49 protein-coding genes, 1 tRNA gene and 1 pseudogene (1 of these 51 running past the window's edge) are annotated in these 57,137 nt (G+C 63.5%); 28 read left to right on the forward strand and 23 right to left on the reverse strand.

All coding sequences use genetic code 11. The features are described from left to right. Positions 1 to 261: 261 nt before the first annotated feature. Positions 262 to 450, reverse strand: coding sequence for a hypothetical protein (locus tag RBH22_RS08570; protein WP_306677234.1), 189 nt, complete (start codon positions 448 to 450; stop codon positions 262 to 264). Positions 451 to 596: 146 nt separating this feature from the next. Here RBH22_RS08570 and RBH22_RS08575 point away from each other — a divergent pair, with 146 nt between their 5' ends. The 5 genes and pseudogenes from RBH22_RS08575 (at position 597) to RBH22_RS08595 (ending at position 9,066) form a co-directional block, all read left to right on the forward strand. Continuing rightward, positions 597 to 2,054, forward strand: coding sequence for a sulfatase-like hydrolase/transferase (locus RBH22_RS08575; protein ID WP_306677235.1), 1,458 nt, complete (start codon positions 597 to 599; stop codon positions 2,052 to 2,054). A gap of 56 nt (positions 2,055 to 2,110) precedes the next feature. Next, complete coding sequence (locus RBH22_RS08580; RefSeq protein WP_306677236.1) at positions 2,111 to 3,520, forward strand: polysaccharide biosynthesis C-terminal domain-containing protein; 1,410 nt, start codon at positions 2,111 to 2,113, stop codon at positions 3,518 to 3,520. Between the two features lie 70 nt (positions 3,521 to 3,590). Then, positions 3,591 to 4,515: pseudogene (locus RBH22_RS08585) on the forward strand (transposase). Between the two features lie 228 nt (positions 4,516 to 4,743). After that, positions 4,744 to 7,950: an oligosaccharyl transferase, archaeosortase A system-associated gene (locus RBH22_RS08590; protein ID WP_306677237.1), complete on the forward strand. Its 3,207-nt coding sequence runs from the start codon at positions 4,744 to 4,746 to the stop codon at positions 7,948 to 7,950. 408 nt (positions 7,951 to 8,358) lie between these two features. Beyond that, positions 8,359 to 9,066, forward strand: coding sequence for a ZIP family metal transporter (locus RBH22_RS08595; protein WP_306677412.1), 708 nt, complete (start codon positions 8,359 to 8,361; stop codon positions 9,064 to 9,066). 88 nt (positions 9,067 to 9,154) lie between these two features. Here the strand turns inward: RBH22_RS08595 and RBH22_RS08600 are convergent, their stop codons facing one another. The 4 genes from RBH22_RS08600 to sucC all read right to left on the reverse strand — a co-directional run bounded on the left by RBH22_RS08600 (position 9,155) and on the right by sucC (position 12,917). Beyond that, positions 9,155 to 10,240 (reverse strand): iron transporter, encoded by a 1,086-nt coding sequence (locus RBH22_RS08600; RefSeq protein ID WP_306677238.1) that lies wholly within the window; start codon positions 10,238 to 10,240, stop codon positions 9,155 to 9,157. A 120-nt stretch (positions 10,241 to 10,360) separates the two neighbouring features. Then, entirely contained in the window at positions 10,361 to 10,798 is a 438-nt protein-coding gene (locus RBH22_RS08605) for a CBS domain-containing protein (protein ID WP_306677239.1), read from the reverse strand. 107 nt (positions 10,799 to 10,905) lie between these two features. After that, positions 10,906 to 11,775: a succinate--CoA ligase subunit alpha gene (gene sucD, locus RBH22_RS08610; RefSeq protein WP_256545651.1), complete on the reverse strand. Its 870-nt coding sequence runs from the start codon at positions 11,773 to 11,775 to the stop codon at positions 10,906 to 10,908. Further along, the gene (gene sucC / locus RBH22_RS08615) at positions 11,772 to 12,917 is read right to left on the reverse strand and encodes an ADP-forming succinate--CoA ligase subunit beta (protein ID WP_256545652.1); all 1,146 of its coding nucleotides are present in this window, start codon (positions 12,915 to 12,917) and stop codon (positions 11,772 to 11,774) included. The genes sucD and sucC overlap by 4 nt, the downstream gene beginning before the upstream one ends. A 229-nt stretch (positions 12,918 to 13,146) precedes the next feature. Between sucC and RBH22_RS08620 the strand changes: the two genes are divergently transcribed. Then, entirely contained in the window at positions 13,147 to 14,103 is a 957-nt protein-coding gene (locus RBH22_RS08620; RefSeq protein WP_306677240.1) for an NADPH:quinone reductase, read from the forward strand. A gap of 8 nt (positions 14,104 to 14,111) precedes the next feature. Here RBH22_RS08620 and RBH22_RS08625 read toward each other — a convergent pair whose 3' ends face one another. Next, positions 14,112 to 15,518, reverse strand: coding sequence for a DUF6498-containing protein (locus RBH22_RS08625; RefSeq protein WP_306677241.1), 1,407 nt, complete (start codon positions 15,516 to 15,518; stop codon positions 14,112 to 14,114). A 230-nt stretch (positions 15,519 to 15,748) separates the two neighbouring features. Here RBH22_RS08625 and RBH22_RS08630 point away from each other — a divergent pair, with 230 nt between their 5' ends. Beyond that, positions 15,749 to 17,116 carry a sodium-dependent transporter gene (locus tag RBH22_RS08630; protein WP_256545655.1) on the forward strand — a complete coding sequence of 456 codons (1,368 nt, stop codon included), beginning with the start codon at positions 15,749 to 15,751 and terminating at the stop codon, positions 17,114 to 17,116. Positions 17,117 to 17,205: 89 nt separating this feature from the next. Here RBH22_RS08630 and RBH22_RS08635 read toward each other — a convergent pair whose 3' ends face one another. Continuing rightward, positions 17,206 to 17,859 carry a TrkA family potassium uptake protein gene (locus tag RBH22_RS08635; RefSeq protein ID WP_256545656.1) on the reverse strand — a complete coding sequence of 218 codons (654 nt, stop codon included), beginning with the start codon at positions 17,857 to 17,859 and terminating at the stop codon, positions 17,206 to 17,208. A gap of 195 nt (positions 17,860 to 18,054) precedes the next feature. Between RBH22_RS08635 and RBH22_RS08640 the strand changes: the two genes are divergently transcribed. Continuing rightward, the gene (locus RBH22_RS08640) at positions 18,055 to 19,488 is read left to right on the forward strand and encodes a sodium-dependent transporter (protein WP_256545657.1); all 1,434 of its coding nucleotides are present in this window, start codon (positions 18,055 to 18,057) and stop codon (positions 19,486 to 19,488) included. 68 nt (positions 19,489 to 19,556) lie between these two features. Here RBH22_RS08640 and RBH22_RS08645 read toward each other — a convergent pair whose 3' ends face one another. Further along, positions 19,557 to 19,754, reverse strand: coding sequence for an HVO_0649 family zinc finger protein (locus RBH22_RS08645; RefSeq protein ID WP_121569804.1), 198 nt, complete (start codon positions 19,752 to 19,754; stop codon positions 19,557 to 19,559). A gap of 165 nt (positions 19,755 to 19,919) precedes the next feature. Here RBH22_RS08645 and RBH22_RS08650 point away from each other — a divergent pair, with 165 nt between their 5' ends. Next, on the forward strand, positions 19,920 to 21,464 hold the full coding sequence (locus RBH22_RS08650; RefSeq protein ID WP_306677413.1) for an acyl-CoA carboxylase subunit beta: 1,545 nt from the start codon (positions 19,920 to 19,922) through the stop codon (positions 21,462 to 21,464). 1 nt (position 21,465) lies between these two features. Next, complete coding sequence (locus RBH22_RS08655; RefSeq protein ID WP_306677242.1) at positions 21,466 to 21,804, forward strand: hypothetical protein; 339 nt, start codon at positions 21,466 to 21,468, stop codon at positions 21,802 to 21,804. A 217-nt stretch (positions 21,805 to 22,021) separates the two neighbouring features. On the opposite strand, the gene RBH22_RS08660 is transcribed toward RBH22_RS08655, so the two are convergent. Then, entirely contained in the window at positions 22,022 to 22,222 is a 201-nt protein-coding gene (locus tag RBH22_RS08660; protein WP_121569806.1) for a 30S ribosomal protein S17e, read from the reverse strand. 73 nt (positions 22,223 to 22,295) lie between these two features. Further along, a complete protein-coding gene (locus tag RBH22_RS08665; protein ID WP_121569807.1) occupies positions 22,296 to 22,718 on the reverse strand; it encodes an Lrp/AsnC family transcriptional regulator in 423 nt (140 codons plus the stop codon). 97 nt (positions 22,719 to 22,815) lie between these two features. Between RBH22_RS08665 and carA the strand changes: the two genes are divergently transcribed. Together carA and RBH22_RS08675 are read left to right on the forward strand one after the other, a co-directional pair. Further along, on the forward strand, positions 22,816 to 23,880 hold the full coding sequence (carA, locus tag RBH22_RS08670) for a glutamine-hydrolyzing carbamoyl-phosphate synthase small subunit (protein WP_306677243.1): 1,065 nt from the start codon (positions 22,816 to 22,818) through the stop codon (positions 23,878 to 23,880). 150 nt (positions 23,881 to 24,030) lie between these two features. Then, positions 24,031 to 25,317 (forward strand): hypothetical protein, encoded by a 1,287-nt coding sequence (locus RBH22_RS08675; RefSeq protein ID WP_306677244.1) that lies wholly within the window; start codon positions 24,031 to 24,033, stop codon positions 25,315 to 25,317. A gap of 1 nt (position 25,318) precedes the next feature. On the opposite strand, the gene RBH22_RS08680 is transcribed toward RBH22_RS08675, so the two are convergent. Then, entirely contained in the window at positions 25,319 to 25,699 is a 381-nt protein-coding gene (locus tag RBH22_RS08680; RefSeq protein WP_306677415.1) for a DUF5830 family protein, read from the reverse strand. Between the two features lie 321 nt (positions 25,700 to 26,020). On the opposite strand from RBH22_RS08680, the gene RBH22_RS08685 reads away from it, so the two are divergent. Together RBH22_RS08685 and RBH22_RS08690 are read left to right on the forward strand one after the other, a co-directional pair. Next, positions 26,021 to 26,695: a VTT domain-containing protein gene (locus RBH22_RS08685; protein ID WP_306677245.1), complete on the forward strand. Its 675-nt coding sequence runs from the start codon at positions 26,021 to 26,023 to the stop codon at positions 26,693 to 26,695. Between the two features lie 94 nt (positions 26,696 to 26,789). After that, positions 26,790 to 26,944: transfer RNA gene (locus RBH22_RS08690), tRNA-Met, on the forward strand. 645 nt (positions 26,945 to 27,589) lie between these two features. Here RBH22_RS08690 and RBH22_RS08695 read toward each other — a convergent pair. Continuing rightward, entirely contained in the window at positions 27,590 to 29,971 is a 2,382-nt protein-coding gene (locus RBH22_RS08695; protein ID WP_306677246.1) for a BGTF surface domain-containing protein, read from the reverse strand. A 291-nt stretch (positions 29,972 to 30,262) separates the two neighbouring features. On the opposite strand from RBH22_RS08695, the gene mch reads away from it, so the two are divergent. Both mch and RBH22_RS08705 read left to right on the forward strand, forming a co-directional pair. Continuing rightward, on the forward strand, positions 30,263 to 31,207 hold the full coding sequence (gene mch / locus RBH22_RS08700) for a methenyltetrahydromethanopterin cyclohydrolase (protein WP_256289058.1): 945 nt from the start codon (positions 30,263 to 30,265) through the stop codon (positions 31,205 to 31,207). 21 nt (positions 31,208 to 31,228) lie between these two features. Then, a complete protein-coding gene (locus tag RBH22_RS08705; RefSeq protein ID WP_256289059.1) occupies positions 31,229 to 31,720 on the forward strand; it encodes a hypothetical protein in 492 nt (163 codons plus the stop codon). 30 nt (positions 31,721 to 31,750) lie between these two features. On the opposite strand, the gene RBH22_RS08710 is transcribed toward RBH22_RS08705, so the two are convergent. The 3 genes from RBH22_RS08710 to RBH22_RS08720 all read right to left on the reverse strand — a co-directional run bounded on the left by RBH22_RS08710 (position 31,751) and on the right by RBH22_RS08720 (position 35,577). Then, positions 31,751 to 33,067 (reverse strand): M48 family metallopeptidase, encoded by a 1,317-nt coding sequence (locus RBH22_RS08710; RefSeq protein WP_306677247.1) that lies wholly within the window; start codon positions 33,065 to 33,067, stop codon positions 31,751 to 31,753. 184 nt (positions 33,068 to 33,251) lie between these two features. Then, entirely contained in the window at positions 33,252 to 34,862 is a 1,611-nt protein-coding gene (locus RBH22_RS08715) for a GTP-binding protein (protein WP_306677248.1), read from the reverse strand. 145 nt (positions 34,863 to 35,007) lie between these two features. Further along, on the reverse strand, positions 35,008 to 35,577 hold the full coding sequence (locus RBH22_RS08720) for a DnaJ domain-containing protein (RefSeq protein ID WP_256545694.1): 570 nt from the start codon (positions 35,575 to 35,577) through the stop codon (positions 35,008 to 35,010). Positions 35,578 to 35,676: 99 nt separating this feature from the next. On the opposite strand from RBH22_RS08720, the gene RBH22_RS08725 reads away from it, so the two are divergent. Beyond that, a complete protein-coding gene (locus RBH22_RS08725; protein WP_121569817.1) occupies positions 35,677 to 36,144 on the forward strand; it encodes an acyl-CoA thioesterase in 468 nt (155 codons plus the stop codon). 32 nt (positions 36,145 to 36,176) lie between these two features. Here the strand turns inward: RBH22_RS08725 and RBH22_RS08730 are convergent, their stop codons facing one another. Continuing rightward, positions 36,177 to 36,941, reverse strand: coding sequence for a glucose 1-dehydrogenase (locus RBH22_RS08730; RefSeq protein ID WP_306677249.1), 765 nt, complete (start codon positions 36,939 to 36,941; stop codon positions 36,177 to 36,179). A 90-nt stretch (positions 36,942 to 37,031) separates the two neighbouring features. Here RBH22_RS08730 and RBH22_RS08735 point away from each other — a divergent pair, with 90 nt between their 5' ends. The 4 genes from RBH22_RS08735 to RBH22_RS08750 all read left to right on the forward strand — a co-directional run bounded on the left by RBH22_RS08735 (position 37,032) and on the right by RBH22_RS08750 (position 42,077). After that, positions 37,032 to 37,517: an Lrp/AsnC family transcriptional regulator gene (locus RBH22_RS08735; RefSeq protein ID WP_121569819.1), complete on the forward strand. Its 486-nt coding sequence runs from the start codon at positions 37,032 to 37,034 to the stop codon at positions 37,515 to 37,517. A 366-nt stretch (positions 37,518 to 37,883) separates the two neighbouring features. Continuing rightward, positions 37,884 to 39,377: a proton-conducting transporter membrane subunit gene (locus RBH22_RS08740; RefSeq protein WP_306677250.1), complete on the forward strand. Its 1,494-nt coding sequence runs from the start codon at positions 37,884 to 37,886 to the stop codon at positions 39,375 to 39,377. Continuing rightward, positions 39,367 to 41,808 carry a DUF2309 domain-containing protein gene (locus RBH22_RS08745; protein ID WP_306677251.1) on the forward strand — a complete coding sequence of 814 codons (2,442 nt, stop codon included), beginning with the start codon at positions 39,367 to 39,369 and terminating at the stop codon, positions 41,806 to 41,808. Before RBH22_RS08740 ends, RBH22_RS08745 begins: the two co-directional genes overlap by 11 nt. Positions 41,809 to 41,909: 101 nt before the next feature. Continuing rightward, positions 41,910 to 42,077 carry a transposase gene (locus RBH22_RS08750; protein WP_256289254.1) on the forward strand — a complete coding sequence of 56 codons (168 nt, stop codon included), beginning with the start codon at positions 41,910 to 41,912 and terminating at the stop codon, positions 42,075 to 42,077. 21 nt (positions 42,078 to 42,098) lie between these two features. Here the strand turns inward: RBH22_RS08750 and gcvPB are convergent, their stop codons facing one another. From gcvPB to RBH22_RS08780, 6 genes are all read right to left on the reverse strand, one after another. Beyond that, positions 42,099 to 43,520, reverse strand: a complete 1,422-nt coding sequence (gene gcvPB / locus RBH22_RS08755; RefSeq protein ID WP_306677252.1) for an aminomethyl-transferring glycine dehydrogenase subunit GcvPB — start codon at positions 43,518 to 43,520, stop codon at positions 42,099 to 42,101. After that, positions 43,520 to 44,866, reverse strand: coding sequence for an aminomethyl-transferring glycine dehydrogenase subunit GcvPA (gcvPA, locus tag RBH22_RS08760; RefSeq protein WP_306677253.1), 1,347 nt, complete (start codon positions 44,864 to 44,866; stop codon positions 43,520 to 43,522). Before gcvPA ends, gcvPB begins: the two co-directional genes overlap by 1 nt. 55 nt (positions 44,867 to 44,921) lie before the next feature. Beyond that, positions 44,922 to 45,302, reverse strand: a complete 381-nt coding sequence (gene gcvH, locus RBH22_RS08765) for a glycine cleavage system protein GcvH (protein WP_121569824.1) — start codon at positions 45,300 to 45,302, stop codon at positions 44,922 to 44,924. After that, entirely contained in the window at positions 45,302 to 46,396 is a 1,095-nt protein-coding gene (gcvT, locus tag RBH22_RS08770; protein WP_256545701.1) for a glycine cleavage system aminomethyltransferase GcvT, read from the reverse strand. The genes gcvH and gcvT overlap by 1 nt, the downstream gene beginning before the upstream one ends. A 209-nt stretch (positions 46,397 to 46,605) precedes the next feature. Continuing rightward, the gene (locus RBH22_RS08775; RefSeq protein WP_306677254.1) at positions 46,606 to 48,144 is read right to left on the reverse strand and encodes a globin-coupled sensor protein; all 1,539 of its coding nucleotides are present in this window, start codon (positions 48,142 to 48,144) and stop codon (positions 46,606 to 46,608) included. Positions 48,145 to 48,301: 157 nt separating this feature from the next. Next, positions 48,302 to 49,645: an MFS transporter gene (locus tag RBH22_RS08780; protein WP_306677255.1), complete on the reverse strand. Its 1,344-nt coding sequence runs from the start codon at positions 49,643 to 49,645 to the stop codon at positions 48,302 to 48,304. Positions 49,646 to 49,844: 199 nt separating this feature from the next. Here RBH22_RS08780 and RBH22_RS08785 point away from each other — a divergent pair, with 199 nt between their 5' ends. Next, entirely contained in the window at positions 49,845 to 50,021 is a 177-nt protein-coding gene (locus RBH22_RS08785) for a hypothetical protein (RefSeq protein ID WP_158599350.1), read from the forward strand. Between the two features lie 50 nt (positions 50,022 to 50,071). Here RBH22_RS08785 and RBH22_RS08790 read toward each other — a convergent pair whose 3' ends face one another. Beyond that, on the reverse strand, positions 50,072 to 50,341 hold the full coding sequence (locus tag RBH22_RS08790; protein WP_256289074.1) for a hypothetical protein: 270 nt from the start codon (positions 50,339 to 50,341) through the stop codon (positions 50,072 to 50,074). A 175-nt stretch (positions 50,342 to 50,516) separates the two neighbouring features. Between RBH22_RS08790 and RBH22_RS08795 the strand changes: the two genes are divergently transcribed. The 6 genes from RBH22_RS08795 to hmgB form a co-directional block, all read left to right on the forward strand. Then, entirely contained in the window at positions 50,517 to 51,020 is a 504-nt protein-coding gene (locus RBH22_RS08795; RefSeq protein ID WP_306677256.1) for an NYN domain-containing protein, read from the forward strand. Positions 51,021 to 51,166: 146 nt separating this feature from the next. Next, on the forward strand, positions 51,167 to 52,015 hold the full coding sequence (locus RBH22_RS08800) for a TatD family hydrolase (protein WP_306677257.1): 849 nt from the start codon (positions 51,167 to 51,169) through the stop codon (positions 52,013 to 52,015). 62 nt (positions 52,016 to 52,077) lie between these two features. Beyond that, positions 52,078 to 52,680 carry a DUF2150 family protein gene (locus RBH22_RS08805; protein WP_306677258.1) on the forward strand — a complete coding sequence of 201 codons (603 nt, stop codon included), beginning with the start codon at positions 52,078 to 52,080 and terminating at the stop codon, positions 52,678 to 52,680. Positions 52,681 to 52,841: 161 nt separating this feature from the next. Beyond that, positions 52,842 to 54,407, forward strand: a complete 1,566-nt coding sequence (locus RBH22_RS08810; protein WP_306677259.1) for a hypothetical protein — start codon at positions 52,842 to 52,844, stop codon at positions 54,405 to 54,407. Further along, a complete protein-coding gene (locus tag RBH22_RS08815) occupies positions 54,404 to 55,843 on the forward strand; it encodes a hypothetical protein (RefSeq protein ID WP_306677260.1) in 1,440 nt (479 codons plus the stop codon). The genes RBH22_RS08810 and RBH22_RS08815 overlap by 4 nt, the downstream gene beginning before the upstream one ends. A gap of 133 nt (positions 55,844 to 55,976) precedes the next feature. Then, positions 55,977 to 57,137, forward strand: partial view of a hydroxymethylglutaryl-CoA synthase gene (gene hmgB / locus RBH22_RS08820; RefSeq protein WP_306677261.1) — the 5' portion only. The gene runs 177 nt beyond the window's last position; 1,161 of the gene's 1,338 nt are visible here — the first part of the coding sequence; its start codon is at positions 55,977 to 55,979; its stop codon lies off the right edge, out of view.

The following is a 57,137-nucleotide window of genomic DNA, read 5'->3' on the forward strand; positions in this document are numbered from 1 at the left end:
TGCTATGACTCACCAACAATCTCCACCACAAGAGCGTAATTGAAACTCGTCAACGGGGAACTTGTGAAAGCGAAAAATCGTGCCATTAGAGGCCTCGAGGAGGTTAAATCGGCCGATTCCTCACTGATAGTATTGAAGAGCAGCGACCTTGTCGAACGTCGTTTCGGCGAGGTCGTATAGGAAATCTGCCAGCCGCGGGGCCAACCGCTGATAGAAGCCACCAGCCGTGAGCGTCTTGTCGGCAGTGCTGTTGTAGCTCTTTCAGACGGCAGCGAGTGTTTGGCTCTCTCCCAAGGCGAAGCCGAACACAAATACCCGGACGAGAGCCGAAATCTGGAGCTTACTGTCCCGCTTGATCACGCCGAGTTCCTCAGTGTGCTCTTTGAATATCGTTGATAGAAAGAGCGTAGTAAGCTGGTTCACTATTCGGGAGGAGGCTTCGTCGTGCACAGACAACACCTTCATATCGAATAGGTATCTCGATAAGCCGCTGCTGTCCAGCGGTTCTCGGATTAGCTAAAAACGGATGCTCATATCGTAGTCTCGAATGATAGAACCGAAGCACTAACTGTACCTCCCCGACATCAGCCAACAAGATGTCTGAGATTGGAGACTCATCCGACTCAAAACCTCCCAACATTCTCTTAGTTGTTCTTGATAGTGTTCGCGCTAAGAACTGTAGCACGTACGGATACTCACAAAAAACGACCCCATATCTGACGAAGTTCGCTAAAGGAGCAACTCTATATGAGCAAGCACGTTCCCCCAGTATCCACAGTATCTCCAGTCACGCCAGTATATTTTCTGGATACCACGTCGAAGAACACAACGTAATCGAGCACACGTCCTACCTTGACCCAACATATAATATCTGGCACGAGTTGGGACAGGAATATGGGTATGAAACCGGTATTTTTTCACCGAACGTCGTTATTACAGAAACGTCAAATCTTTCCGGTTGTTTTGATACAAAGGTTGGCCCAAAGCGAACTAACTTCAAGATTTTTGAGATGGGGGGTTCTCCATTAGATATTCAAGGGAAAGTCGACCCAGTTCAGTATCTCCGATATGCTCTCAGGCACGACAGACCAGTTCGATCAGTTCTAAACGGCCTATATAGCAGATTCACGTCCCGAGGAGGGGCGCACAATCCAGAGAAAGAAGGGGGCGATGTTTATGTGGATGAGTTACTAGACTGGATTACCGGTCGAGATGGTCAATGGGCGGCGTGCCTCAATTTGATGGATGCACATAGTCCGTATGAACCAGAACGACAATATAACCAGTGGGGCGACCAGAACTTGGCGGAACTGTATCAAGAAGTCCAGAACGCGTCAAAAATAGATTCGTTTAGCAAAGAGTTTTGGGAGAAGCTCAGCGCTCTGGAACCGCTTTACGATGGTTGTATCCGGCAAGCAGACGCAGCGGTTGAACAGTTAGTGGAGGGGCTCAGACAGGAAGGCGAACTGGAGAATACATTTCTTGTGATTACAAGCGACCATGGTGAAGGCTTTGGAGAGCCGAGTCGGTTGACGTCAGCAAGACTCAGGAGTCACAGTTGGGGAATTGGAGAGGTTCTCACCCAAGTTCCATTACTTGTTAAGAAACCAGGCCAAACGCAAGGTAGCCGTATAGAGCGCGTCGCGAGTCTGACGCAATTTCCAGATGTCGTACGTTCTGTAGTTGAAGATGGCGAGAGCACGTTCGTCCCGGAGGACAAGCCAGTTGTGAGTTCTACGTTCCGTATTATGCCACCTGGTAACGAATTGCCGCTTGATGAAGGAGAGAGGGAGCCATATTTCGGCCCGTGGCGCGCGGTGTACCGGGATAGTAAGGATGGAGTTCTCAAGTTTGCGTCTCGGAGAGAAGATATGTGCTCACTCCGAATCAGAGGCACAGAAGTGACAGAGATCAGTATAGCAGACAGTAAAAAAATAAATGAGGAAGTTTTTGACCGAATGACTGATTCGGGAGTCAAGTTAGGGAAGTCAGACGAACGGGACGTTTCAGAGGACGTAGAGGATCGGTTGGCTGACCTCGGATACTTGAGATAGCTATTGACGCGAATAAAGAAGTGGAACTAACAACCCGAATGCTATCTCTCTAAGTAATGCGCAACGATAAGGTTGCAATTCTTCACTTTTTTGCTCAAGTAGTCCGCTCAGTGGTTGGATTTGCAACAAGCCTGTTTGCTGCACGATATCTCGGGGCGAGTGGCCTTGGAATGTATTCACAAGCTCTTGCACTTCTCTTCTGGTTAAAGCTACCTGGCGGGAGTATCAAGTCTGCTGTTTCAAAACGGATGTCAGAGACAACCCCTTCCGACCAGATATTTTCTTCTGGCCTTACAATTATACTACTATATGGCGCTGCTGTCTGTTTGCTAATAATAGCTTTTAAATTCTATATTAACCGGTATCTGGGTGCAGATGCGGCTGTCATTCTTGGAATCCTGCTAGTCGGAAATTTAGCATTTGACTTGCTAACAGCCGGATTCGTAGGAGAAAAACGTGTTGCGATTTCCGGATGGCTTGGGGCTTCAGAGCAGGTGCTACGGTTGATTGGACAAGTGGGCTTCGTGTTTGGAGGGTATATGGCAGTAGGCTTAGTTTATGGCCACGCATTATCGCAATTAATTTTCTTCGCTATTGGACTATTTATACTCCGTGACAAAATAGCTCTTCCAACTCGACAAGCAGTTAATAAAATACGAACGTTTGCTCAATACTCTTGGCTAGGAAGTTTAAAATCCGTCTCCCTAGGATGGATGGATTTATTGGTGCTTGGATTCTTTGTCAGCAACCAGCTTGTTGGAATATATCAGGCATCATGGGCACTGTCTTCGTTTCTGGCATTGGCAAGCGGTTCTATTGCAACGACACTTTTTCCAGAGTTGAGTGAGCTGGGTGCAAAAGACCACTTAGAGAGGGTTCAGAATATTCTGACTACGGCACTGGTTTACACGGGAATATTTTTAATCCCGGGAGTCTTCGGGGCAGCGGCATTAGGAAGCCGTCTTCTTCAGATCTACGGACCTGAATTCTCAACTGGAGCTGAGATTCTGGTTATTTTAATCTGTGCGAGGACACTGTATGTATTCGGAGGACAGGCGAGCAATGCCATCAATGGACTGGATTACCCGGAAGTCGCCTTCCGTATCAACGCCGCGTTCATTGTGGTAAACTCAGTCTTGAATGTGGCTCTTGTCTACTACTTTGGTTGGTATGGTGCTGCAGTCGCTACACTACTGTCTAGTCTATTGTATCTCGTTACAAGCTGGGCAGCACTTCAAGACCTGATAGAACGCATCACCTTCCCACTACGAGAGATCGCGTTTCAATTTATATCAAGTGCTATTATGATGGTTGTAATTATGTACGCAGCACAGGAGGTACCTGAGGGGCATTATACGACCGTACTGCTAGTTCTATTTGGAGCTGGAATCTACGGGATTGTGCTATTTACTTTGTCAAACCAGATTCGTATGAAGGTATGTTCGCTCATCCCGTTAATGAAATAGCCCCCGATGTCGCTTGACGGCCCTCAGTGACCGTAAAGGTGTAATCTAGCAGCACAGCAGTAAGTACTTCGTGAAGACCGAAAAGTTAGGGTTGTTTGGGAACCTCCCCTTCGAGTTTCTCGAAAAGTTCGACGTGTTCGCCCCGGCGGAGGCGGGGCGAACACGGGAACACGAACCACCAGAGCTGATGCGTGTTCCTCCACTGCTACTACAAGGACATCTACGGTATTTGCCGTATTCGCCCTGTTGAGCGAGATCTTCGGAATACGGTTGTCTGGCTAAGCTGTGGCTTCGATCGACCGGCGTCGGGAGACGCGGTCAATCGCTTGCTCACTGATCTTGAACACGTCGTTGACGAAGTGTTCGACCGGTCGTCGAGCAGGCCGCTGCCGCGGCCTGCTCGACTTGGCCTATTGCATCGATTCAACTGACGTGAGATCGGTGCCCGCCGATCAAGATGCCTTGATGTGTTACGATCCAACCGCCGACAAGTACTACCACGGATACGGCTCCACGATCGTCTCGATTGGGTCAACGATTCCAATTGCGGCTGAGTTCACCGAGAGCAAACAAGCACCAGAGAGGACGGCGATGTGCGTCACGCGTGAGGTGCATCGCCGTCGCCAAGCCGATCTGGATAGCTGGTGACAGCGCCTACGACATACTTGACTGGCACGACCACCTGCTGGCCGCAGGGGTCTGCCAGTCGCTCCGTATAACGCCCAAAACACATCGAGTACAGGGTCGAAGACCGCACCGAACAACACAGCGAGGACGTCCAACTGAAGCAATCAACGTTAGATAAGAGGTACAACCACCGTACTGGAGTCGAACGAACCAACGAATCGGTGAAGGACTGCGGCCTCGGGCGCGCGTTCGCCCGAGGTCGCATCCACGCACGGTGCAGGTGTTCCGCATTGTGCCTTCGCCTTGTCGTCGCTATCACCAACTACGAACGTGGAGACAATCCAGAGAGTACCGTGATCGCGGTGTGAAAACTCTTGTATGACTTCCTCGGGAACTACTTACCGTGGCTCAGTGAGAATGGCCATATCCAAGATACAGCGATCGGGTATATCTGATTCCGTTAATCTCTTTTGGCAACACTGTTTGGGGCGAAGATGCCACTCCTGCTGGTAGATTCTTTCATCTGTCCTTCATCTTAATACTCTCTCGTTCACTTCACAAGGCTTATTCACTCTTTCCGAAACATTCCGTCCATAATGGGTTCGCGTAGCGAAACTGACGACGGAGGAGGTCAGTCCGTCCTCGACATCGTCGAAGACTGGTATCAGGTCCCTGCTCTCCTCCTCGTGGTAGTCGTAATGTTTGCCTTGCGGATGCAATCATATTCCAACTTCATCCGCAACGGTGAGATCTACTTCTCCGGAAACGACGCGTGGTATCACTTTCGAGAAGTGATGTACACAGTGAAAAACTGGCCCTCTACGATCCCGTTCGATCCGTGGACGTACTTCCCCTACGGGACGTTCGTCGGCCAGTTCGGGACGCTCTACGACCAGATCGTCGCAACCGTTGCACTAGTCTTAGGACTCGGCTCTCCGAGCCAAGCGCTCATCGGCAAGACGCTTCTAGTCGCACCGGCTGTCGCAGGTGCACTCGCAGCTATCCCGGTATACTTCCTCGGTAAGCGGCTTTCCGGCCGACTCGCCGGTCTCTTCGGCGCAGTCGTCTTGATGCTCCTGCCGGGAACATTCCTCGGACGTACGCTCGCTGGGGTAGCCGACCACAACGCGGTCGAACCGCTTGCGATGGCACTGGCCGTCCTTGGATTCGTCATCGCCCTCCAGAAGGCCGAATCGACGATGCCCGTTTGGGAGGTCGTCAGAGAAGAAATTCTCGAAAGCCGCAGCCTCAATACACTCAGAGAACCGCTGAAGTGGAGTCTCCTTGCCGGATTCCTTACCGGACTCTATATCTGGACTTGGCCGCCAGGCGTGATTCTCGTGGGTATCATCGGCGTCTTTGCCCTCGTGAAAATCCCGAGCGACATCGTCAACGACCGAACGCCCGAGCCAACGGCATTCGTCCTTGTGGCGAGTATGCTTGTTGTGACGGTAATGTCGCTCATCGTCGTGGAAGACGTTGGGTTCAATACGACAATTCCCTCCTTACTTCAGCCCGCGGCTGCACTGGGCGTCGCTGCCGCTGCAATCGTACTCTCGTGGCTTGCGCGGGTCTGGGAAGGGTCCGATCTCAACGCATCGCTCTATCCTGCCGGAGTCGGCGGCATCTTGCTTGTCGGTATCGGTGTTCTCGCGGTTCTTCCCTTCGGTCTTCTCGACCTCATCGCGACGAACCTCCTGCGTATCGTCGGGTTCTCTGCCGGGGCGACCGCCCGAACCATCGGCGAAGCACAACCGTTCATCGCACAGTCGACTCTCCAGCGGTACGGCGTCGGTGCCGCTGGCCGGATCTCGCTCGAATACGGTCTCACCTTCTTCACGGGACTCGTCGCAGCAGTCTGGCTACATACGAAACCGCTCCTCAAGGAAGGAACCACGCGAGTGTACGGCTACATCGCTGGATCGCTCGCGATCATCGTGCTCGTCTTCCTCATTCCGCCGCTCCTCGGCGGAATCGAGAGCGTCACAGGCATCAATCAACAGGTCGCTGGGCTCCTCATCGTCTCGGCGCTTATCATCGGCGCGACCTTCCTCGCCGACTACGACGCCGACAAACTGTTCCTGATCGTCTGGGCGGCGTTCATCACTTCAATGGCGTTCACGCAGGTCCGGTTCAATTACTACCTCGCTATCACCGTCGCCGTCTTCAACGCCTACCTCTTCGGTGAGATTCTCGGATGGCTCAACCTCCGCACGTCGGCGCGCGAAGCAGTCGACGACATCGACGGCTACCAGGTGCTCGCGATCGTCGCGACAGTTCTGCTCATCCTCGGACCAGCGCTCACGGTTCCGATTGCCGTCGGCAACACGCAGACCTCGCCGGCCTGGCAGTCCGCGCAAAACAACGGCCCGGGAGCGGTCACCGTCTGGGACGGCTCCCTCGAATGGATGCAGAACAACACGCCCGCGGAGGGTAATCTCGGCGGTGCAGGCAACGCCGATCAGATGGAGTACTACGGCACTTACCAGCGAACAGACGACTTCGAGTATCCCGACGGCGCCTACGGCGTGATGTCGTGGTGGGACTACGGCCACTGGATCACGGTCCAAGGCGAACGCATTCCGAACGCCAACCCGTTCCAGGAGGGGGCAGGGACGGCTGCGAACTTCCTTCTCGCACCCAACGAGACGCAGTCTCAGGATGCGCTCGCCTCCCAGAGCACTGAAGGCGAGAATACCCGCTACGTGATGGTCGACTGGCAGATGGCGACGCCCGGCTCGAAGTTCGGCGCGCCGACGGTCTTCTACGACGCAGAGGAGAACGTCTCCCGACAGGACTTCCTGCAGACGCGATACCGCTTCGACGACTCGAACGACGGGCAGTTCGTCGGGACCTTCCAGCTCCGCACACAGCGCTTCTACAACAGTACGATGACGCGGCTGTACTACTACCACGGGAGCGCGCGGCAGCCCTCGCCAGTCGTCGTCGACTGGGAACCGCGACAGGTCCAGACGAACGCCGGCGACGCGGTCACCGTGCCCGCCAACCCGCAGGGCAACAGCACGTTCATCAAGACGTTCGACAATATGAGCGCCGCGCGCGAGTACGTCGAAAACGATCCGACCTCCCAGATCGGTGGGGTCGGATCCTTCCCGAGCGAGCGCGTCGAAGCGCTCGATCACTACCGGCTCGCTCACGTGAGCGATACGTCGGCCGGACAGTCGATCCTCCGGACCACCGGCCGCGACGCACAGGTCGCCGGGATCAACCCGCAGGTAACTGTGCCGAGCAGCCCGGCGTGGCTGAAGACCTTCGAGCGCGTCCCCGGCGCGACAGTCCAAGGAAGCGGAGCGCCCGCGGACACGACGGTTACCGCGAGCACCGAACTCCGCATCCCGACGACGAACTCGACGTTCACCTACACGCAGCAGGTGGAAACGAACGCGGACGGCGAGTTCACGATGACGCTACCGTACTCGACGACCGGCTACGACGAGTACAGTCCCGAGAACGGCTACACGAACGTCAGCGTGCGCGCGACGGGCCCGTACACGCTCTCGACGCCCGCGACGTTCGACAACGGGACGATCACCAGCTACCAGGCGAACCTCTCGGTCTCGGAAGGTCAGGTCAACGGTGACGAGGACGGCACGCTGAGTGTCGAACTCGAAGAGAACGCCCAAGAGCTCAACATCGGCGGCTCGTCCGATTCCGGGTCGTCTTCGGGCGACTCCAGCGGTACGAGCGAATCGGGCACTGACAGCACGTCTGGCGACTCGACCGCGACGCAGTCCTCGCTGAGCGCCTCGACGGTCGAAAGCGACGCAGCGCGCGCGTACTGAGTCGCTGCAGGTCGGCAGTAGGTCACTTTTTTCGCTCTATTCGACGGATACCAGTCACGGCCGTCGCAGGAAGTGCGGTTAGGCGTTCACGAAATTCGCACAGTTCCGCAGAAGCACGCAGTTCTATCATAAACTGACCCTTCGTCATCCACCGTTTCATCGGCCTAATTCCGCCAGTAATAGAACCGCCACAAGTATTAATAACTTAAGCAGTGTGGTTACTAATAGACAATAGTGACTGGAGACCAACTGCACGCCACAGACCACGGGTCGCACAGCGCCGCACAGAACTCGGGCTGGATCGTCGGCGGCATCGGACTGGCCGCGTTGCTCGTTCTCTCGGGAGCGGCAGCGCTCGCCGACGTCTCCTGGAAGCTCATCGCGATTTCCTGGACGGCGTTCGCCGCGATGGCGATCGGCGCGCCGCTCGGTGCCCGCGCGGTGAGATCCGAACACCTGCTGGAGCCGGTCTGGGGATACGGCCTCGCGAGCGGCGCGATGGTGACGAGCGCCGCGCTGTTCCTGATTCCGCAGGCACTGAGCCAACACGGTCAGCTCGGCAGTCTCGGGATCGCACTCGGCTTCCTCGGCGGCTACGTCGGACACACCGTCGGCCACCGCTTCGCGCACCTCGACCTCCCGATCGATCGCACGGCGTCGGAGCTGACTGTCCACGCGCTCTCGGCCGGCGCCATCATCGGCGCTATTTACACGGCGATGCCGTCGCTCACCTCGGTGCTCGGTCTCGCGCTCGTCTCGCACAAAGCGCCCGCCGGTTACGCGGCGGCGCGACGACTAGCCGAACGCGGCCGGTCGGTCGCGACGCTGCTGCTCCCGGCGGCAGCCGTCGGCCTCGTCGCACTCCCGGTCGGCATCCTGGGCTTCTCGCCGACGAGCGGGTTCCGTGGATTGTTCTTCGGCGTTGCAGCCGGTGTCTTCCTCCACGTCGCGGTCGACCTGCTGCCGGAGTGCTCGACAGGCAGTGAGACGTGTCCCGTCGACGCAGACTACGACGGCGACATTCACCAACTCCAGGACCGCCTCCGAAATCACGCGGCGCTGAGCGCCGTTCTCGGGGCTGTGGCCGTCGTGGCTGCGTGGGCGCTGGTCGTCTAAGTAATCGGTCTCGCCGTCCCTCGATCCCTTACCTTACTACGCACCCGCGTCCTCGCGTATTGCCACGCTGCAGAAAGGCTGACTCCCGCTACTCGACAGTCATCGACACGTCACCCATCTCTCGGAACGCCGTCTCGTAGCCGTCGTGGCGAGCGACCTGCGGTGGGATCGTCGTCGTGATCGTCAGTTCGTCCCCGGATTCGATCTCGGCAACTGACGCGCCGTAGTGATACCCGAGGTCGGGGTCGAGCGTGCGCGTCAGTCGACTCTCGAACACCGTCTCGCCACCGCGCGTCAGCGTCGCTTCGACGCCCATCATCGGGAGCACGAAGCGGTTGTACGGCGTCCGTGCGGAGACGTACAGGTACGGCTCCGAGCCGAAACGCTCGCTGTCGCCCGCGACGAGGAACGTCTGGAACACGGCGTCACCGAGGGTCGGCGCGCCGAGGTGCTGTCCGGGCAGTGAGTCGGCCGTCGGGGCTCGACCCGCCGGAACGCCGTCCATCTCCATCAGCATCGCCGCGTCGCGGACGCCGGCGTTCTTGGGGCGCATAATCGAGACGCTGTGCAGTTCGTCCGTCTCGAAGGTGAACGGGATCGTCACTGTCGCCGCTGACTCAAACGCGCCCGCGAAGCCGCCGGTTCGACGGAGCGAGACGCCCCCGACGTGGACGCGCGCCTCGTACTCCCCCTCGCCGTCGAGCGCGTAGTTCGCGCCGTAGTGAAAGCCCATCGTCTGCGAGAGCATCGGATAGGCGACCTCCTCGGTGACGAGTGTACCGTCTGTATCCAAAATCTCGATCGTCACACCCGAATCGAGCGGGAGGACGCGGCCCGTCTCGGTATCCCACAGCGAGACCATCAGGTGGACGTCGTCGTCGGCTTCGACGACCGTCTTCGACGTCTCAGTTCCAGAGAGAGTCCAGAAGCGATGGGGGTACGAGTAGGTGAGCGCGACGCCGTAGCGGCCGGCGGTCGTCTCGCCGTAGGTTTCCATCCCTTCGATGACCGCCGGAACGTACACCGCGTCGGGGCGGTCCTCGGCGAGCGGGGGGTCGCGCCAGGCGGATTGGCGCTGGAAGCCGAGCGTCTGCAGACAGCCGGCAGTGCCGAGAAGAGCGCCCGTCGCGACGCTGCCGAGGAGCGCGCGGCGGGTCGTGCGTGGTGGCGACATCGTCTCCGTATCGGAAGGTCGTCGCTCGACGCTGATGACGGTTCCGAAGGCGATGGATAGCGCCGGCTCCCCTGTTCGGGCGCGGTGGTGCCAGCAAGGCGCAGCCGCGGCTCCCGATACTCACCGCATCTCCTCGCGAGTCAGCCACTCGTACTCCGCGTCGGCCCGCTTTCGTTCGTCTTCTCGAATCCCAGTGTAGTTTCGGATCAGGTCCGTCGTCGAGACGACGCCAACGACGTCGAGGCCGTCGACCACGACCAGGCGGTGGACGCCGTGGTCGTCCATCTCCTCAGCCGCGCGACGGGCCGACGCGGACGGCCCGATGGTGACCAGCGGGGCGCTCGCCGCGGCTCTGACCGGAATCGACGAGAGCGGCTCGTCCGTCTGGTACGTCGCGTCGAGCACGTCGTGCTCTGTGATCATCGCGCCCGGGACGCCGTCGTCGGTGACGACCGCGCTCCCGACGTCGTCGTCGAGCATCTTTCCGACGGCCTCTGCGAGCGACGCCCCGAGGTCTACTGTGACGACCGACGGCGAGAGGATGTCGCTGACGCGCATCACTCCACGGTCGTGTGGGGGAGGATAAAGAATTTCCGTGCGACGAGGCGACAAATGCGAGGAGAGAGGCGAAACAGGTACGAGAAGAAACTGCCGCAGGTCGCCGTCTAGAGGAAGTCTTCGATGTGGTCGGCGACTTCGTTCGGCGTGTCGCCGACGGGGACGCCCGCGTCGTTGAGGGCGTTGATCTTCGACTCCGCGGTGCCGGTGCCCGACCCGGAGACGATCGCGCCCGCGTGGCCCATCCGCTTGCCCGGCGGGGCCGTCCGCCCGGCGATGAAGCCCGCGACGGGCGTGTCCATATTCTCCGCGATGAACTTCGCGGCCTGCTCTTCGTCCTCGCCGCCGATCTCACCGCACATCACGACCGCGTGCGTGTCGGGGTCGTTCTCGAACGCTTCGAGCGCGTCGACGAACGACGTGCCGATGATCGGGTCGCCGCCGATGCCGATGGCGGTGGTCTGGCCGATCCCTCGCTCCGTGAGGTTCGAGACGACCTGGTAGGTCAGCGTCCCCGAGCGGGAGACGAGACCGACGTTTCCGGACTCGAAGATGTTGCCGGGGAGGATGCCGAGTTTGGCCTCGCCGGGCGTGATGATGCCGGGGCAGTTCGGGCCGATGAGGCGCGTGTCGACTTCGGAGAGGCGCTTGTTCACTTTCGCCATATCCTGGGTCGGGATGCCCTCGGTGATGGCGACGACGAGGTCGAGGTCCGTGTCGAGCGCCTCGAAGACGGCGTCGCCGGCGAACGCCGGCGGGACGAACACGACGGACGCGTCGGCGTCCTCGGCTTCGACGGCCTGATCGACCGTGTCGTAGACGGGGACGCCGGCGACTTCCTGACCGCCCTTGCCGGGGACCGCGCCCGCGACGACGTTCGTACCGTACTCCATCATCTGCTCGGTGTGGAACTTGCCTTCCCCACCGGTGATTCCCTGTACCACAACGCGCGTGTCGTCGTCGACGAAGATGCTCATTGGCTTGCCTCCTGTGCGTTTTCGACGGCCTGTTGAACCGCGTCTTCGAGCGTCGCCTCGACGTCGACGAGGTCGGTGTTGAGGATCTCCATCCCCTCTTCGGCGTTCGTGCCGGCGAGGCGGACGACGACCTTCTTCGGGATCTCGTCGAACTGCCCGAGGGCCTCGTTGATACCTTTCGCGACCTCGTCACCGCGGGTGATCCCGCCGAAGATGTTGAACACGACGGCGTCGACGTTCTCGTCGGAGAACACCATATCCAGCGCGTTCGCGACGCGCTCTGCCTTCGCGCCGCCACCGATGTCGAGGAAGTTCGCGGGCTCGCCGCCGTAGTAGTCGACGAGGTCGAGCGTCGTCATCACGAGACCGGCGCCGTTACCGATGATGCCGACGTTGCCGGAGAGACGAACGTAGTCGAAGCCGTACTCGTTGGCCTTCTGTTCGAGTTCGTCTTCGGCGGCCTCGTCTTCCATCTCCGCGAGGTCCGGCTGTCGGAAGAGCGCGTCCTCGTCGATGTTCATCACGGCGTCGGCCGCGACGACTTCTCGATCCGCGGTGATCATCACGGGGTTGATCTCAATCTCGGAGGCGTCTTTCGACTCGTAGAGGTCATAGAGCGTCGAGAGGATGGAGGCGACGTCGCCGGCGACGTCCTTGGGAATGCCGGCGTCGTAGACGGCCTTCCGCGCCTGGTAGGGGTGCAGCCCGAACGCGGGGTCGATGTGCTCGCGTGCGATCGCTTCGGGCGTCTCTTCGGCGACCGACTCGATGTCGACGCCACCCTCGGTCGAGACCATCGCGACGGGCTCGCCCGCGCTGCGGTCCATCGTGATTCCGACGTAGAGTTCGTTCTCGAAGTCGACGCCGGCCTCGACGAGGACCTTCTCGACGGTGTATCCCTTGAGGTCCATCCCGAGGATCTCTTCGGCGTACTGTTCGGCCTCCTCCTCGGAGGTCGCGATCTTGATGCCGCCGGCCTTCCCGCGGCCGCCGACGTGTACCTGTGCTTTGATCGCCGCCGGGAACCCGATGTCCGCGACCGCCTCGACGACCTCGTCGACGGAGGTTGCGAGGTGAGACTCGGGCACCGGAATGCCGGCGTCGGCGAAGACATTCTTCGCCTGATACTCGTGTAAGCGCATCGTCCGAGGGAGGGGCGTGCGCCCGCATAAATCCCGCCGATATCGATTCCTCGATGCGGCAGTTTTCGCGGCTACGGCGCGGTTTTACTCGAATTCGGATACCACTACACGCACCGCTATCGCGACTCGCAATCGGGAGTGCATCTCGGAGGGCACGCGTTCATCTCGGAATGCACGCGTACGTCTGCTTCGGCTTCCTTTATGGACCTCCGTGTCAAATCGACGGCCGATGCGCGCAGTCAGATTCCACGAACACGGCGGTCCCGAGGTACTGACAGTCGACGAAGTCGACGAACCCGAACCCGAACACGGTCAGGTCGTCGTCGACGTCGAAGCGGCCGGCGTGAACCCGGTCGACACGTACTTCCGCGAAGGGGCGTACCCGGTCCCACATCTCCCGTTCATCGGCGGCGGCGACCTCGCGGGCACCGTCGCAGAAGTCGGCCCGGGCGTCGAGCAGTTCGCCGTCGGCGACCGCGTCTTCGGCACCGGCCTCGGCAACGGAATGCCGGGCTCGTACGCCGAGGCCGCCGCCGCGCCCGCAGACTACCTCGCGCACCTGCCCGAGGAGATCGACTTCGAGGCGGCCGCCGCGCTAGGGACCGTCAGCGCGACCGCCTGGCAGGCGCTCGTCCACCACGCGCAGGCCGAGCCCACCGAGAACGTTCTCGTCCACGGCGGCAGTGGCGGCGTCGGCCACGTCGCGATCCAGCTCGCAGAGACGATGGGCACGCACGTCCACGCGACGGCGTCGCCCGAGCACTTCGAGACGCTCTCGGATCTCGGCGCGGAGCAGGTCTTCGACTACAGCCGCGACGACCTCGAAGACGCCGTCGTCGACGCCGGCGGCGCGGACGTGGTCGTCGACCTGCATATGGATCAGTATCTCCAGTTCAACGCTGACGTGGCGAACCCCGGCGCGCGGGTCGTCGGCATCGGCAACGACACCGCCGAGGGCGGCTTCGACAACATCGGCGTCACGAAAGGCAAGGAGATCCAGTATCAGTTTATGTCGCTGTTCAACGCCGACGACATCGGCGCGGTGCTCGCTCGGGTCGCAGATCTGGCTGCGAGCGGCGAACTCGAAGCGATCGTTCACGAGACGTACGACTTCGAGGAGGCCGGCGAGGCCCAGCGTGCGGTCTTGGAGGACAGTTTCGTCGGAAAGCTCGTGCTGGTGCCGTAGTCGGCGGGTCACACGCGCGAGAGGGCAGCCCAGGCGAGTGCCCCGACGGGAAGCAGAAAGAACGGCGCGAACACGAGCGAAAGGCCCCACGCCAGCGCGTCACTGACGTCCGGCGTGAGGAACAGCCCGGCCGGAACCGCTAAGAAAAAGAGCAGCAGCACGCTCGCGGCGGCGATGACAGCCGGATCCCGTTCCGGACGCTCGGTCTGTTGTACTGGAAGATCTAGCCGCGCTACCGCTCGGTCGATGTCGCTCACGGGACCGAGTCGCACGTCCCGATCGACCGACTCGACGTCCGCGATCGTGAGCGTTCCCGTGCCGAGCAGCCGGTCGGCGATCGCGTTTCGAACCGCGAAGTCCGCTCCCGAATCGACCGACGCGATCCACTGTGGCGCCTCCAGCGCGGTATCGTAGGCGACGAGGTCGTCGCCGCGGCGCTGGTACTCGACCGTCCCGTACCGGAGGAAGTAGCTGAGGACCCGAGCGGAAGCGAGGACGAGCACAGCCAGGAGCGCGACCGCGAGCCACAGGAAGTCACCGGCGACGATCGCGAGCACGAGAAAGACGAGCGTGAGGAACCCGACCCGGTTCACGAAGCCGAAGGCGATAGCCCCAACGCTCCCGAGCAGCACCGCTCTGGCGTCGGCCGTGACTCGCCCGCTGACGTCCGCGTTCGGCAGGTCGAGTTCCGGGGGTGGTTCGCTGTCTGTCCCGTCGTCGAAGAGCCGCTCGCGTAGTCGGAGGATCGGCGTCCCGACGTGTTCGACGTAGAACTGATACATCGACACCGTCGTCTTCGCCGCGACGACGAGCGCGAGGATCAGGAGGCCGCTCGCGCGGCTCTCGGCGGCCGCGAGCAGGCCGACCGAGACGACGACGAGCGACAGTTGCGCTGGCGTCCGCACGATCTCCTGTGCCGACACGTCGGCGTACTCGCCGTTCCCGATGTACTCGAAGACGAAATCGGACCCCTGTGCGATCACCAGCGCACCGATTCCGAGCGCCAGATCGAGTGTGAGTACGAGCGTCAGGTCCGCCGAGAACCAATAGAGGACGCTCAGTGGAACCACGGTGACGAGCCAGAATCCGAGTATCGAGAGTGCGAAGGGGAGGTTTCGGGGATAGAGCGGCGGCCACGTCGGCCGAAACTGCCAGCCGCCGCGTTTCTCCCGGAGTCCGTGAAGCGGCTCGATCTGTCCGGGGATCCCGGGCGAGCCGCGTTCGGCGAACAGCGCCTTCACCGCAGCCAGGACGACCGTACTGAAGGCCTCCGTCCAGTAGGCGACGAGCAGCGCTGTGAGGTCCCAGCCCCAGGCAACGACGCCGACGAGCGGGAGGAGGTTCGCACCGAGGAGGGCGACAGCACCGCCGAAGAGGGTCGCCGTCGAATCAGGGCGGCCGGGGAGTCCGCGCATTCGCGTGGTGGATTCAGTTTCGAGCGGCAATTAAATATTGATCCGAAGCGGATCGAGTGACGAGAGCGACGCCGCCCCGGATACGATCGTCTGCTGCGGGCGAACAGCGGAGCGGTGCGTACGTATGTACGGAAACGTTCTCTCTGAGACGATTGTGTACAATTCTCGGGTCGTTCTCGCCCGATAATCGCGTATCTTATCACCCGGTCGGCGACTAGCCCCGGCCAGCAATGAGTGAACGAGAAACGTGGGCGACGCGCGCAGGATTCATCCTCGCCGCCGTCGGCTCGGCGGTCGGCCTCGGGAACATCTGGCAGTTCCCCTTCAAGACCTCCGAGTACGGCGGGGCGACGTTCCTCGTCGTCTACCTCGTCGCCGCACTGGGTATCGGTCTCCCGGCGATGCTCGCGGAGTTCGTCGTCGGTCGGAGAAGCAGTCTGAACGCGATCGGCGCGTTCGAGGAACTGGGCCACCGGAACTGGAAGTGGGTCGGCGTCCTCGGCGTCGGCACCGGCTTCTGGATCCTGTCGTATTACAGCGTCGTCGGTGGGTGGGTCCTCCGCTACATCGGCGGCAGCGTCACCGGCGCGTACTTCGCGGACCCCGCCGCCTACTTCGGCCAGATATCGGCGGGCGTCGACGCGCTCGCGCTCCACGCGCTGTTTATGATCCTCGTCGTCGCGATCGTCGCGGGCGGCGTCGAAGACGGGATCGAGAAGGCCACGAAGCTGATGGTCCCCAGCATCGTCGTCATCCTCGCCGTTCTCGGCGTCTGGGTGTTCACCCTCCCCGGCGCGGGACCGGGCTACACTTACTTCCTGTCGCCCGACCTCTCACAGCTCAGCCTGAGCGTCTCCTTCGATCCGCTGCCGTCGTTCAGTGGGCCGCTCACGGATATCATTCCGTTCGCAGTGAGCCAGGCGTTCTTCTCGCTGTCGCTCGGGATGGGCGCGATGATCACCTACGCGTCGTACATCGGTGACGATCAGAGCCTCTTCGGCGACAGCATCACCGTCGTCGTGCTCAACAGCGCGGTCGGGATCCTCGCGGGCCTCGTCGTCATCCCGCTGCTGTTCGTCCAGGGCATCGAACCCGGCAGCGGCGGCGCGGGCGCGCTGTTCGTCAGCCTCGCGACGGCGTTCGCCGAGCTTCCGGCCGGCCGACTCGTCGGCGTCGTCTTCTTCGCGGTCGTCCTCATCGCGGCGCTCTCCTCGGCGATCAGCCTGCTGGAGGTCGTCGTCTCCTACGCCGTCGACAACTACGGCGCGCGCCGCCCGCAGATCGCGGCGGTCCTCGGCGGGCTCATCTTCCTGCTCGGCATCCCCTCGGCCTGGGACACCGCCTGGCTCGGCTGGTTCGACACGCTGGCGTACCAACTGCTGCTCCCGCTGTCGGTGCTCGGCATCCTGCTCTTTGCGGGCTGGATCTACGGCCGTCCCGCCGTCGACGAACTCCTCTCCGGCTCGTCGCTGGGGCTGGGCGTCGGGATGACGTGGCTTTGGCTCGCACGGACGGTCGTCATCCTCGGCGTCCTCCTCACGCTCGCGCTCGGCGTCCAGACGCTCTTCATCGACGGCGCGATCGTGCCGCCGCTGTAGGCTGGGCACTCCTCCGATCGCGAAAGGGCGACTCCGAAAACAGATTCGTGCGGTTCCCGCACTCTCGACGGCGGAGAAGCAGTTCCTGACTACACTGCGTCCTCACCGCGACACTGCGTGAGGACTTCTCCGACGACGTCGCGGTCGGCCGCGATGAGGTACCGTCGGCCACCGATCAGTTCTGTCGAGTGCTGGACGGCGACGTGGCCGTCCGCCTCGGCGATGACCACGGAGCCTTCGGGGAGCGCAGTGGAGACGACTTCGCCCGCCGCCGGCGCGTCGTAGTCGATCCGTACGTCGAGGACTTCCAGTTCGCCGGTGACCTCCTCCAGCGTGCGGACGTCGCTCCCCGAGAGAGCGTTGACCGCCGCGCGGACGCTGGCACGCTCGGGGAAATAGACCTGATCGACGTACTCCTCGTACTCGTCGCCCGCGCCCTCTTCGATTCGGGCGACGGTTCGGAGCCCCGTCGCGTGGCGTTTCGCCGCCATACAGACGACGAGGTTCGTGTCTTGTTTGTCCGTCAGTGCGCCGACGGTGTCCGTCCGGTCGGTGATGGCCTCGTCGAGCACCGACGGCTTCGTCGCGTCACCTCTGATGACGTCGATGTCGTCGTCCTCGATGGCCCGCCCCGGGTCGGGATCGATGACCGTAACGTTCCACCCTCGGTCAGTAAAGTGCTGAGCCACGCGGTGGCCGACACGTCCGCTGCCTGCGATCACGATGTGATCAGCATCAGTCATAGTTGTTCATTACGGTCGTGATAAATAAGTCTCCGCCCAGCACACCGGCGGCCTCGACGGCGTCGCGGCACCGACGATCGCTGGAGTCGCGCTCACCGCCGCGGGGCAAAATCCCTCACGAATGACCGTGTTATCGGCCGAGGAGACGGATTCGGTCCGAAAGCCACTTACTCGCGAGCAGGTGAGTGAGTGCCAATGACACGTGAGACATGGGCGACACGCGCGGGGTTCATCCTCGCCGCCGCGGGTTCGGCGGTCGGCCTCGGGAACATCTGGCGCTTCCCGTGGGTGACAGCCGACAACGGTGGAAGCGCATTTCTGATGGTGTATCTCGGTATCGTACTGCTGGTCGGCGTCCCGGGGCTGCTCGGGGAGTTCGTCGTCGGCCGACGCGGCAAGAAAAGTCCCGTTGGAGCCTTTCGGGATCTCTCGGGGTCGCGGGCGTGGGGGCTGTGGGGCGTCTTCTACGTCTTCACTGCGATCGCGCTCATTTCGTTCTACAGCGTCGTGGGCGGCTGGATCCTCCGGTACTTCGGCGAGAGCGCACTCGGCCTCGTCGGGAGTGAACCGGCGTACTTCGCCTCGCCCGGCCAGTACTTCGGCGGTGTGGCCGCCGGCCTCGACGCGCTCGGCTACCACCTGCTGTTTCTCGCGCTGACGGCGCTCGTCGTCTACGCGGGCGTCCGCCGCGGGATCGAACTCGGCACGAAGGTGATGATGCCCGCGGTGCTCGCACTGCTGATCGGGCTCGCCGTCTGGGCGGGGTCGCGCCCCGGTGCGGCCGAAGCGTACGCGTTCTATCTCAGCTTCGACCTCGCGACGATCCGCGCGAACTTCTTCGACGTGCTCGCGCCGGCTGCCGGACAGGCGCTCTTCACGCTCTCGCTCGGCGCGGGGACGATGATCACCTACGCCTCCTACATCGACGAGGACCGCTCGCTCCCCTTCGACGGGACGATCATCGCCGTCCTCAACACGCTCGTGGGTGTGCTCGCGGGCCTTGTCGTCTTCCCGCTGCTGTTCTCGCTCGGCGTCGATCCGTCGCAGACCGCACCCGGGCCGGGCGCGCTGTTCGTCGGCCTCGCTGGCGCGTTCTCCCAACTTCCCGCGGGCGCGCTCGTCGCGACGGCCTTCTTCGGCGTCGTCGTGCTCGCGGCGCTGTCGTCGTCGATCAGTATGCTCGAGATCCCCGTCTCGTTCCTCGTCGACGAGTACGGCTTCTCGCGACACCGCGCCGTGGCGCTCGTCACCGGTGCCGTGGTCGTGACCGGTGGGATCTGTGCGATCAACCCGACGATCGCGGGGACGGCAGTGTTCGGCTTCGTCGCCGGACCGCTCGTCGACACCCTCCTGACGCTCGGGCTGACCGCCGTGCTCGTCTTCGCCGGCTGGGTACTGGGCCGCGATGCAATCACCGAACTCCGCTCCGGCGCTGGCAGCGTCTCGCAGGCGCTCGCGACGCCGTGGCTGCTCGGTGCGGGCGTCGTCCTCCCGATCTTCCTGCTATTCACCCTCCTGACGACCTTCGGCGTGGACGCCAGCCTCGGCTTCTGGCCGACGGTGCTCGTCGCGGTGTTCGTCGGCGCAGTGGCGTTCGTCGGACTCCGGACCGAGCGGTCGCTCGTCTGACCTGACTGCAAGCGCACGACGTAGCGCGACAGTCGCAGTCCTGTTCACTCCGGTCCGCCGCTTGCGGCCTACTTTTCGAGTGTAATCGTCCGCCGTCGGATCGCACCGCAACTGGGGCAGATGTGCCGGTACTCGATCGTGCGACCGGTCGTCACGGCCTGCCACTCCCCGTCGATGTCGTCGTAGCCGCACTTCGGACAGACGAGGTCGACGTCGTTGTACTGCGACCGCAGGCGTTCGAAGGGTGATCGGTGTGCGCTAGCCATCGTGGTACTTACTACCACGATTCCGAGTGCAATAAACATAATTATTTTTTATATACTATCCGAGAATGTCGACGTTCGACGAACCTTCCCTTGTCGGATTGCGGAAACCCTTTTGCCTCCCGTCGGTACGTACGTGACGATGATCGGAGGTGGTCCGACGTGACGATGGAGGACCGTATCGAGGAGCTACGCGAGAAGCGCGAGCGAGCGCTCAAGGGCGGCGGCGAGGACCGCATCGAATCCCAACACGAGAAGGGAAAGATGACGGCCCGCGAGCGCATCGAGTACTTCCTCGACGACGGGACGTTTAACGAATTCGACCAGCTCCGGACCCACCGGAACCACAACTTCGGGATGGAGGAGACCCAACTCCCGGGCGACGGGGTCGTGACCGGCTACGGCGAGGTCGACGGACGAAAGACGTTCGTCTTCGCCCACGACTTCACCGTCTTCGGCGGCTCGCTCGGAGAAGTGTTCTCCGAGAAGATCACGAAGGTGATGGACAAAGCCGTCGAGGTCGGCGCGCCAGTCGTCGGACTCAACGACTCCGCGGGGGCCCGCATTCAGGAGGGCGTCCAGTCGCTCGGTGGCTTCGGCGAGATATTCCGGCGGAACACGGAGGCCTCGGGCGTTGTGCCCCAGATTTCGGCGATTATGGGGCCCTGCGCCGGTGGCGCTGTCTACTCACCCGCGCTCACGGACTTCACGTTCATGGTGAAGGACACGAGCCACATGTTCATCACCGGTCCGGACGTGATCAAGACCGTCACCGGTGAGGAAGTGAGCTTCGAGGAACTCGGCGGTGCGGTCACGCACGCCTCGACCTCGGGCGTCGCACACTTCGCCTGCGACACCGAGGAGGAGGCGCTCGACGACATCCGACGGCTGCTCTCGTATCTCCCCCCGAACAACGTCGAGGACCCGCCGCGCGTGGAACCGTGGGACGACCCCGAGCGCGCCGACGAGTCGCTGAACGAGGTCGTGCCCGACGAGCCCCGGAAGCCGTACGATATGCACGACGTCATCGGCGGCGTCCTCGACGAGGACTCCTTCTTCGAGGTCCACGCGGGCTTCGCGAAGAACGTCCTCGTCGGCTTCGCCCGCCTCGATGGCCACTCGGTCGGCGTCATCGCGAACCAGCCGCGCGTCAACGCCGGCACGCTCGACATCGAGGCCTCCGAGAAGGCTTCGCGGTTCGTCCGCTTCTGTGACGGCTTCAATATCCCGATCGTCTCCTTCGTCGACGTGCCCGGGTTCCTCCCCGGCACCGACCAGGAACACAACGGGATCATCCGCCACGGCGCGAAGCTCCTGTACGCCTACTCGGAGGCGACAGTGCCGCTCCTGACGGTGATCACGCGGAAAGCCTACGGCGGCGCCTACGACGTGATGGCCTCGAAGCATCTGGGCGCGGACGTCAACTACGCGTGGCCGACGGCCGAGATTGCCGTGATGGGGCCGCAGGGCGCGGTCAACATTCTCTACAGCGACGAACTGGCGGCTGCAGACGATCCCGACGAGCGCCGCGACGAACTCATCGCGGAGTACCGGGAGGAGTTCGCGAACCCCTACACAGCGGCCGATCGCGGCTTCATCGACGCCGTCATCGAACCGCCGGAGACGCGCGAGCGACTCGTCGCGGACCTGGAGATGCTCCGCTCGAAGCGCTCGTCGCTCCCCGAAAAGAAGCACGGCAACCTCCCGATCTGAGATGGTCGCCGACGATCCGACCGCCGACGACTCGGTTGATGACGATTCGACCGGCACCGACCCGGTCGCCGACGTGCCCGACCGCCTCACGCTCCCGGACAGTGCGGACGAAGAAGAGGCCGCCGCGATCGCCGCCGCAGTTGCTGCTCACGTCGCCGATGGCGAGCGGGCCGCCGCGGTCGCGGCCGCGGCAGCAGCCCAGTCGGGGCCGACATGGACCGGCGAGAAGTGGACCTTCGCGGGCCGCGTCGACGCCACGAGCGGACGTCGCGTGCGCCGCGTTCCCGACGGCGCACCGACAGACAAGTGGACTGCGGCGGGACGCGCCGACCGGCTCTGAGCGCGCGGCGCGTCGCTCTGGCTATTACGGGTTCGTCGCGACTATAGTAGCGTTTGTAACTGATCACACAGCCAATCGCACGACTGCGTGCGATTAGGTGCGTGAAGACTTGTGAAGACTTGCAAACGCTACTATAGCGGATCGCTGTTGGACGTGCGAGAGAGGAGAGACGGCAGTCGCTCGCGATATCGACGACGTTCAGAAACAGGTCTCCGACTTATGCCGAGGTCGAGGGCTGCGAGCCGCCCTTCTTACGCGTGATGTAGCCCGCGATCCGGTTGCGGACGCCCTTTGACTCCACGTTGGTCAGCGTTGCGACGCTCTCTTTGTTCGTCTCGAAGTCCGTGTTGAACGCTTCCGGGTACTTCTCCAGCAGCAGCTTCCCGAGCTGTTTGACGTACTTGGGTTTGATCGCCATACTCCCCTGTTCCGCCAGCGCGCACTAAAACGATTCGTTCCGGCGCGACGTGAGGCGCTGTCGCGTCCAGATCTTACGGCGACCGGCCGAGGCGCTCGTCGAGGATGAGCCGCGTCTTCGTGTTCTTCACCTCGTCGAGCTCGCGCGCGCGAGTGATGAGATCATTCACCGCCTGAGTATCGGCGGCGTCGACGACGAGGACGACGTCCTCTTCGCCGGAGACCTGCCAGACGAAGTCGACCTGGTCCCACTCTGTCATCTGCTCTGTGATCTCGGTCGTGTCGACGTCGACTTTCACCGAGACCTCGATCATCGCTTTGATGTTTCCCGTCCGCGTCGAGATAGTGAACCGCTCGATGACGCCGTCCTCTGTCAGGCGCTCGACTCGGTTGCGCACCGTCCCCTCGGAGGTCCCGACCTGGGCTGCGATCTCCGTGTAGGGCGTTCGGGCGTCCCGGCGGAGAATATCGAGGATCTGGCGATCGAGATCGTCCATACCCCCCAGACGCGCTCGGGGGGCTTACCGATTACGAAATTCGTAACTGAGCTACGAAAGTAACACTTATACCCCAGAATCACGTGCGTTTCTCGTAATGTCGGACGCCTATCTGGCCCTGGAAGACGGCCGCGTTATCGAGGCCCGCGGTCGCGTGCCGGGGCGGACCCGCGGCGAGTTAGTGTTCACGACTGCGTACACCGGCTACGAGGAGAGCCTGACCGATCCCTCCTACGAGGAACAGGTCCTGACGTTCTCGTACCCGCTCATCGGCAACTACGGCGTCCGAGAAGAGCGATTCGAGTCCGATCGCGTCCACCCGCGCGCGGCGATCTCTCACGAGTTCACCGAGGACGTCGTCGAGTGGCTCGAAGACGAGAACGTCCCTGCCCTCGACCACATCGACACCCGTGACCTCGTCACGTCGATCCGCGAGGAGGGTGCGATGAAGTGCGGCATCGCCGTCGGCGAGGACGTGACGCCCGCGGACGCGGAGGCCGAACTCGAACAGTGCAAGGGGATGAGCGAGCACGTCGACATCGGCAAGCGCGTCTCGACGGCCGAACAGACGACCTACGGCGACGGCAACGTCGACGTCGCGCTCGTCGACTGCGGCGCGAAGATGTCGATCGTCGACTCGCTCGTCGAACGCAACGCGTCGGTCCACGTGCTCCCCTACGACACCACGAGCGAGGACCTCGCCGAGATCGACCCCGATCTCCTGTTCATCTCCAACGGCCCGGGCGACCCGGCGAACTTCGGGGCCGCACAGGAACTGGTCGAAGAGAACGTCGGCGAGGTCCCGATCGCGGGCATCTGTCTCGGTCAGCAGGTCGTCGCCCGCGCGCTCGGCGGCACCACCGAGAAGATGGACTTCGGGCACCGCGGCGTGAACCAGCCCGTCCGCGACCTCGACTCCGGACAGGTCGTGATGACGACGCAGAACCACGGCTACACCGTCGGCGAACCCGGCGACCAACTCGACGTGAGGCAGGTCAACGTCAACGACGGCACCGCCGAGGGACTCGCGAACGACGAACTCGACGTGATCACCCGTCAGTACCACCCCGAGGCCCACCCCGGCCCCCACGACTCGCTCGGCTTCTTCGACGACGTCCTCGCGATGACCGGCGAGAGCCAGCACGTTGTCGCCGACGACTGATCACATAACCAACCGCGACCGCCGTTTTTCCGCTCTTTTTACCCCGTTTCGCCGCCGTCTGCTCGCCCACCGGGAAAGTTCGGTATACCATCACGTGCGAGCGCCAGCAAGACCCACGGATTTATGACGAAACGGACGGAGAACGATGCTATGAGCCAACCGGAGATCGTCCAGGCCGCCCTCGCTGGCGAGGACGTGGTCGCGCGGGTCGACCTCGGCGGCGAGGACGAACTGTACGTGACGCCGACGCGGACGCTACTCTATCGCGCCGAAGGGCTGCTCTCCGACGAGTCGGTCGAGGAGTACTCCCACGACGCCGAGCGCATCACCGTCTCCGAGGGCCGCCGCAAGGCGAAGGTGACGCTGGACTACGGCCTCGACGGCCAGGAGACGATTTCGCTGCCCGCAAAGCGGCTCGAACGCGCGCTGCAGCCGATCGTCGAAGGCGTATTCAAAGCGAACGACGTCCTCGAAGACGACGAGCCGATGGAGCGCCTCTTCCGGTTCAGCGAGCTCACGATCGTCATCGCGGGCGAGCGCGTGGTGCGCCACATCGGCGCGAATCTCTGGGACGAGGACTTCGAGTCCTATCACTACAGCGACGTGAGCGATTTGGACTTCGAGGACGGCAGCGTAGCCACGTCGGTCGTGCTCACAGTCAATGGCCGCCAGGAGCGGTTCAAAGCCCCCAACGACGACGCCCGCGCGGTTCGCGCGGCCCTGGAGACGACGCTGCTCTCGTATTGGGGCGTCGACTCACTGGAGGAACTCCGTGCCGCCGCAGAATCCGACGAGGAGGAAGCCGAAAGCGACGTCGCAGACGGCGACCAGTCGGGTGAAGTCTCTTTCGGCGACGGTCCCGACCCGCTGATCGCCGACCCCGCAGAGCCCGAAGAGTTACCCGAAAACGCCACGCGATCCGGAGACGGCGCCGAAACCACACCCACCGATGCGGTCGCGTCCGGCGACAGCGCGGACCGCTCGACGGCACAGGTCGGCGCCGCCGACGCCAGCGCGGACGCCATCACCCAGCAGGTCGAACGCCCTACACAGGAGACGACGACTGACACCGCCGAAAGCAGCGCTACAGCGTCCAGTTCCAGTACGCAATCGGCCACGGAGACCACTGAGACTAACGACACGGCGTGGGCGAACGCCACTCAGGGACCCACAGAGCCCGAGACGGCGGACGCTGACTCGACACAAGCGGGAAGTCACACGCAGAGCGCGGGGAACGACACGGGAGCGAACGAGACTCCGTCGTCCAACGCCGGATTCGAGGGCTCGGGCTTTCAGTCTGCGACACCTACTGTAGAGGAGCAACTTCGCGAGGAACTGGCTGAACTCCGAGAAACCGTCGAGCAACAGAACGAAGAGTTGCGCGCCCAGCGCGAACTGGTCGAACAGCTCATCGAAGAGCTCCGGCGCGGCCGCTAACCTACTCTCGACCGAGCACTTTTCGCACGCACGACGGGCCGAACGGGCCGAGTTCGCCGCTCTGGAACTGCACGAAGTGACCCGTCGAGAGGCTCGCTCCGCACCGCCGACACTCGTAGTCGCCCTCTCGCTCGACGATCTGTTGTTCGAAGCGAACGTAGGTCCCGCCACGGCGCGTACGGAGTCGACCCTCATCGCGCTCGATGACGCCGCGGAGTTCCGCGGTATCGAGGATCTCCCGCGTCAACGCCGGGTTCGTCGTCACTGTCTCGATGCGATCGACCGCCTCCGAGAGCGATAGCGACTCCGCCTCGACGTGTGCGAGGAGGTCGACGCCGAGTTCGACGCGCTCGCTCTTGTCGAGGTCGGCGACGTGCCCCACCGGCGATGATCCGTCTGTGTCACCAGCAGGGCCAGGGCTGTCGTCTCCGGAATCGTTCGCATCGCCACTCTCTGCGCCGCCATCCGCGCCGCGATTTGTGTCGCTGTCGGCTCCGCTATCTGTGTCGCTGTCGGCGCCGCTTCCGGCATCGAACGTCGAGAGATCCGATTGCTCGTCGTCGGCCACAGTTCACTCTGCCTTCCGCATGCGCGGACATAACATTTCACTGTCGCGCCGGAACGACGAACGCCCCGACCTTGCCCCCGCTCGATCACCGCCGGTCACCAACTGTTATCCCGACCCGGCAGCGACCTGCAAACGATGGACCGGTCTCGATTGCGAGCGCGGATAGTCGCCGGCGCAGCGCTGGTCGTCGTCGCGGCAGCCGCGCTCGTCACCTCGCCCGACGCGGTGCTCTCCCGAGCGGCGTGGCTCGTCGCCGATCCGATACGGCTCGTTATCGTCACGATCGCACTGGCCGCCGTCCGACCGCTGCTCGCGTGGCCGACCACGCTCTTAGCAGTGCTCCTCGGCTACGGACTCGGGCCGTCGGGGTTCCCGCTCGCCCTCGCGCTGGTCACGCTCACGAGTGTGCCACCGTATCTTCTCGCTCGGCGGTTCGGACGGACGGGTCGCGTCGCCGACGCGGGTGAGGCGTTCAGAGAGCAGACCGGTGACGTGCGGAGCGTCGTCGCGAGTCGGCTCGTCCCGGCCCCCTCGGACGTGGTCTCGGTCGCTGCGGGGATGGCCGGCGTCCCGCTGTGGGCGTTTCTGCTCGGCACGGCGATCGGCGAGATTCCGTGGGTGATCGTCGGGATTCTCGCGGGGTCGTCGGCGGAGACGCTCGCGGCTGGTGACCTCGCGGGCGCGACCGACCTGCGGGTCGTCGTCGCCGCGATGCTGGTGGCCGTGCTCCTGCTCGGCCCGACGGTCTACGGGTGGTACGCGGATCAGCGCACGGGCGCCGATGGAGCGGTGTTTGGTGGAGATCAATAAGACCGGAATACGGCCGGTTGTGCGATTGTGAGACACTCTCGCGGCCACCGGACTTGCGAAGGTTTAAGAACGTCATCGAACAACGGAGAAGTGAGCCCGGGTGGCTTAGCTGGACATAGCGCCGCACTCATAGGGTTTCCTGAGATTCGGTGCGGTACGCCTTGGAAGCCTCCGCCGCTCCCCACGGGGCCCGCCGAGCCTCGGACCTGGGATATGCGGAGATCGTGGGTTCGGAGCCCACCCCGGGCACTTTTCCTCAATCAAACGTCGTAGCAGCGCGTTTTCGAGTTTCGGATTTATATTCGCTACTAGCTTCGGCTTTTTGTGTTATCCCCTCTGAAGCGTCAGAGGAACGACCGACAGGTGCACTGAATCCGAAATGTGCCGAGTGCTGCCTATTCGCTATCATTCCTTCCGTAAGATGAGTTGCAGGGAGAGTGTCTAGTCTCAATGCCAGTCGATCGACAGTGCGCTGATGATGAGCACTGACAGTTGACGACGTTTCGAAGCCGAGCGTAGACGTTGACGTCCCATTCGAATTAGGCATATCGTGCCAAGCTGTGCTGACGTTGCCGTCGTCGACGTGGGGTGCCAGTCAACACCGGGCGTGCGAAAGTTACGTACGTGCCGTCGACGTTCTACGCTGCGAAGTTAGCCTCGATTCTAGATCTGAGCAGACCGAGCAACCGGCGACGCTCTCCTCGAAGATTCCGAACTGTTGTTCTCAGCGCTGCGTACGTGAGGCATCATCCCAGTGCCGAGCACGAGCGAGATCGCACCGATCTACAAAGGAAGACAATATCTCGTGTCGGTGGACGTCGCTGTCGCTATCGGGTGTAGCGTCGAAAGAAATGAAAAATTGAAGGGCCGGACTAGGTCCGGTAGTTCAGGTCGTTAGTTGTCGCGGCGGACCGCGAGCAGCGCAGCGGCGATGAGCGCCGTCAGCGCGACGACCACACCGAAGCCAGGCGTGCTGGTCGACGAAGTCGTGGTCTGCTCGGTCGTACCAGGCGCTTCCGTGGTGTCCGGAGCTTCCGTGGTGTCCGGAGCTTCCGTGGTGTCCGGAGCTTCCGTGGTGTCCGGAGCTTCCGTGGTGCCCGGTGCAGTCGTCTCGACCGCTTCGACGACTTCGCCGTCTTCCGTCACGTCATCAATGAGGTTGTTCTGAACGACGATGTCGTAGGTGTCACCGACGTTCTGCTCACTGAAGTCGAACGACGCGCTCCAGGTTCCGTCGGGCTGGATGACGGGCGACGCCGTCTTCAGGAAGCTCGGCGTGACGCCATCATCGCTGCGGACGCGGACGTCGATTTCCGTGCCGGGTGCGATGTTGGACGTGCCGCTGACCGTCTGGTTGCTGGAAGCAGCAACGTCGAACGGTTCGTTGACGCTCACGTCCGGCTCAGCCGCCGTGAACGTAGCGAACGTTTCGGAGTTCTCGTCGTCCTCGAACTGATCCTCAGGAACGAAGTCGTAGCCGAGATCGTTCTTCAGGACCGTGAAGTTGGTTTCGAGGTCCGTGTCGTCGTCAGCCGGGAGATCGTCACCGTTGGCGAAGTTCACCTGTTCGGTGTTCACGAGAACGAAGTAAGTGTCGTTCTCGCCGTCAGCGATCACGGTCATATTATCGGACGAGTTGATGTCGAGAGCGCGCGCATCCTGGTTCGCACCGGGGTCGGCCTCTTCGATCGTCAGGTTGACCGGACCGGTCCGGTTGAGCTGCAGGAAGGCGTCGGTGACATCCTCGTCCTCGCGTGCGTTGAGCGCACCTTCGAAGCCGGAGGCAACGATCTGGTGGACCGCCCAGTCACCGACAGCGATCTCGGACGACTGGGTGATCTCGCCGTTCTCGAGAGCTTCGTTGATGTCTTCGAGTTCAGAGGGGTTGCTCAGCTCAGCAGAGCTTCCAGTCCACATCTGGATGGATTCCGTGTTGCGCTCTTCGAGGACGAGCGTTCCGACGCCGTCAGCGCCGCTGGACGTGTCGGCAGCGGGGTCCTGTCCCGCGACGACCTCAAGCTCGTAGTCGCCAGCGTCGATCAGGTCAGAGACTGGAACGTCAACGTCCTGGTCGGTGACACTGTCATCACTGTCATCGTCGACAGCGAAGGCATCACCGGTATTTTCAGTAAGCCGGTACGTGTTCAGGTAGAGCGTGACCTGGCCGTCGTTGTCTTCGTCTTCGACGGTCGCGTTCGCGACGACGCCCTCGCTACCATCGACTGCACCGACGGTAACGGTCGCGTAGTCGCTGTCCTGAAGGTCAAGCTGGATCTCGGCGATGTCTCCACGCTGCTCGGAGACCGTGTTGTCAGCGAAGTCAGCTTCGTTGTCTGCTTCACTGATGGAGATAGTCGAGGATTCCGTCTCGACAGCCGACGCGTTGTCGGTCACGAGAACGGTGTAGTCGCCCGTTTCGTAATTGTTGGCGTCGAACGAGAAGTCGACCTCACCTTGGCCACCGATGGTGGTCGGGATCGTGGCGACTGTGTCACCGTCACCGGCATCGTCGATCAGTTCGATGGTAACGTCGCGGCCCGAGTCCTGAGCCGAGACCGTACCTTCGATTTCGTCGTCCTGCGTGACGTTCAGGTCGTCGATGCTGACACTCAGGCCGAGGTTACGAACCGTGAAGTTCGAGAGGCCATCGAAGTCGTACGTGTCGGTTTCGAGGTTGCCCGTGTCAACGTAGAAGACTTCACTGTTGTCTCCCGAAGAGAAGCTCTGGAAGTAGTCAGTGTCGTCGCCCTCGATCTCGAACGTTTCCGGGGGCGAGGAGGCGTTGTAGATAGCGACCGTCGTGCCCTGGTAGACGTTGCGGTCCTCAGTGAGCTCCGAGGTGTTGTACGACTCGGCTGCGAACGCAACCGAAATCGTTTCGCCACCGCTCTGGTCGGAGACTTCACTCGAGAGTTCGATCTCGAGGTCGTTCGACTGGATAGCGCTGTCGGTTTTCAGGTAGACGGTCGAGCCACCATTGGTGACAGTGCTGTTGGTGTAATCAACTTCACTCGAGATGTTAGTGTCGTCATCGAGAAGCTTGTAATTGTCTGCGTTCAGCGTAACGCCACTGACGTCGTCGCTGTTCGCAAACGGAATCTCGATCACGTAATTGCTGCTACCTGTGGTGTTGTTATCGTAATGAACAGCACCACCTTGATAGTCCGCGTTTGCCGCAGCCGCACTCCCCGTAAACGCCACGGTCCCAGCAAAGACGCTGAAGACCATAAGCGCCGCGAGGAACACCGCGCGGGACTTGCTTGTATTTCCTGTCATAGTTTGTTTGATCTGCAATCGGCGACAACAGCTTTGCGCGCACCGGAACGCGAGTGCGTGTGTCCGATCGAACGGACGTGGCCCGCAGTACTCGCTGGTGTCACCATTGGTAGGGGTACGAGACAATCAAGTACCAGGTCCGGTAAATACTTTGTGTAGTTGTCTGACGCTGAGCGGGCGCGAGAAGCCTCCTACTGCTGAAATTGTGTGGTAACGGCTCACACAACAGATGCGGCAGACGAAGCTACAGAACTACCAACGACTTTACCCCACGACGACCAACCCCGAGGTATGGATTCCATCAATCGGATGGCCATCGAACTCGTCGACGAGGCCATCGACTTCGCGGAGGAACTCCGCGTCGTGCCGCACGAATTGGAGTCGGGCGCGACAGTACTGGATTTCGGCGTCGACTCCCAGGCGGGCGTCGAAGCCGGAATGTTGCTCGCAGAGATCCAGACCGCTGGGCTTTCGACCGTCCAGACGCGGATGGACGACGTCGCGGGCGCGACGACGCCGTACGTCGAACTCCAGACTGACCACCCTGCGCTGTCACTGCTCTGCTCGCAGAAAGCAGGCTGGGAACTCACGTTCGACGATCCGGCGTTCGACGGCCTCGGGTCGGGGCCGGCCCGTGCGCTCGTCGCCGAAGAAGACGAATTCCACGCGCTGGACTACTTCGACGAGTTCGATTTGACCGTCCTCTCGGTCGAGAGCATCGACCTCCCGAGCGACCGTATCGCCGAGCACGTCGCCGAGACCGCCGGCGTCGAACCGAGCGGCGTCTTCCTCCCCACGTACGCGTCCGGCTCGACAGTCGGAAGCGTCACCGGGGCCGCGCGCGCCGCCGAACTCGCGATCTTCCGTCTCTTCGAACTCGGCTACGACGTCCGCAACGTCCAGTCCGCGTTCGGCTCGGCACCGCTCGCGCCGGTGAGCTACGACGAGAGTGTCGCGATGGCGCGGACGAACGACGCGCTGGCGTACGGCGGCGAGGTCCACCTCACCGTCGCCGAGGACTTCGACGAGTTCGACCGAGTGCCCTCCAGCGCTCGCGAGGAGTACGGCACGCCCTTCGAGGAGATCTTCGCGGCCGCCGACTGGGACTTCTACGACGTCCCGGAGACCGTCTTCGCGCCCGCGAAGGTCACGATCGACGTCGTCGACGGCCCGACGTACGTTCTCGGCGAAACCGACGAAGAACTGCTCGCGGAGTCGTTCGGTTACCGAACCTGATGGCGTGAACTGAGTACGCGTATGAGATTCAAGCTCCTGCCGGACCCACCCGAATCGCTCGACCGCGTCGCGGACGCCCAGCGTGCCGTCCCGCTCGTTCCCGGCTCCGAAGACGACTGCTGTGCCCGGCTGATGCGCCGCCTCGATTTCCCCACTCGCGACGTCGCGCGCACGTGGCTCACGTTCCTGCGCGCGCTCGAATTAGCCTCGGAGACGTCCTCGGGCTTCGTCCGGGAGTCGACCGAGCCGACGCCCGACCACCTCAGAACGGCGTTTCGAGAGCGCGTGTACGGCGCGCGAGAAGTCCTGGCGTCGCTGGATCCCGACGAGCCCCGGTCGATCGAGACGGTCTTCGATGGATTCGAAGACCGCGTGCCCGTCTGGGAGACCCACCGCGCGGCCGAGGACTGGCGCGACGTCTGGCGCGAGCGCGTCGAACGGATTCTGGGGTGGGCCGTGCTGTTGGATCTCGCCGCCGAACGCGACGGTGGTTACGTGCGCGCGCGAGAATAACTGGCGCCAGTAGGCGATGCCGTTCGCCGTCTACGTCGCAGACGGCGGCACGCCCGCGTCGGAATCGCCGCCCGCGACGCGGTCTGCGTCCTCGTTCTCTGTCCCGTACCGTTCCCGGAGCCGACGGATGCGCTCGGGAATCGGCGGGTGCGTGAGGTGGAATGCGGCGTACGCCGGGTGCGGGAAGGGGTTACTCAAGTTCTCGCCCGCGAGCGTGCGCAGCGCGCGCGTCATCGACGCAGCCCCGCCCATCGTCTCCGCGGCGAAGTCGTCGGCCTCGCGCTCGTGTGCCAGTGAGAGCTGATTCGTGAGCGGCGCGGTCAGCGACAGCACGGGGCCGGCGTACAGCAGCCCAATCCCGAGCGCGGCGTAGGTCTCCTGTGGGAGCGCGAACGCGGCGTACACCCACTGGGAGGTCGTCACCCACCAGAGGAACGCGAAGACGACCGCCATCTGCAGGGCGGAGGCTGCCAGTTGCTTCCAGATGTGGGCTTTCTTCCAGTGGGCGAGTTCGTGTGCGAGCACCGCTTGGATCGCCTCGCGGTCCATCTGGTCGACGAGCGTGTCGAAGAGGACGACGCGCTTTGCGCGCCCGAACCCGACGAAGTACGCGTTCGAGTGCGAAGATCGGCGACTCGCGTCCATCTCGTAGACCTGCTCACACTCGAAGCCGGCGTGTTCGAAGACGTTCTCGACGGCGTCGCGGAGGTCGCCGTCTTCTATCGGCTCGAAGTCGTTGAAAAGCGGCGCGATAACGCGGGGGTAGACGATCATAAACAGCAGCGAGAAGCCGACAACTAGCCCCCAGCCGACGACGGGCCACAGCGTCGGGAGCGCGTCGACCGCGAGCAGAATCGCGCCGCCGACGAGGCCGCCGAGGACGAGCGCGACGACCGTCCCGACGGCCAGATCGCGAAGCCACAGCGCCGGCGTCTGGTTGTTGAAGTCGAAGCGCTCCTCGACGACGAACGTCTCGTAGGCGTCGAACGGCGCGGACAGGAGCCGGCCGGCGACGATTGCTCCAGCGAGGAGCAGCACGCCCTGAGCGACGCTCGGGAGGCCGGTTCGACTCAGCGCCGCGGCGACGTCGCCGTAGAGCCCGGAAACGACGACAGCGAGCACGACGAGGACGCCCAGCCACGACTGGATCTGCGAGAGGATCGTCTTCGAGCGCTGGTAGGCCAGCATCTCCTCGGGGTCGTCGACGTCGAGCGCCGAGCGAACCCACTCGACGGCGTCGCGGACGGCCGCCGCGCCGTGACGGAGATTGAGATAGTCGAGGACCGTCTCGAGCACCTGGACGCCGCCGAGCAGGGCGACGAGTGCGAGCGCGGATAGCGAGACCATACGAATTCCTGGGGCGTCGTGGGACTTCAACCTCGCGGGCGGGAGAGGGGAGCAGAGAGAAAGAGGACTGATAGTGATTACTCTCACTGTGTACCGCCGAGCGCCACTCCCGGAGGCGATGGTCGGCGGTAAGAGACGAGAGTAATCATTATGAGCGTCAGTCGGTCGAACGACCGTTCGACCCTCACTCACCGACGTCGACGACGGTCCCGACGCCTTTCGACTGTCCCTCGCGGAACACGAACCGCTGGCCTTCCTCGACCAGGTAGGGGCGGAACTTGAACTCGACCGTCGCCGTTCCCGTATCGCCTGGGAGGAGTTGACCGCCTTCGGGGTGGAAGATGACCGCCTCACTCGCCGTCTCTAGGTGGACGACTGGCTCGTAGCCCTCGCGGATGCGGGTGGGATGATTCAGCACCATCACTTCCGCCTCGAACGAGCGGACCGACAGCGGGTCGGCGTCGCCCGGCAGCAGCGCCATTCCGCGCTCCATCTCCTCCTCGCGGACGCCTTTGAGCGCGATACCGACGATGCGTCCCGCCTTTGCCCGATCGACGCGGTGGTGGTGCATCTCGATCGAGCGGACCTCGACCTCGCGGAAGGAGCCGTCCGGCATCGGCCCCAGCAGCAGTTCGTCGCCCACCTCGACGGAGCCCGAGTTGACCGTCCCGGAGGCGACCGCGCCGACGCCGGTCACGGAGTACGTCCGGTCGACGTACATCCGGAAGTCCTCGCGGGTGTCGGTCGCCGTCTTCGGCAGGCGCTCGAACATCGCGTCGAGGTCGTCGAGGCCGTCCATCGTCACCGCGCTCGTTCGCAGGATCGGGACGACCGAGTCGCTCAGTTCCTCGACGGCGGCTTCGACACCGTGTCGGTCGACCCGGAGCGGCGTCCGGCCGACGTCCCGGAGCATCCGTTCGACCTCGCGTTCGACCTCCTCGAAGCGGTCGTCGGTCACGGTGTCGGCTTTGGTGATCGCGACGACGGTGGGGAGTTCCATCGCGAGCAGGATGCCGAGATGCTCGCGCGTCGTCTTCGTCGGGCCGTCGTCGGCGGCGACAACGACGAGTCCGTAGTCGAGGCGCTGGCCGACGAGCCCGCGGATCGTCGTCCGGAGCCAGGGCTCGTGGCCCACGGTATCGACGAATGAGACGAGTCGGTCGGCCTCCTCGACCACGCGTGCGCGGTCGGATTTACGGTGGGGGTTGTCCATATGGACCGCGCCGTCGTCGGTGAAGCCGTAGACGGCGTACGAGAGGTCCGCCGAGAGCCCGCGCTCGACTTCGTGCGGCTGGACGTCGAGGAAGCCACGCGTCTGGCCCTGTCCGTCGTCGGCGGTACCGGTGACCAGCGACCCCACGAGCGTCGACTTGCCGTGGTCGACGTGACCCGCGGTCCCGACGACGATGTGGTCGTCGTCGACGTCGAGCATCGCCCCTTCCTGGACGGTCGCGACGCCGACGAGGCCGCGCTCGCCGTCGTCGCCGACGCCCCACGTCTCGACGTCTTCGATGTGGGCGTCCGCCTCCTCGGCGAGGATCGAGAGGACGTCCATCGATTCGGAGAAGGCTTCGGGCGGAATGCCGGCGATGCCGCCGTCGTCGGTGACGCCGACGACGTACGTCGCCGTACCGTCGCCGGAGAGCACCCGGTGGCGCAGTTGTGCCGCGAGGCTCTCCAGTCGGCCGTCGGCGAGATGCAACTCCCGTGAGAGTCGCTCTTTGAACTCGACGCTTCCGCCCTCCTCCTCGCCGCGCTCGAGGGCCGACTCCAGTACGGCCCGATCAGCGCTCATAGCCGCGGATAGGGAACGATCCGCTAAAACCCTTTTCGTGGTGTGGGTTCTCGTGTCACAGTAGCGGTACCGAACGGTGTGTAACAGTCTGGACGCGTGCTCTGTAGCTTATCGGCCGAGAGCGAGAGTGGCGAAGACGCCCCGCTCACTCCGTGAGGCGCTCGTACGCGCGGTTCACGCGCTTGAACTGCTCTTCGTCGCCGGAGTCGGTGTCGGGGTGGACGGCCTTCACCCGCTCGCGGTAGGCGGCGCGCACGTCTGCTTCGTCTGCGCCGGGGTCGAGACCCAGTGTGCGGTAGGCCTCGGCGAGCGTCGGTTCGTTCGGGTCCCGCCGGGGGCCCGCAGTCCGGCGCCCACGGCCGTCAGCCGCACGCTGGCCGCGTCCGCTCGCTCGCCGGTTCCCGTCTGCGCGGCGTCCGTTCTCGGCCCCCGCTGCGCGTCTCCCCGGGCCGAAACCCTGGAAGTCACGCGGGCCACGGGACGCCGCGTTCGGCCCTCGTCGTCCGGGGCCGGATCCGGGTCCGGCTTCGACAGTACGGCGGAGACGGTCGCGGAGACGACCGCTCGCGTGGTACCACAGGAGGTACGTCGCGATACCGAAGGGGACCGCCAAGAGCAGCAGAAACGGCTGATAGACGAACGCGAGGACGGTCAAGAGAACCGTCGTCCCCGCGAACACCGCTGCAATGCCGATGACGAGTCCGTCCCTGTCCACGCGTGAACGCAGGGCTCGGAGAACCGTAAGCGTCCCGGCACCCCGTGACGGCTTCGCCGAGACGACAGATCAATTACGGCTGTCGGGAAAGAGCGGACTATGATTTCACTCGAAGAGACCTACATCGAGAACCGCGTCCTCGTCCAGCCGAGCAACACCAACAACCACGAGATCGCACACGGCGGCAACGTCGTCAAGTGGATGGACGAGGTCGGCGCGATGTCGGCGATGCGGTTCGCCGGGCAGACCTGCGTCACAGCCCATATGGAGAGCGTCGACTTCCACGAGCCGATTCCGCGCGGGAACGCCGCGCTCATCGAGGCGTACGCTTACGAGGCGGGGTCGACGAGCGTGAATATTCACTTACGCGTCTTCAGTGAAGACCCGCTGTCGGGTGAGTGCAAACTCACGACGGAGTCACACTTCGTCTACGTCGCGATCGACGAGGACGGCAATCCCGTCTCCGTCCCGGATCTCGAAGTCACCACCGAACGGGGAGAGACGCTCAAAGCCGTCGCGCTCGGCGAGGAGACGCCCCAGCCGATCGAAGAGCAGTGGAGCGATTAGTCGGTAATTCCTGAAAAGCGGGAGACGCGACGCTACCGTGCCAAATAACCGCCGTCGACGCCGAGTGCCTCGCCGGTGACGAACGACGCCTCGTCGTCACAGAGCCAGCACACGGCGTCCGCGACCTCCTGAGGCGTTCCGAGGCGATTCATCGGGTGGAGCTGTTCGATCTGCTCTCGCATATCCGGGTCGGACGTAAGGCCCGCCGCTTCCAGAAGCGGCGTCTCGATGAATCCGGGGCAGACCGCGTTGACGCGGACGCCCGTCTCGCCGTTCTCCAGTGCGGCCGTCTTCGTCAGGCCGAGCAGGCCGTGCTTCGCGGCGGCGTAGCCCGAGGAGTTCTTGAACCCGACGTGCCCCAGGATCGAGGCGTTGTTCACGACTACGCCACCGGTCTCCTGTTCTTGCATCTGTGCGATCTCGTATTTCATACAGTTGAACACGCCAACGAGGTTGACGTCGATGACGCCCTGCCACTCCTCGGGGTCGTGGTCGGTGACGGCGGCACTCGGGCCGCTGATTCCGGCGTTGTTGAAGGCGTAATCGAGTCGGCCGTAGGTGTCGACTGCGACGTCGACCATCGCTTCGGTCGCGTCCGTGTCCGTGACGTCGGTCTCGACGAAGCACGCCTCGCCGCCGGCATCTTCGATCTCTGAGACCGTCTCTTCGCCGCCCTCGACGTCGACGTCGGCGACGACGACACGCGCACCGCGGTCGGCGAACTCGATCGCAGTCGTCCGTCCGATTCCCGATCCGCCGCCGGTGACGACCGCAACTCCGTCGGTAAACGAACCCATAGCGAAACGTCACAGTAATCGATCAAAAGCGTAGCGACGGAGGGGCACCATCATACAAAGGTAAAGTGCCTTTGCCGCCGATGTACCGATATGGGCAATCAGGATATCGACGACGTGGACAAGGCTATCCTGTATGCGTTACAGGAAGACGCCCGAAATATGTCGTCCGGCGACATCGCAGAGCGAACCGGAACCTCCGACAGCACGGTCCGAAAGCGCATTCAGCGTCTCGAAACCGACGAGATCGTCAAGGGATACAGCGCCGAGGTGGACTACCAGCGGTCGGGCTACCCGCTCCGGATGTTGCTGTTCTGCACCGCCTCGATCGCCGAGCGCGGCGAACTCATCGACGAGATCCTGGAGATCGACGGGGTCGTATCGGTCCAAGAGTTGGTCACCGGCGAGCAGAACCTCCTCGTGACGGTCGTCGGAGAGTCCGACAGCGACATCACGCCCGTCGCACAGCAACTGCTCGATATGGGACTGACGGTCGCCGACGAAGTCCTCGTGCGGAGTCATCAGACCACGCCGTTCGGGAAGTTCGATCCCGAGACGCACGCAGAAAACGGTCACTAGCGGAGCATCCGACAGATCGAACAGAAGTGTTCGACTCCACGCTGTAAGCGACCGACCTGTTCGCGACGAGGACAGCGTCCGGCATTCTCGGTGTGCAAGGTTGCTCGTCGGTATTCGAACGTTCTGCTGGATCTACCTCTTTCGACTGGCTACTGATGCGTACCGCGAGCCACCTATCCGCTAGCCGAGCCTGTGTGGTACACAATACCATCACGTTCTATAATTTTATTTTTCCGAACAGAATGGGAAGATAGATAGATTTAACAACCAATCTGTTCGTACAGTTGGGTAGAACGACCGAATGCTGTGATCGGTGTGTGGGACGCACGCCGTCGTCGCAGTGGTCGGTCACAGACACCCCAAACGATGACCGGACAAGAGCAGTCGACGACCGTGGGACAGCTTTCGACGCCGACGAACGGCGATTCACGCGTGCCGGCGACGTTGACGCGGCTCGTGTGGGTCCTGTGGATTGTGAGCCTGGGTGTGCTCGCCGTCCGGTTCCGAGGCGGCGGAGGCTGGGAGATCGCGGGTCTCGTGGCTGTCGACGGCTTGACCGCCGTGATGTGGGCGACGGTGACGTTCTTCAGCGGGATCGTCCACAGCTACTCGCGGCGCTATCTGGCCGGGAGCCGGAGGATCGACCGGTTCTTCGGGCGCGTGTTCGCCTTCACGCTGGCCGTGATGCTGCTGGTCGCAGCCGACCACCTCGCGCTGTTCGGGCTCGCGTGGCTCGCGATGGGGCTCCTGATGGCCGACCTGATCGGACACGTCGAGGGCTGGCCCCAGGCCCAGGCCGCAGCCTCACTCGCGCGCCGGTACTTCCTCGCGAGCAGCGCCTTGCTCACGATCGCGCTCGCGACGCTGTGGTGGGACACGGGCGCGACGACGATCTCCGGGATCGCATCGAGCGTCGCCGGCGCGTCGTCTACGGTCGTGCTGTTCGCCGCCGGCGCACTCCTGCTGGCGGCGATGGTCCAGTCCGCACTCGTCCCGTTTCACACGTGGCTGCTCGCGTCGATGACGGGACCGACGCCCGCCTCGGCGCTGATGCACGCCGGCTTCGTCAACGCCGGCGGCGTGCTACTGGTTCGCTTCGCGCCGGTGGTGACCGCCGACGCGGGAGTGATGCTCGCGATCGTCCTCGTCGGCGCGGCGAGCGCCCTTCTGGGAAAGCTTCTCAGAACGGTGCAGACGGACGTCAAGGGCAAACTCGGCTGCTCGACGGTCGGCCAGATGGGCTTTATGATTATGCAGGCCGGCCTGGGATTCTTCGGGGCCGCCATCACCCACCTCATCCTCCACGGGTTCTACAAGGCGTATCAGTTCCTCTCGTCGGGCGGTGAGGTCGCACACGAGAGCCCGACGAAGACGAAGACAAAGCAGTCGGGATCGGTCGGTCTCGCCGGCGTCGCCGTGATCGTGCTCACCGCGCTCGCGGGCGGCGCGGTGTTCGCCGGACTCACTGGAAAGGGCACGCAACTGGACAGCGGCGTCCTGCTCGTGGGGCTCGTCGTCCTGACGGTGATGCACGCCACCCGCGACGTGGTCACGCAGACCTCGCTTCCGACCCTGGTACGGTACGGCGCGGTTCCGCTGGTCGCGTTGCCCGCGATCGCAATCTACGCCACGGTCTACGGCGTGATCGAGGGCTTGCTCTCCGGTCTCCCCGCGATCGGACAGCCAGCGGAGTTGACGCTCGCCTACGGACTCGTCGGCGCCGCGTTCCTCGCCGTCTACCTCGCGATCGAGACCGGCGTCTACCGCCGCAGCCAGCGCCTGTACGTCGCGCTGTTGAACGCGACGCAGCCGCCCACGGACACCCTGTTGACGACGACGGAGGACTACAATGAGTACTGAATCCGCCATCGAAGAGAGCATCGACGCAGCGGCCGAATCGGTCGGCGCGGTCTGGCCACTCCACTCGTTCGTGACCGCGAACCCGCTCTCTGGGTTCGAGGACCGGCCGTTTCACGAGGCCGTCGCTGACGCCGAGGAACTGCTCGGCGGCGACGGATACCCGAGCGCCGAGACGTTCCGCCGCGCGTGGGAAGGCGGCCAGATCGACCCCGAGATCCTGCGGGACCAACTGAGTGCCAACGGCTACGACGGCGATCCCGAGGCGACGCTCGACCGCATCGAAGCCGGGGGCGCGAGCGACTCGACCGCCGCGCGGTCGCCGGCCGCAGAGCAGGTCGATGCGGTCCTGACGAAGTGGCTGTCCGCGTTCCTCGATCAGGGACGCGCCGAGTGGCCGATGCCGAACCGCGAGCAGGGATTTTACGACGCGTTCCGGACGGTGGCGCCACACGACGGCGACGTCCCCGGAAACGAGACCATCGCCGACCTCCCCGAACAGCCGGTCGACGCGATTCGGACCCGACTCTCTGAGTATCCGGTCGGCGAGTGGCAGGACATCTTCGAGTTCCAGTTGACCGCGCTCCCCGGCTGGACGGGGTTCATCAAGCAGCGCGCGGCCGACAACGACGCCTGGCAGTCGACGTATCCGATCACGCTGTCGGGATACCTGGCAGTGCGCCTGACGCTCGCAGACCTGTTCGGTGCGCCGCTCGCCCCCGAGGAATCGCCGGACGGCGTCGACAGCGGTGTCGAAGCGGCCGACGGTAACGTCCCGCTCCCCGAGGTCTGGCTGAGCGCGTGGGAGGCGACCTACCGCGCGGAACTGGTCGACTCGCTCACCGACGCGAGCGCGTCGGCCGCGGCGGACTCAGGGTCGGACCGCCCGGACGCCCAGTTCGTCTTCTGCATCGACACGCGCTCGGAGATCATCCGCCGGCACATCGAGGCGACTGGCAACTACGAGACCCACGGCTACGCCGGGTTCTTCGGGATCCCGATGCGGTACTCGGGGTACGACTCCGACGTGACCGTGGACGCCTGCCCGCCGATCGTCGACGCGGAGCATCACATCGACGATCGTCCAGCGGCGGACTGCAACGAGAATCATCACCGCACGTACGACCGCTGGAACACCGCGCTCACGACCGCGGAGAAAGCAATGAAGAGCGTGAAATCGAACGCCGCGACGGCGTTCAGTTTCGTCGAGAGCACGGGAGCGGGCTACGGACTGGCGCTGGCCACCCGGACGCTCCTCCCGGCGCGCGTCTACGACCTCGCCGACGCCACCGACGAGCGTCTCCCGGGCGACCACGAGGTCTGTGAGCCGTCGGTGGATCACCATCCGGGTGCCGACGACGAGCTGCCGCAGGGACTCACCCTCGAGGAGAAAGTCGAGTACGCCGCGGCGGCGTTCGAGTTGACGGGCTGGGAGCAGTTCGCCCGCGTCGTCGTCTTCGCGGGTCACGCCAGCCACACGACGAACAATCCGTTCGGTTCGAGTCTCGACTGTGGGGCCTGCGCCGGCAACCCCGGCGGGCCGAACGCGCGCGTCCTCGCGACCATCTGTAACGACGAGGCGGTCAGAGAGAAACTCCGCGAGCGCGGGATCGACGTGCCCGAGGACACCGTCTTCGTCGCGGGCGAACACAACACGACGACCGACGAGGTGGAGCTGTACGACGGGAGCGTCCCAGAGACGCACGAAGACGACGTCGAACAGCTCCGTGCCGACCTCGCGACCGCGCGCGCCGGTGCGGCTGCCGAACGGGCCGGCGATATGGGAGGCGAGACCGAGACAGGGGTCCGCGAGACCGAGCGCCGCGCGGCCGACTGGGCGGAGACGCGTCCGGAGTGGGGGCTGGCCGGCAACGCGGGGTTCGTCATCGGCCCCAGAGAACTCACCGACGACCTCGACCTGGACGGCCGTTCGTTCCTCCACTCCTACGACTGGCGGACCGATGACGACGGCGACGCCCTCGAAGCCATCCTGACCGGCCCGATGGTCGTCACCCAGTGGATCAACGCGCAGTACTACTTCGCGACGGTCGACAACGCGGTCTACGGCAGCGGCTCGAAGGTGACGCACAACCCCGTCGGAAACATCGGCGTCTACCAGGGCAACGGCGGCGATCTGATGACCGGTCTCCCCCTGCAGTCGCTGACGAGCGCGGACGACGAGCCGTACCACCAGCCGCTCCGTCTCTCGACGGTCATCCACGCGCCCGTCGAACGCGTGACCGCCGTCGTAGCCGAACACGAAAACCTGGCCGGCCTGCTGGACAACGACTGGCTCTCGCTGACGGTCGTCGATCCCACGCAGGACCACCGCGCGCTCCACTACACGGGCGATCTCAACTGGACGCCGCTCACGGAACAGGCCCGGACAGAAGCCCCGAAGCCGGCGGCGACCTCCACAGTCGCAGACGACTGACCGGCCTCAGCGCCAAATCGTATCGCGAGTATCGGTTTATTCTCGTGCACGACATCGACCGAATCAGTATCTTCAACACCGACCACGCCAAAATCGCGGGTATGAGTCTCGAACGCGAGTACGACTGCCCCGAGTGTGGCAACACGGAGTTCTGGAAGACGGCGTCGATGGAACTGCACCTCGGAACGAAGACGAAGTGGCGTTGCAGCGAGTGTGGCTACGGCTTCATCGAGATCAACGGTATCAGTACTGCAAAAGCGGACGCGTAGGCCGCTTGCCGACTGCGAGTTCTATTCCTCGTCGCCGAGTGCGTGCCAGGAGAGCCGCGGGTTTCGCGCGGCCGCAGCCTGGTCGATTCGCCGCGCCGTCGTCTTCGAGGGCGCACTCTCGACGTCCTCGATCGAGTCGGCCATCGCGGCGTTGAACGCGGCCGCGAGGTCGTCGAGCGAGGCGCGGCTCTCGGCCTCGGTCGGCTCGGTGAGCATCGCTTCGGGGACGAACTCGGGCCACTTCGTCGTCGGCGGGTGGACGCCGTAATCGAGCATCCGCTTTGCCACGTCGGCGGCGTCTCGATCTCCCGCGGTCGCGGCGAACTCGTGATGGAACGGCTCGTAGGGGATCTCGTAGTCGATCTGTTCGGCGAGGTAGTTCGCGTTCAGGACCGCCTTCGCGGATGCGTCTTCGAGCCCCTCGTCGCCGAGGCGCGCGATGTACGCGTAGGCCTTCACGAGCACGAGCCAGTTGCCCTGATAGCCGTGGACCTTGCCGATGGTCTGTTCGGGTTCGCAGAGTTCGTACCCGCTCTCTGTCTCGCAGACCCGCGGGCTCGGAAGGAACTCCACGAGGTCGTCGACGACGCCGACCGGACCGGCTCCGGGACCGCCGCCACCGTGCGGCGTCGCGAACGTCTTGTGTACGTTGTAGTGCATCACGTCGAAGCCCATATCGCCCGGTCGGGCGCGGCCGAGCAGCGCGTTGAGGTTCGCGCCGTCGTAGTAGAGCAGACCGCCCGCGTCGTGGACGATATCGGCGATCTCGACGATGTCGCGCTCGAACAGGCCAACCGTGTTGGGGTTCGTGAGCATCAGCGCCGCCGTGTCCTCGGAGACAGCCGCCTCCAGTGCGTCGAGGTCGACGCGGCCGTCCTCGCCCGAGGGCAGTTCGACGACGTCGTAGCCCGCCATCGCGGCGCTCGCGAAGTTGGTGCCGTGAGCCGATGCGGGGACAATCACTTCGGAACGGTCGTCGTCGCGAGACTCGTGGTACGCCTTCGCGACGAGGATGCCGGTGAACTCCCCGGCCGCGCCCGCGGGGGGCTGCAGCGTCACCGCGTCCATCCCGCCGATGCGCGCTAAGTAGTCCTGCAGGCCGTGGAGGACTTCGAGCGTCCCCTGCAGGCTCTCCTCGGACCGATCGGGATGGACGGCGCCGTTGGGATCGGCTGCGACGTCCTCGGTGAACGATGGATTGTACTTCATCGTGCACGACCCGAGGGGGTACGGACCGCTCTCGACGCTCCAGTTCATCTGCGAGAGCCGCGTGTAGTGCCGAGCGATCTCTGGTTCTGAGAGGCCCGGCAGTTCGAGGCTGTCGCGCGTCAGGTCGTCGGGCAGCGGCGACTGCTCGTCGACGTCGACGCTCGTCGTGTCCTTTTCGGAAAGCAGCGGTTCGTACCGTTCGTCGTCGCCGTAGCGTGCCTGATCGTGATTCATTATAGCGCCTCCTCGAACGCCGCTACGAGGGCGTCCGTCGCTGCGGCGTTCACGTCCGTGACGCACACCTGCAGTCGGTGGTCGTCGACGACGTGGACCGCGAACCCGCTCGCTTCGAGGTCGTTCGCGATGGCGGACGCAGGCTGATCGGTCCGCACGAGGAACTCCCTGAAGTGGTGACGGTCGTGGACGGGGGCTTTGACCCCTCGAAGTTCGCTCAGTCGCTCGGCGAGCGACTGCGCCTCACGAACGCACTGGCTCGCGAGGTCGACGAGTCCGTCGGGACCCAGCCACGCGAGGTGCATCGCCGTTCGCAGCGCCACCCACGCCTGATTGGTACAGATGTTCGAGGTCGCGCGCTCCTTGCGGATGTGCTGTTCGCGCGTCTGCAGCGTCAGCGTGTACGCGCGCTTGCCCGCGGCGTCCTCGCCCGCGCCGACGAGTCGGCCGGGCACCTGTCGGAGGAACGCCTCGCGCGTGGCGAACAGACCGAGACCCATCCCGTAGGCCGTCGGCAGTCCCAGCGCGTCGGCCTCGCCGACGACGACGTCGGCACCGACGCTCGCCGGTTCGGTGAGCAAGCCGAGCGCGACGACGTCCGAGCCGAGACAGAACAGCGCCTCGACGTCGTCTGCGACGTCGCCAACGTCTGCGAGTCGGGATTCGATCGTCCCGTGGACAGTCGGGTTCTCCGCGTAGATCATCGCCGTCTCCTCGTCGGCGGCCGCCGCGAGCGCCTCGACGTCGACTGTACCGTCGGCCATCGGATACGTGTGGACCGTGAGGTCGGTGCCGTCGACGTAGTTTTCGAGGACGGCGCGCTTGTTCTCGTGGAGGATCTCCGGGACGAGCACGCGCGTCCCCGACGCCTGTCGGACGCGCCCGGCGAGCCGTGCGGCCTCACCGAGCGCGGTCGCGGCGTCGTACATCGAACAGTTCGCGATCGGCAGGCCGGTCAGTTCGACGACGAGCGACTGGTACTCGAAGAGCGCCTGGAGGAATCCCTGCGTGATCTCGGGTTGATACTGCGTGTACGACGTCAGGAACTCCGATCGCTCGGAGAGTTCGTCGATCAGCGACGGCACGTAGTGGGAGTGGTGGTCGCGGCCGAGGAACTCCGTCAGATCGGCGTTCTTCGCGAGCGTCGACGACAGTTCCGCGCGGAGTTCGCGCTCGCTCCGCGATTCGATCCCCAGCTCGTCCTCGAAGCGGACCGCCGCCGGGACGTCGAACAACTCGGCCTCGCTTTCGAGGCCGATCGCGTTCAGCATCGCGGCCGTGTCTTCGGGCGTGTGCGGTGCGTAGGGACTTCCCTGGGCGCGTTCGTGTCGGTTGTGATTGCTCATCGGTGTTCTCCGTTGTGGACAGCAACCGCGATCGCAGTCACGTTCACTGCCGCCCTCACTCGGTCTGCTCGCGGTACTCGTCGGCCGAGAGCAACGCGTCGAAGTCCGCGTCGTCCGCGCGGTCGACTTTGAGCATCCACCCCTCGCCGTAGGGGTCTTCGTTCACCAGTTCCGGGCGGTCGAACAGCTCCTCGTTGACCTCGGTGACGGTGCCCGAAATCGGGGCATAGAGGTCCGAGACGGCTTTGATCGACTCGACCACGCCGAACTCCTCGCCCTGGGCGATGTCGTCGCCGACCTCGGGCAGTTCGACGAAGACGACGTCGCCCAGTTCGTCCTGTGCGAAGTCGGTGATGCCGATCGTGACGGTCTCGTCGTCGGTGGTTGCGTACTCGTGCGATTCCTGGTACTTGCGGTCTTCGGGTGTTTCGAACATTAGTTGTCCTCGATGAATGGTGTGGATACGACTTCCGCTCGTTTCTCCTGGTCGCGAACGACGACACTGAGTTCGGTGCCGGGGTCTGCGAGGGCTGTCGGGAGGTAGCCCAGCGCGATCGCCTCTCCCAGTGTGGGACTCATCGTCCCGCTGGTCACGTGCCCGACGACCTCGCCGTCGGCGACGATCTCGTGGCCGTGCCGGGCGATCCCGCGCTCGCGGAGGATTAGCCCGACGAACGTCTCGGTGACGCCCTCGCGTTCGATCTCGGCGAGCGCGTCGCGGCCGACGAAGTCGGTGTCGAGGTCGACAGTCCAGCCGACGCCGGCCTCGTAGGGGTTGCGTGGCTCCTCGACGGGATCGAAGTCCTGCCCCGAGAGGAGAAAGCCCATCTCGGTACGAAGGGTGTCACGACAGCCCAGGCCACAGGGCGTGACGTCGCCTTCGAACGCCGACCAGACGGTCTCGGCGTCGTCGCTCGGACACAGGATCTCGTACCCGTCCTCGCCGGTGTAGCCCGTCCGCGACACCCACGAGCGGACGCCGTCGATGTCGGCGTAGGTGGCCTCGCCCCACGAGAGCGGCGTCACGTCGACGTCGGTCGCGGCGTCGACGACGTCCGGGGCGTCGGGTCCCTGGACGGCGAGCATCGCCCACGCGTCGGTCTCGTTTCGGACCTCCGCGTCGAGGTCCCACTCGTCCCGGTGGTCGACCCATCGCCGATACGCCTCCTCGTCGTGGCCCGCATTCGGGACGAACAGGTAGCGCGTCGTCTCCTCGTCGGGCAACTGATAGACGATCGTATCGTCGACGATCGTCCCCGATTCGTCGGTGAGCATCGCGTACTGGGAGTCTCCGGGCGCGAGCGCGCTCACGTCGTTGGAGGTGAGCCGTTGCATCAGCGCCGTTGCATCCGAGCCGGTGACGACGATTTCGCCCATATGCGAAACGTCGAAGATCCCGACCGATTCGCGGACGGCGGCGTGTTCCGCCCGAATCGAGTCGAATTCGACCGGCATATCCCATCCGCCGAACTCCGTGAACGTCGCATCTGCGGCGTACACGTCGTACAGCGGTGGCTTCCGATGGGCCATACTGATGGCTTGGTTTGATACAAGAAATGTTTTGGTATGCTCTGTGGCCGCTAGCGGCGTCATAAATTTTATACCGCGATATGAAATGTCGGATTCTCCGGCAAGCGCATCACTACGGCTCGCCGAGCCGCTGCGACAGGTCGGCACTGAACGTGGGGGTATGTGTTGCGGGGAGGCTGCGTCGAGACGGATACGGAGAGTTTCGCTCGTCACAAACCGACCGAATTCCGCTGCTGGCCGTTATCCGTGAGCTCTCGCACGGTTTCAGAAATCGCGTCGATACTCTCTCCCTGTTGGTCGACCGCATCCGCGACGTCCTGGATCTTGGTCTCCATACGTTCGGCGCGGTGACTCGCTTCGTCGATCGTCGCTGCGAGTTCCTCGGTGCTCGCTGCCTGATCGTCGGTCGCGTCTGCGACCTCGGAAATGCCGCTCGACGTCTCGGAGACCGCCTCGGCGATGTTGTCCAGTTTCGCCATCGCGGCGCCGACGCTGTCGACGCCGGTGTCGATTCGTTCGGTCGTCGTATCGAGGCTGGCGACCGTCTCTTGGGTGTCAGCCTGGATCTCGTCGATCATCGTTTCGATCCGACCGGCCTGCGTCTGTGACTCCTCGGCCAGCGATTTCACCTCGTCGGCGACGACCGCGAATCCGTCACCGGCCTCACCCGCCCGCGCGGCCTCGATCGACGCGTTCAGCGCGAGGATGTTCGTCCGATCGGCGATATCGTTGATCACCTCGACGATCTCGTCTATCTCTTCGACGCGCGCTTTGAGCTGTTCGACGTCGTCGCTGACCTCGTCTGCGGCCTCGCCGACGTCGTCCATTACGTCCATCGCGTCCGCGGCCGACTCGCGTCCCTCCGTGGCCAGCGTCTCGGCGCGCTCGCTGGTCGTCGCGACCTGGTTCGCGGTCGACGCCACCTCCTCGATGGTGGCGCTGAGGTTCGAGACTTCACCCGAGACCTCTGTCATACTCTCGGACTGTTCGACGGTGACCTCGCGGATCTCGTGAGCGCACTCGGAGACGTCGTCAGACGCCTCCCGCAGCGCACTGACGGACGCGTCGACGTCACGGGCGACAGACTGCTGCCGATCGAGTTCCCGCTCGATCCGTTCGGTGTAGGAGTGCAGATACGTGTCCATCGCGACCTGTTGGTCGAGATTGATGAGCTTGAGGACCGAGAGCGTCCGGTCGACGACGGTGTCGACAGCATCTTCGACTGCTTCCTCGACAGCAGACGCCGAGTCGTGCCCGTTCCGCGCAGCAGCCGTGGGCTCGTCGACCGCCGCGCGTACGCTCGATTTTACTTCGTCCGCGATTCCCTGCAGTATCCCCTCGTAGTAGATGGCGTACGCCCCGAGGTAGATCTTCGGTCCGAGATCGAGCATATCGTGGATCTTCCCGATCCGAGCCCGCCGATCAAAGTACGAGCGCCCGTACTCTCCCCGTCCGAGTCCTTTTAAGTACTCGATCTGACTTTTCTTGAGAGCTTCGACCGATTTCGAGGACGACTCGAGTATCGCGACCGACTCCGAGTACGCTTGAATGTGATCGTAGAAGTCGTCGACGAGGTCCTCGGCGATGTCGTCGAGAACCGGCGCCGTCTGTTCGAGGTTCTGGCAGTCAGCTTCGTCGAACTGCGTGAAGTCCTTTCGCCAGTTGATCTCTCCGTCGTCGATACCGATCTTCTCGGTTAATCGCTGCCCGTCCACCTGCCCCCGCTCTTGCTTGGTGATTGTCCCCATATCGCAAATGAAAATACTAAGATATTATAAACTCTGTGTCTTGTTATCAGAATTGAATATACAGCGTGTTTAAATATCAGCGGTCGGATCGTGGAGGGGGAAAGAACGGAGAACGATCCCGTTGGCGTGAGAGTACCGCGGTCGAAGTAACCGTTGGTTATGCATACGCCTCGAACTCCTCGCCAAAGACGAGAAAGTAGCCCGTGCCGACGACGCCGATTGCGGCGGCGATGGTGAACGCGACCTCCGGACTCACGAACTCCCAGAGGTACCCGCCGAGGGCGGCGCTAGGGATGACGATCGTATTCCGGAGCAGGTAGTACGTACCAGTGACTCGCCCTCCAGCCCCCTGCTGTGCGGGGCCGACGATCAGCGCCTTGTGCGAGGGGAGACCGGCGAATCGCAACCCCGAGAACGCAAAGACGAGGACCATCGCCGTCGCGGTCCCCGGCGCGTTGATGAGCACGACAGGGAACAGCGCGTACACTGCGAACCCGAGCGCGACGACGGGCTTCAGGCCGACGCGCTCGGCGGCCTTCGCTGCGGGTGCCATCACGAGCAGTGCGACGAGCATCTCCACGCCGAGCAGGTAGCCGAAGAACGCCTCCGGAGAGAGGTCGATCGCGTACGAGAAGCCGGCGAGTGAGACGGTCGTCGCGAATCCGACCTGGTAGATCCGCGTGATCACCAGCACGAAGAACACGTAGACCATCCCGTTGGCGAACCGAACCAGGGTGTCGCCGACGAGCAGCGGCCGCAGCGTCGTCGGCATCTCGCGGAGGTCGCGGCGGATTCGATCGAGCCCCGCGAAGGAGTCACCGAGCGTGTCCTTGCTGGCGTCGTAGAGCAGGTGCTGGGCGACCGTCCCGAGGACGCCGAACGCGACGGCGACGCCGAGAACGTACTGGAAACTCACCGTAAACGCCGGATGGAGACCGATGAGGATGGCGGCGAGGACGGGGCCGACGAGGAAAGCCGTCCGGCGGAACGTCTCCGTACTGGCGAACCCAGCAGCCAACCGCGAGGGCTCGGTCGCCTGCTTGACGACCGCGAACGTGGCACCGAGGCCGAACGACTTCCACGCCTGCGCGAGCAGCAGGCCGACGAAGATCCAGATCCACGGCTGGATCGTCACGCCCGCGAGCGACACCGGACCGACGCCAGGCGCGAGGAGCCAGACGGTGAACCCCAGCGTCGACACCAGGCCGAACACGGTCAGCGCGTAGCGGGAGCCGATCCGATCGGAGATCGCACCGCCCGGGTACGGATAGACGGCCGAGATGACGTTCCCGACCGTGCCGAACAGCCCGACGACGAAGCCGCTGGCTCCGAGCGCGACGAGGTACTCCGGGAGGAAGCGGTTCGTCATCTGGAAGCCGAGACTGAACGCGAACATCGCGAGCGACAGCACCAGCACGTCGCGTTCGAGCGCGAAAAAGCGACGGAAAGTATCCAGTGGTCCCGATTCGTCCCGTCCCTGGCCGACGCGCTCCTGTGTCATCAGGTGTCTGAGCGCGCGTGCGGCAGAGAGAAATATCCACCTGCTGGACGTCCCGAATCGAACGTCGTAGCGCTACAGCGCGGGACTGCGTTCGCGAGGAAGATCACACCCAGCGAGCACGTGATCCGGTGTCGGCGGTGCCGACACATATTACAGATTTGGCGTCTGTAATCCGGCGTACGGAGGTGACTTCACAGCGATGCGGCGACGCACACGCGCACTACTCGTTGCGGTGATTTGCCTCGTCGGCGCCGGCGTCCTGATCGCTCTCACGGTCTACCCGTTCCAATACGGGATTGTCGAGGGCGTGATCGTCGCCGGCGCACTGGTGGTCGCGGCACTGTTCGAGACGGTGCTTGACGACACCTCGTTCTGAGTGCGCGGGAAGGACGCGGCGTACCACCGCCGGCTCGTCGTGGGTTCCGGTTACGTTCCGGCCTGCGATTCGGTCCGTACGGCCTCTGGGTGGACACGGTGAGACGCAATGTCGACGCGCCAGACGTTGCCGCGCCAGCCGATGCGTGAAAGCGACAGCCGTACCGGTTCGCCTGGCTGCAGCGACGCGAGCGCGTCACGCGTGGACTCGTCGGTGTACTCGACCAACTGGTAGGTCGCGTGCGTGGTCGTGGACCGAACGGTCAGCGCATCGTGTGGGTTCATCGCGGTGACGACAGTAAACGAATCTGTTTCGGTCATCGGTATCGGACTCGTTATGTCCACTATTCCTCCGACTTGCTTCATAAACATACTCTACTAGGTGTTCTAGGTGTATATTCTAGATATACTACATCGCCGGTTGGGGCCTCCGCGATCCGCGTTCGGAGGCAACCCGCATCGTCGGCGTTATGTCGGTCCCCGTGAAATCGGTGCTATGGACCTCCTGGGACGCCTGTTCGCCGACGAGGCGGACGAACCGCGGGTCGCGCTCTTCGTCGACGGCCCGAACGTCCTCCGCGACGAGTTCGACGTCGACCTCGACGACGTACGCGAGGCGGCTGCAGCCGTCGGGCAGCTGACGGCGATACGGCTCTATCTCGACGAGCACGCGACGCCGGGGCTCATCCAGGCGGCGGAAGCACGCGGCTTCGAGGTGATTGTCACGAGCGGCGACGTCGACGTCCGACTCGCCGTCGACGTGACCCGCTTTGCCGTCGAAGACCGTGCGGACATCATCGCTATCGCCTCCCGCGACACCGATTTCAAGCCCGCGATCGAGACGGCGAACTCCTACGGCTGTCGGACCTTCGCGATCGCCCCCGGCGAGTTCGGCCGCTCGGACGCCCTGCGGAACGCCGCGACAGAGCGCGTCACACTCGAAGAGGAAGAGGAAGAGGAAGACGAGGACAGCCCGACCCTCGTCGGCTACGACGCGTAAGCGTCGGAGACGGTGCGGTTCGCGAGGCGCGCGACGACCACGACGCGTCATCGTCCTGGCCGCCCATACCGACCTTTCCGCCACACCGACCTTTCCGCCCAGCGACAAACGGGCGAATTTTTTGAGTGGCGAGCCGAGGGGCGCGTATGGAAGATCTCGGCACGCCGGTGCTCGACAACCACCTACATCTCGACCCGGCGCACGGCCGTGGCCTCGACGCCGTCCGCGACTTCGCGCGGCTCGGCGGGACGCACCTGCTCGTCGTGAACAAACCCTCCTGGCTCCTCGGCGTCGAACCCGAGACGGGTGAGGATTTCCGCCCGGTCTTCGAGACGACAATCGACGTGGTCGAGGAAGCGACCGAGTTGTTGCCGGGCCGGGCGTGGCCCGTGCTCGGCGTCCATCCGGGTCTGGTCTCGAAGCTCGTCGACGACCGCGGGTTCTCGCCGGCGGACGCGAGCGCGTTGATGCAGGCGGGACTCGACTGCGCGGCGGAGTACGTCGCCGGGGGCGACGCGCTCGCGCTGAAGTCCGGGCGGCCGCACTACGACGTCTCTGACGCGGTGTGGGAGGCCTCGAACGAGGTAATGCGCCACGCGTTCTCGCTGGGCGCAGAACACGGCTGCGCCGTCCAGTTGCACACTGAGGCGACAGACGACCTGACCGAGGTGGCCGGGTGGGCCGAAGCGCGCGGGCTCTCAGCCCACAAGGTGGTGAAACACTACGCCGGTGGGACGCTCGCGGGCCCGACGCCGAGCGTGATGAGCGAAAAAGATCGCCTGGAAGTCGCGGCTGAATCGGGTGAGCCGTTCCTGATGGAGACGGATTTCGTCGACGATCCCGACCGTCCAGGGATGGTGCTCGGTCCGAAGACCGTGCCGCGTCGCGTGCGATGGCTCCTCGAATCGGGGTACGACGCAGCCGTCGAGCGCGCTCACGTCGAGACTCCCGCCGACGTCTACGGGATCGACACGCGTGCGGCGCTGTCACGCTAGTCGAGCGCTCGTCGGGACCCTCGACAAGAAAGGCATTTGAATCCCGGCGGAAATGGTGGAATATGACCGAGGCCGAGGAGACTTACTACACCGAAGAACGCTGGCAAAACTGGCTCTCGCGCGTCGAGGAAGAAGAGCTCGACCCCGAAAACGAGGACTCCGCGCGATTGCTCTTGAATCTGCAGGACGACGCGGCCATCGCGGTCGCGAAGATCGTCTCTGCGTACGAGGACGGACGGCTCGAAGACGAGGAAGCGATCGAGGAACTCGAACGCGTCCGCACGATCGTCCTCTCCGAGCCCGAACTGGACATCGAAGACGAGGCCGCGCGCGAGGACAAAGTGATGCTCATCGACGGCGTACAGACGAGTCTCGTCTGCGTCTTCTACGCTGCGGAGGAGTACATCGTCGCCGGTGCGGCCGAAGAAGCGCCGCTGACGGAGTACGTCGAGGCCGCCGCCGCTGCAGAGCAGGATGACGATATGGACGCGGCGCTCGGCTACCTCGTGCAGGCCGGCACGCGGATCATCGAGGGCGACGAACTCGATATGGCCGTCGTCGAAGAGCTCGAATACGGGCTCGTCTCCGAGTGGGTCAACGGACTGGACAGCCTCCAGAGCGCGATGAGCGATCCCGAAGTCGTCGAAGAAGAAGACGAGGACTGAGCGGCACGCGTCGTCGCGACGGCACTCGCGGTGGCCGGGAGTGACAGTCAGTCGATCATTCCCGTGACCGGAACGTGAGCGTTCGTCGCCGACGTGATCTCGGCCTCGATTCGTGCCGCTTTGCCGGCATATTTTTATCCACCAGTCGCTGATTCCGGGGTATGTCTCTCGGGGGCGACGACAGGGCCGTGACGGTACAGATCGGAGCGGTCCTGCTCCTGGGGTTTCTCGTTATCTCACTCTCGTTGTATCAGGCGACTGTCGTTCCACAGGAGAATCGGCAGATCGAGTTCCAGCACAATCAGCGCGTTCAGTCAGATCTCCAGGAAGTCCGGAACACGATCCTCGGCACAGCTGCGACAGGATCGTCAGGGCCGGTCAGCGTCGAACTTGGGACACGATATCCCACGCGCGTCGTCGCCGTGAATCCCGCGCCACCGAGCGGGACGCTCTCGACGTCGTCGCTTGGGACGGTTCAGATTCGGAACGCGACGGCCGACGACCGCGCCACCACGGAGGAGGACTACCCCGAGACCGCTGACTTCTGGAACGGGACGACGCACAACTACACCACGAAGTCGCTCGTCTATCGGCCGAGCTACGCGAATTACGACGGCGCACCCGCGACCGTTTACGAGAACGGCATCGTTTACAACCGCTTCCGCTCGGGAAATCTCACTCTCACCGATCAGCCGATCGTGTCGGGGCGACGAATCTCGCTCGTCACACTGTCCGGAGACCTCTCCCGAGGCGGTGCCAGTACACTCGCCGTCGATCCGCGAGCGGTGAGCGTCTCGACGCGCACGATCAGCATCTCGAACGAGAGCACGAGCGAGAACGTCTCGATCTTCGTTCCCTCGGAACTGAATCGCCAGTCGTGGCTCGAACTCCTGAATCAGACCGGTGAGTACGATCCCGCCGCGGATCCGAACGACGGTGGATACGTCTATCGGGTCGAAGAGCGACCGGACGGCATCGAACTGTTCTTCGAGCGAGACGTGACTTACCAACTGAAACTCTCGAAAGTCGGGGTTGGGACGAACGTCGACGACACGGAGCCTGCGTACCTGACGAGCGTCGAGGACCTGACCAAGAGTCCGTTCGCTGGACGGACGTATCCGTTTGTCGTCGAATCCCGCGACAAGTACAACAACCCGGTCGGAACGTCCGTACTCGGAGACAGTCAGAGCGGAACCGTCCCCGACGGTGTCGTCGTAGAATCCGGGCGCTATCGGTATCAGTACACTGCTGGAGCGGCAGGGCCAGACTGGGTGAACGTGACTTATCGGACAGCGGCCGGTGGCGTATACGACGTGAGCAGCCCCGCTTTCGAGGGAGACCGAAACGAGAACATACAGTACACACTGGACGTTCAGGCCGCAAGTGGTGGCGGCCCTGACGATGGTGGGTCGGATACGTCGGCGATTACGATTGAGCCATTCGACATTGACGATAATAGTAAATCAAACAGAATAAAAGGTAAAATCCAGACAGTGACCGCCAAAGATAGCGACAGCGACGATGACGTCCAAGAACTCACTATCGAACTTGTTGATGGAAATAGAAACATTATCCTTATCCAGTCGGATACAAGTGCAGGAACTGGTTCTTTAACCATTACAGACAAGAACTTCAACGAAAAAAGAGAAACCGATCCGTACGTGGTGCGTGTGACTGCCAAAGATGCTGACGGCAACGTCGAAGTAAAGGAGAAGGCCGTCGGATGATAGACACCCGCGCCCAAGCAGAGTCCCTCGGAACCGTCCTCTTCCTCGCGGTGGTGATTGTCAGCGCGACGACGTTTGGTGCATACTACGTCTCCTCTCAAACTGGAGGATCTAACGGGGGTGCAGCAGGCGCAGCCGGCAGCGCGAGCGGGACGCCGATCGAGATCACGATGACGGCGACCGAAGAGTCACTCACACTCTCGCACAGCGGCGGGGCATCGGTATCTACGGACGCACTCCGGGTTGTCGTCACAAACAGTTCTGGAGAGTCCTCGTACGCCTTCGCGTCCGGACAGATCCGCAATGGCGGCGGTGGAGACGGACAGTTTGATCCGGGTGAGACGTGGCAACTCGGGTGGGATCAGGCCTCCGGATCGGAGGTCACCATCTCGGTGATAAATGACGCGACTGAGACCCTCTTGCTCCAACAGACGACGACGATCGGATCACCCATCGAATCGGACGCCGACGGGAGCGCGGACGGGACAGATGCGGCCGAGCGGACGCTCGTGGTCGACGCCGGGCCGCAGCAGACCGTCTCCGGCGAAAAGGGCTCTGCGGTAGGCCTAGACGGGAGCACCAGCGCCAGCGGAGACGAGGTCACGTATCAGTGGGATATTGTCGATTACGACGGCGTCTCGACCGACGCCGTCGCGGTCGCGGACACTGATTCCCTCGATTCGACGTTCAAGGTCCGAGAGAACGTTACAGACGCGAATCACACAGTTGTCGTAGAACTGACCGTCGAGAACGCGACGGCGACCGGAGAGGATCGAACGACAGTGACGGTCGAACAGGCTAACCAACCGCCGATCGCCGACGCTGGCGACGACAAAGAACTCCGTGCTAACGAGGAGGATGACGGCGACGGTCACCCCGGAGAGGGACCGCCTGAGCACGCTGGACCAGACAACATCGGCAGGGGCGAAGGGGGAGCGCTCACGGAACCTAGTGTCCCGAGTGCAGCGGTGATCTACCCCGTATCGATCGAGGCCGTCCCAATTGCAGCGGCCGACGACGACGACGCGGATGAAATCGGAGGGACGTTCGTCGAACTCAATGGGACCGGGAGTAGGGATCCAGACGGGGACGAACTGAGTTACAGCTGGGAGATCACCGATCGTGACGGACTCGCCGAGGAGACCATTACCCTCGTGGATTCAGAGAGTGCGACCCCGAAAGTGGTGCTCGTCGGTGCACCACCATCTGATACCCGGAAGGTCACGGTTGAGCTAACGGTATCCGACGTCGCCGGCGCGACTGACACCGACCAAGTGAACGTGAGAGTCTACCCAGAGTCCGACGATGATGACGGGTTCTGGGGTGACTTCTGGGACGGCTTCTGGGACGACTTCTGGGGTGACGACGATGACGAGCCCCGAGGTGGCGGCGATGGCTGGGACTGGGGTGATATCTTCGGTGGGATCTGGAGATGACTCTCGGCCGACATTGTATACCGAGTCGCACCTCTCCGCGTACGCTGGGCATCGTCGACCCTGTCTTTACTGTTAGACAATCGTCGACACCGCTATCGACAAAACAATAAGCGAACCACGAGATGGGAGAGGTATGACTGCCGTCGGCATCGACGCCATCGAACTCTGGTCTGGGAAACTCCGCCTGGACCTCGCGGAGACGTTCGCGCCAGTGAAGGGCGAAGACCCCGGAAAGTACACGAAAGGCATCGGTATCGAGTATTCCTCGCTGCCCGATGTCTACGAGGACATCGTCACGATGGGCGCGAACGCGGCCAAGCAACTGATGGACCGCAAGGGCCTCACGCCCGACGACATCGGTCGGATCGACGTCGCGACCGAGTCCGCCTTCGACAACTCGAAGCCCGTTTCGACGTACATCGCGGGCTGTCTCGAACAGGTGTACGACGGCGACTTCCACCACGCGAACAAGGGCGAGCGGAAGTTCGCCTGCCTGTCGGGCACGCAGTGTCTCGACGACGCGTACAACTGGATCCGCGCGGGGCGAAATCGCGGGCGCGCGGCGCTCGTGATCGCGACCGACACGGCGCTCTACGAGCGCGGCGACCCCGGTGAGGCGACCCAGGGTGCGGGTGCGGTCGCGATGCTCATCGACGAGGAGCCGGACATCGTCGCGCTCTCGACAGAGCAGGGCTACGGCAGCGCCGACGAGACCGACTTCCTGAAGCCGAATCAGCAGTTCCCGAGCGTCGACGGCAAGCGCTCGATTCAGGTGTACCTCGCGCGGATGCGCGAGGCCCTGGAAGACTACGAGTCCGTCGCCGGCGACACTCACCCCGAGGACTTCGTCTACTTCCCGTTCCACACGCCGTATCCGGGGATGGTCCGAAAAGCCGCGTTGCTCGGCTACCGGCACATCACGCGCGACACCGAGATTGAGGACGCCCTCGCCGACGACATCGGGATGCAGCCGCGCGAGGAGAACTACGAGACGCGCGAAGACTACGAGGAGGCGATCCGCGCGTATATGGACGAACTGAAAGGGACGCGTCAGTACCAAGAGTGGTACGAGCAGGCGATCGAGCCGACGATCCAGGTCTCCGGGCAGGTCGGCAACTGGTACACAGCCTCGGTGCATCTCGCTCGGCTCTCCGCCCTCCGCGCGGCCGCGTCCGAGGACGTCGACCTCGCGGGCGAGAAGATGCTCGTCGGCTCCTACGGCTCGGGCGCGCAGGCGGAGATTCACGCTGAAACCGTCCGCGACGGCTGGCGCGAGGGCGTCGAGAGTCTCGAC

This window comes from Halobellus sp. H-GB7 (assembly GCF_030848585.1).
Classification (GTDB): Archaea; Halobacteriota; Halobacteria; order Halobacteriales; family Haloferacaceae; genus Haloquadratum; species Haloquadratum inordinatus.

Bases quoted from the DNA above. Each gene is read 5' to 3' on its own strand.
- RBH22_RS08790 (WP_256289074.1), bottom strand. From the start codon at position 50,341: ATGACCGAAACAGATTCGTTTACTGTCGTCACCGCGATGAACCCACAC.
- RBH22_RS08695 (WP_306677246.1), bottom strand. From the start codon at position 29,971: ATGACAGGAAATACAAGCAAGTCCCGCGCGGTGTTCCTCGCGGCGCTT.
- RBH22_RS08805 (WP_306677258.1), top strand. From the start codon at position 52,078: ATGACCGAGGCCGAGGAGACTTACTACACCGAAGAACGCTGGCAAAAC.
- RBH22_RS08605 (WP_306677239.1), bottom strand. From the start codon at position 10,798: ATGCGCGTCAGCGACATCCTCTCGCCGTCGGTCGTCACAGTAGACCTC.
- RBH22_RS08795 (WP_306677256.1), top strand. From the start codon at position 50,517: ATGGACCTCCTGGGACGCCTGTTCGCCGACGAGGCGGACGAACCGCGG.
- gcvH (WP_121569824.1), bottom strand. From the start codon at position 45,302: ATGTTCGAAACACCCGAAGACCGCAAGTACCAGGAATCGCACGAGTAC.
- RBH22_RS08775 (WP_306677254.1), bottom strand. From the start codon at position 48,144: ATGGGGACAATCACCAAGCAAGAGCGGGGGCAGGTGGACGGGCAGCGA.
- RBH22_RS08665 (WP_121569807.1), bottom strand. From the start codon at position 22,718: ATGGACGATCTCGATCGCCAGATCCTCGATATTCTCCGCCGGGACGCC.
- RBH22_RS08630 (WP_256545655.1), top strand. From the start codon at position 15,749: ATGAGTGAACGAGAAACGTGGGCGACGCGCGCAGGATTCATCCTCGCC.
- RBH22_RS08580 (WP_306677236.1), top strand. From the start codon at position 2,111: ATGCGCAACGATAAGGTTGCAATTCTTCACTTTTTTGCTCAAGTAGTC.
- RBH22_RS08635 (WP_256545656.1), bottom strand. From the start codon at position 17,859: ATGACTGATGCTGATCACATCGTGATCGCAGGCAGCGGACGTGTCGGC.
- RBH22_RS08725 (WP_121569817.1), top strand. From the start codon at position 35,677: ATGATTTCACTCGAAGAGACCTACATCGAGAACCGCGTCCTCGTCCAG.
- gcvPA (WP_306677253.1), bottom strand. From the start codon at position 44,866: ATGAGCAATCACAACCGACACGAACGCGCCCAGGGAAGTCCCTACGCA.
- RBH22_RS08800 (WP_306677257.1), top strand. From the start codon at position 51,167: ATGGAAGATCTCGGCACGCCGGTGCTCGACAACCACCTACATCTCGAC.
- RBH22_RS08705 (WP_256289059.1), top strand. From the start codon at position 31,229: ATGAGATTCAAGCTCCTGCCGGACCCACCCGAATCGCTCGACCGCGTC.
- RBH22_RS08735 (WP_121569819.1), top strand. From the start codon at position 37,032: ATGGGCAATCAGGATATCGACGACGTGGACAAGGCTATCCTGTATGCG.
- RBH22_RS08640 (WP_256545657.1), top strand. From the start codon at position 18,055: ATGACACGTGAGACATGGGCGACACGCGCGGGGTTCATCCTCGCCGCC.
- RBH22_RS08660 (WP_121569806.1), bottom strand. From the start codon at position 22,222: ATGGCGATCAAACCCAAGTACGTCAAACAGCTCGGGAAGCTGCTGCTG.
- mch (WP_256289058.1), top strand. From the start codon at position 30,263: ATGGATTCCATCAATCGGATGGCCATCGAACTCGTCGACGAGGCCATC.
- RBH22_RS08620 (WP_306677240.1), top strand. From the start codon at position 13,147: ATGCGCGCAGTCAGATTCCACGAACACGGCGGTCCCGAGGTACTGACA.
- RBH22_RS08780 (WP_306677255.1), bottom strand. From the start codon at position 49,645: ATGACACAGGAGCGCGTCGGCCAGGGACGGGACGAATCGGGACCACTG.
- RBH22_RS08685 (WP_306677245.1), top strand. From the start codon at position 26,021: ATGGACCGGTCTCGATTGCGAGCGCGGATAGTCGCCGGCGCAGCGCTG.
- RBH22_RS08675 (WP_306677244.1), top strand. From the start codon at position 24,031: ATGAGCCAACCGGAGATCGTCCAGGCCGCCCTCGCTGGCGAGGACGTG.
- RBH22_RS08575 (WP_306677235.1), top strand. From the start codon at position 597: ATGTCTGAGATTGGAGACTCATCCGACTCAAAACCTCCCAACATTCTC.
- RBH22_RS08785 (WP_158599350.1), top strand. From the start codon at position 49,845: ATGCGGCGACGCACACGCGCACTACTCGTTGCGGTGATTTGCCTCGTC.
- carA (WP_306677243.1), top strand. From the start codon at position 22,816: ATGTCGGACGCCTATCTGGCCCTGGAAGACGGCCGCGTTATCGAGGCC.
- RBH22_RS08715 (WP_306677248.1), bottom strand. From the start codon at position 34,862: ATGAGCGCTGATCGGGCCGTACTGGAGTCGGCCCTCGAGCGCGGCGAG.
- RBH22_RS08730 (WP_306677249.1), bottom strand. From the start codon at position 36,941: ATGGGTTCGTTTACCGACGGAGTTGCGGTCGTCACCGGCGGCGGATCG.
- RBH22_RS08810 (WP_306677259.1), top strand. From the start codon at position 52,842: ATGTCTCTCGGGGGCGACGACAGGGCCGTGACGGTACAGATCGGAGCG.
- gcvPB (WP_306677252.1), bottom strand. From the start codon at position 43,520: ATGAATCACGATCAGGCACGCTACGGCGACGACGAACGGTACGAACCG.
- RBH22_RS08625 (WP_306677241.1), bottom strand. From the start codon at position 15,518: ATGCGCGGACTCCCCGGCCGCCCTGATTCGACGGCGACCCTCTTCGGC.
- RBH22_RS08600 (WP_306677238.1), bottom strand. From the start codon at position 10,240: ATGTCGCCACCACGCACGACCCGCCGCGCGCTCCTCGGCAGCGTCGCG.
- RBH22_RS08740 (WP_306677250.1), top strand. From the start codon at position 37,884: ATGACCGGACAAGAGCAGTCGACGACCGTGGGACAGCTTTCGACGCCG.
- sucC (WP_256545652.1), bottom strand. From the start codon at position 12,917: ATGCGCTTACACGAGTATCAGGCGAAGAATGTCTTCGCCGACGCCGGC.
- RBH22_RS08655 (WP_306677242.1), top strand. From the start codon at position 21,466: ATGGTCGCCGACGATCCGACCGCCGACGACTCGGTTGATGACGATTCG.
- RBH22_RS08750 (WP_256289254.1), top strand. From the start codon at position 41,910: ATGAGTCTCGAACGCGAGTACGACTGCCCCGAGTGTGGCAACACGGAG.
- RBH22_RS08645 (WP_121569804.1), bottom strand. From the start codon at position 19,754: ATGGCTAGCGCACACCGATCACCCTTCGAACGCCTGCGGTCGCAGTAC.
- RBH22_RS08595 (WP_306677412.1), top strand. From the start codon at position 8,359: ATGGCGATCGGCGCGCCGCTCGGTGCCCGCGCGGTGAGATCCGAACAC.
- RBH22_RS08815 (WP_306677260.1), top strand. From the start codon at position 54,404: ATGATAGACACCCGCGCCCAAGCAGAGTCCCTCGGAACCGTCCTCTTC.
- RBH22_RS08650 (WP_306677413.1), top strand. From the start codon at position 19,920: ATGGAGGACCGTATCGAGGAGCTACGCGAGAAGCGCGAGCGAGCGCTC.
- RBH22_RS08710 (WP_306677247.1), bottom strand. From the start codon at position 33,067: ATGGTCTCGCTATCCGCGCTCGCACTCGTCGCCCTGCTCGGCGGCGTC.
- RBH22_RS08745 (WP_306677251.1), top strand. From the start codon at position 39,367: ATGAGTACTGAATCCGCCATCGAAGAGAGCATCGACGCAGCGGCCGAA.
- RBH22_RS08590 (WP_306677237.1), top strand. From the start codon at position 4,744: ATGGGTTCGCGTAGCGAAACTGACGACGGAGGAGGTCAGTCCGTCCTC.
- gcvT (WP_256545701.1), bottom strand. From the start codon at position 46,396: ATGGCCCATCGGAAGCCACCGCTGTACGACGTGTACGCCGCAGATGCG.
- sucD (WP_256545651.1), bottom strand. From the start codon at position 11,775: ATGAGCATCTTCGTCGACGACGACACGCGCGTTGTGGTACAGGGAATC.